This is a genomic window from Clostridioides sp. ZZV15-6597, from assembly GCF_020657815.1.
Lineage (GTDB): Bacteria > Bacillota > Clostridia > Peptostreptococcales > Peptostreptococcaceae > Clostridioides.
On sequence record NZ_JAGWCT010000022.1, the window covers coordinates 1 to 48,964 of the forward strand.

General features: G+C 29.3%; 38 protein-coding genes, 1 other RNA gene and 1 pseudogene. 32 read left to right on the forward strand and 8 right to left on the reverse strand.

The features are described from left to right. From KGF52_RS07220 to KGF52_RS07230, 3 genes and pseudogenes are all read left to right on the forward strand, one after another. Window positions 1-414 (forward strand): annotated as a pseudogene (locus tag KGF52_RS07220) (hypothetical protein); the annotation flags it as partial. A gap of 25 nt (window positions 415-439) precedes the next feature. Beyond that, window positions 440-1,903, forward strand: a complete 1,464-nt coding sequence (locus KGF52_RS07225) for a glycoside hydrolase family 55 protein (RefSeq protein WP_227839627.1) — start codon at window positions 440-442, stop codon at window positions 1,901-1,903. 114 nt (window positions 1,904-2,017) lie between these two features. Then, a complete protein-coding gene (locus KGF52_RS07230; RefSeq protein ID WP_227839628.1) occupies window positions 2,018-3,439 on the forward strand; it encodes a glycoside hydrolase family 55 protein in 1,422 nt (473 codons plus the stop codon). A gap of 182 nt (window positions 3,440-3,621) precedes the next feature. Here KGF52_RS07230 and KGF52_RS07235 read toward each other — a convergent pair whose 3' ends face one another. Beyond that, window positions 3,622-4,107: a hypothetical protein gene (locus KGF52_RS07235; RefSeq protein WP_227839629.1), complete on the reverse strand. Its 486-nt coding sequence runs from the start codon at window positions 4,105-4,107 to the stop codon at window positions 3,622-3,624. 888 nt (window positions 4,108-4,995) lie between these two features. On the opposite strand from KGF52_RS07235, the gene KGF52_RS07240 reads away from it, so the two are divergent. The 18 genes from KGF52_RS07240 to secG all read left to right on the forward strand — a co-directional run bounded on the left by KGF52_RS07240 (window position 4,996) and on the right by secG (window position 30,378). Continuing rightward, window positions 4,996-5,373 (forward strand): RidA family protein, encoded by a 378-nt coding sequence (locus KGF52_RS07240; protein WP_227433761.1) that lies wholly within the window; start codon window positions 4,996-4,998, stop codon window positions 5,371-5,373. 366 nt (window positions 5,374-5,739) lie between these two features. Then, window positions 5,740-7,548: a sigma 54-interacting transcriptional regulator gene (locus KGF52_RS07245; RefSeq protein ID WP_227828380.1), complete on the forward strand. Its 1,809-nt coding sequence runs from the start codon at window positions 5,740-5,742 to the stop codon at window positions 7,546-7,548. A gap of 316 nt (window positions 7,549-7,864) precedes the next feature. Further along, window positions 7,865-9,079: a diaminopropionate ammonia-lyase gene (dpaL, locus tag KGF52_RS07250; RefSeq protein ID WP_227839630.1), complete on the forward strand. Its 1,215-nt coding sequence runs from the start codon at window positions 7,865-7,867 to the stop codon at window positions 9,077-9,079. 115 nt (window positions 9,080-9,194) lie between these two features. Next, on the forward strand, window positions 9,195-10,382 hold the full coding sequence (locus KGF52_RS07255) for a YgeY family selenium metabolism-linked hydrolase (RefSeq protein ID WP_227839631.1): 1,188 nt from the start codon (window positions 9,195-9,197) through the stop codon (window positions 10,380-10,382). A 15-nt stretch (window positions 10,383-10,397) separates the two neighbouring features. Beyond that, window positions 10,398-11,981, forward strand: a complete 1,584-nt coding sequence (locus KGF52_RS07260) for an N-acyl-D-amino-acid deacylase family protein (protein WP_227828383.1) — start codon at window positions 10,398-10,400, stop codon at window positions 11,979-11,981. 27 nt (window positions 11,982-12,008) lie between these two features. Continuing rightward, window positions 12,009-13,337 (forward strand): putative aminohydrolase SsnA, encoded by a 1,329-nt coding sequence (ssnA, locus tag KGF52_RS07265; protein WP_227839632.1) that lies wholly within the window; start codon window positions 12,009-12,011, stop codon window positions 13,335-13,337. A gap of 143 nt (window positions 13,338-13,480) precedes the next feature. Further along, window positions 13,481-14,833: a nucleobase:cation symporter-2 family protein gene (locus KGF52_RS07270; RefSeq protein ID WP_227828385.1), complete on the forward strand. Its 1,353-nt coding sequence runs from the start codon at window positions 13,481-13,483 to the stop codon at window positions 14,831-14,833. Between the two features lie 87 nt (window positions 14,834-14,920). Then, a complete protein-coding gene (locus tag KGF52_RS07275) occupies window positions 14,921-16,030 on the forward strand; it encodes a 4Fe-4S binding protein (protein ID WP_227433768.1) in 1,110 nt (369 codons plus the stop codon). A 280-nt stretch (window positions 16,031-16,310) separates the two neighbouring features. After that, a complete protein-coding gene (gene hydA, locus KGF52_RS07280) occupies window positions 16,311-17,702 on the forward strand; it encodes a dihydropyrimidinase (RefSeq protein WP_227828386.1) in 1,392 nt (463 codons plus the stop codon). Beyond that, on the forward strand, window positions 17,696-20,257 hold the full coding sequence (gene xdh / locus KGF52_RS07285) for a selenium-dependent xanthine dehydrogenase (RefSeq protein WP_227839633.1): 2,562 nt from the start codon (window positions 17,696-17,698) through the stop codon (window positions 20,255-20,257). The genes hydA and xdh overlap by 7 nt, the downstream gene beginning before the upstream one ends. A 151-nt stretch (window positions 20,258-20,408) precedes the next feature. Further along, window positions 20,409-21,755, forward strand: a complete 1,347-nt coding sequence (gene rpoN / locus KGF52_RS07290; RefSeq protein ID WP_227828388.1) for an RNA polymerase factor sigma-54 — start codon at window positions 20,409-20,411, stop codon at window positions 21,753-21,755. Window positions 21,756-22,248: 493 nt separating this feature from the next. Beyond that, the gene (locus KGF52_RS07295) at window positions 22,249-23,271 is read left to right on the forward strand and encodes a sugar-binding domain-containing protein (RefSeq protein ID WP_227839634.1); all 1,023 of its coding nucleotides are present in this window, start codon (window positions 22,249-22,251) and stop codon (window positions 23,269-23,271) included. 59 nt (window positions 23,272-23,330) lie between these two features. Beyond that, the gene (gap, locus tag KGF52_RS07300) at window positions 23,331-24,338 is read left to right on the forward strand and encodes a type I glyceraldehyde-3-phosphate dehydrogenase (RefSeq protein WP_227433773.1); all 1,008 of its coding nucleotides are present in this window, start codon (window positions 23,331-23,333) and stop codon (window positions 24,336-24,338) included. Between the two features lie 221 nt (window positions 24,339-24,559). Then, entirely contained in the window at window positions 24,560-25,762 is a 1,203-nt protein-coding gene (locus tag KGF52_RS07305) for a phosphoglycerate kinase (protein WP_227839635.1), read from the forward strand. 25 nt (window positions 25,763-25,787) lie between these two features. After that, the gene (gene tpiA / locus KGF52_RS07310; protein ID WP_227839636.1) at window positions 25,788-26,531 is read left to right on the forward strand and encodes a triose-phosphate isomerase; all 744 of its coding nucleotides are present in this window, start codon (window positions 25,788-25,790) and stop codon (window positions 26,529-26,531) included. A gap of 26 nt (window positions 26,532-26,557) precedes the next feature. After that, a complete protein-coding gene (gene gpmI, locus KGF52_RS07315; RefSeq protein WP_413894787.1) occupies window positions 26,558-28,087 on the forward strand; it encodes a 2,3-bisphosphoglycerate-independent phosphoglycerate mutase in 1,530 nt (509 codons plus the stop codon). Window positions 28,088-28,498: 411 nt separating this feature from the next. Further along, window positions 28,499-29,791: a phosphopyruvate hydratase gene (eno, locus tag KGF52_RS07320; RefSeq protein WP_227433777.1), complete on the forward strand. Its 1,293-nt coding sequence runs from the start codon at window positions 28,499-28,501 to the stop codon at window positions 29,789-29,791. A 362-nt stretch (window positions 29,792-30,153) separates the two neighbouring features. Then, window positions 30,154-30,378 carry a preprotein translocase subunit SecG gene (gene secG / locus KGF52_RS07325; protein ID WP_003421948.1) on the forward strand — a complete coding sequence of 75 codons (225 nt, stop codon included), beginning with the start codon at window positions 30,154-30,156 and terminating at the stop codon, window positions 30,376-30,378. Window positions 30,379-30,646: 268 nt separating this feature from the next. Here the strand turns inward: secG and KGF52_RS07330 are convergent, their stop codons facing one another. After that, on the reverse strand, window positions 30,647-31,075 hold the full coding sequence (locus tag KGF52_RS07330; RefSeq protein ID WP_227839638.1) for a hypothetical protein: 429 nt from the start codon (window positions 31,073-31,075) through the stop codon (window positions 30,647-30,649). A gap of 276 nt (window positions 31,076-31,351) precedes the next feature. Between KGF52_RS07330 and KGF52_RS07335 the strand changes: the two genes are divergently transcribed. Further along, a complete protein-coding gene (locus KGF52_RS07335) occupies window positions 31,352-32,440 on the forward strand; it encodes a rhodanese-like domain-containing protein (protein WP_227839639.1) in 1,089 nt (362 codons plus the stop codon). Between the two features lie 382 nt (window positions 32,441-32,822). Here KGF52_RS07335 and KGF52_RS07340 read toward each other — a convergent pair whose 3' ends face one another. The 5 genes from KGF52_RS07340 to KGF52_RS07360 all read right to left on the reverse strand — a co-directional run bounded on the left by KGF52_RS07340 (window position 32,823) and on the right by KGF52_RS07360 (window position 35,990). Continuing rightward, window positions 32,823-33,761: an AEC family transporter gene (locus tag KGF52_RS07340; RefSeq protein ID WP_227839640.1), complete on the reverse strand. Its 939-nt coding sequence runs from the start codon at window positions 33,759-33,761 to the stop codon at window positions 32,823-32,825. Between the two features lie 3 nt (window positions 33,762-33,764). Next, on the reverse strand, window positions 33,765-34,139 hold the full coding sequence (locus KGF52_RS07345; protein WP_227839641.1) for a VOC family protein: 375 nt from the start codon (window positions 34,137-34,139) through the stop codon (window positions 33,765-33,767). Window positions 34,140-34,389: 250 nt separating this feature from the next. Continuing rightward, on the reverse strand, window positions 34,390-34,887 hold the full coding sequence (locus KGF52_RS07350) for a YbhB/YbcL family Raf kinase inhibitor-like protein (RefSeq protein WP_227839642.1): 498 nt from the start codon (window positions 34,885-34,887) through the stop codon (window positions 34,390-34,392). A 108-nt stretch (window positions 34,888-34,995) separates the two neighbouring features. Beyond that, window positions 34,996-35,358, reverse strand: a complete 363-nt coding sequence (locus KGF52_RS07355; RefSeq protein WP_227839643.1) for a winged helix-turn-helix transcriptional regulator — start codon at window positions 35,356-35,358, stop codon at window positions 34,996-34,998. A 17-nt stretch (window positions 35,359-35,375) separates the two neighbouring features. Beyond that, window positions 35,376-35,990, reverse strand: coding sequence for a DNA alkylation repair protein (locus KGF52_RS07360; RefSeq protein WP_227839644.1), 615 nt, complete (start codon window positions 35,988-35,990; stop codon window positions 35,376-35,378). A gap of 613 nt (window positions 35,991-36,603) precedes the next feature. On the opposite strand from KGF52_RS07360, the gene rnr reads away from it, so the two are divergent. The 4 genes from rnr (at window position 36,604) to KGF52_RS07380 (ending at window position 42,244) form a co-directional block, all read left to right on the forward strand. Beyond that, window positions 36,604-38,739, forward strand: coding sequence for a ribonuclease R (gene rnr / locus KGF52_RS07365; protein ID WP_227839645.1), 2,136 nt, complete (start codon window positions 36,604-36,606; stop codon window positions 38,737-38,739). Between the two features lie 772 nt (window positions 38,740-39,511). Beyond that, the gene (locus tag KGF52_RS07370; protein WP_227839646.1) at window positions 39,512-40,384 is read left to right on the forward strand and encodes an ABC transporter ATP-binding protein; all 873 of its coding nucleotides are present in this window, start codon (window positions 39,512-39,514) and stop codon (window positions 40,382-40,384) included. Next, on the forward strand, window positions 40,381-41,670 hold the full coding sequence (locus tag KGF52_RS07375; RefSeq protein WP_227839647.1) for an ABC transporter permease: 1,290 nt from the start codon (window positions 40,381-40,383) through the stop codon (window positions 41,668-41,670). Before KGF52_RS07370 ends, KGF52_RS07375 begins: the two co-directional genes overlap by 4 nt. Next, on the forward strand, window positions 41,600-42,244 hold the full coding sequence (locus KGF52_RS07380) for an ABC transporter permease (protein WP_227839648.1): 645 nt from the start codon (window positions 41,600-41,602) through the stop codon (window positions 42,242-42,244). The genes KGF52_RS07375 and KGF52_RS07380 overlap by 71 nt, the downstream gene beginning before the upstream one ends. A gap of 495 nt (window positions 42,245-42,739) precedes the next feature. On the opposite strand, the gene KGF52_RS07385 is transcribed toward KGF52_RS07380, so the two are convergent. Then, window positions 42,740-43,567, reverse strand: a complete 828-nt coding sequence (locus KGF52_RS07385) for an AIM24 family protein (protein ID WP_227839649.1) — start codon at window positions 43,565-43,567, stop codon at window positions 42,740-42,742. A gap of 513 nt (window positions 43,568-44,080) precedes the next feature. Here KGF52_RS07385 and smpB point away from each other — a divergent pair. From smpB to KGF52_RS07415, 6 genes are all read left to right on the forward strand, one after another. Further along, window positions 44,081-44,536 (forward strand): SsrA-binding protein SmpB, encoded by a 456-nt coding sequence (gene smpB, locus KGF52_RS07390; protein ID WP_054275121.1) that lies wholly within the window; start codon window positions 44,081-44,083, stop codon window positions 44,534-44,536. A 157-nt stretch (window positions 44,537-44,693) separates the two neighbouring features. Continuing rightward, window positions 44,694-45,043, forward strand: a transfer-messenger RNA (tmRNA) gene (gene ssrA / locus KGF52_RS07395). 108 nt (window positions 45,044-45,151) lie between these two features. Further along, a complete protein-coding gene (locus tag KGF52_RS07400) occupies window positions 45,152-46,114 on the forward strand; it encodes a helix-turn-helix transcriptional regulator (RefSeq protein ID WP_227839650.1) in 963 nt (320 codons plus the stop codon). A 76-nt stretch (window positions 46,115-46,190) separates the two neighbouring features. After that, a complete protein-coding gene (locus tag KGF52_RS07405) occupies window positions 46,191-46,826 on the forward strand; it encodes a type 1 glutamine amidotransferase family protein (protein ID WP_227830250.1) in 636 nt (211 codons plus the stop codon). A 940-nt stretch (window positions 46,827-47,766) separates the two neighbouring features. Continuing rightward, complete coding sequence (locus tag KGF52_RS07410; RefSeq protein WP_227839651.1) at window positions 47,767-48,180, forward strand: hypothetical protein; 414 nt, start codon at window positions 47,767-47,769, stop codon at window positions 48,178-48,180. A gap of 497 nt (window positions 48,181-48,677) precedes the next feature. Then, window positions 48,678-48,878, forward strand: a complete 201-nt coding sequence (locus KGF52_RS07415) for a helix-turn-helix transcriptional regulator (RefSeq protein WP_255611550.1) — start codon at window positions 48,678-48,680, stop codon at window positions 48,876-48,878. Window positions 48,879-48,964: the final 86 nt, after the last annotated feature.

The window sequence follows — 48,964 nt, forward strand, 5'->3', positions numbered from 1 at the left end:
GAAAATGGTCTAGAGCGTAAGATACATGTAATCAAAGCGAATGAAACAACTAATGTAACTCTAGAATGTGATGCTGAGGCTGACAATTTTATACAATGTGCAAAAGGTAACTTATTATTAGAAAATGGTAGAAATACTTATAAGTTCTATGATGGCGAGGTTTGTTCTGTAGGTGGAGTTCAGATTTCTGATACAAATCAAGGCAATTTACTTAAGATAGTTGACAATACACTTTATGTAGATGATGGTGGAAAAGATTTAGTAGTTCCTAAACTACAGAAGAATTCTGTTATATCGTCAATATTAGATTCAGAAGAAGAAATAAGTAAATTGCATAGTGGGACATGGGAACAAATTGGTGTAAAAACACTTAATGGAGAACCTATGTACTATTATAAAAAAATAAATGATTAGTTTTAAAATGAGGAGGTAGTGAATTATGGGAGAACCTATAATAATTAAAGAAACAGATGGAAGGATTAATGTTTTAGATTATGGAGTTTTTAATGATGAAACAAAAGATGTAAGTTCTAGGGTGCAAGAAATTATAAATGCTGCACCAGAAGACTCTATTATATATTTTCCAGAAGGGAAGTACTTATTTACAAGTGGTATAGAGATTAACAAACGATTAACACTATGTGGAGATGCATATTTTAGGTCAAATACTCCAAATAATGAATTTTTTTATTCAGGAACAACACAATTTTCTGGTAAATTTGATAAAAAAGAGGTAGAAGATGGCACAATGGAAAGTTTTACAATGATAACTGTAAAGGGAGTAAAGCATTGTATTAAAAGTATTTCTTTCCAATCAAATAACTGCGATAGTGTGGAGGTATCTGAAAAAGATGATGCACCTCCACCAAATGGTGAACCAGGATTTCATCATAAGCTAGAATTCACACACGAAGGAAAATATATATCAGCAATTGTATGTGATGATGTATCAGAAGGGTCTGGCCATTATGAAAATGTAGACTTTGGTGGTTTCGGTGGAACTGCACTTAAGATATCTAATAATTCTACAGTAAACGATATTACTGTTTTTTCATGTAATCATGGTATTAGTACAGGAGAAAATTCAATAATTACTAATGGAAAGGCTTGGGGATGTGATTATGGAATGGAAATTTCTACAGGAACTTTTATTAATGGTATGAGAGTAGAAGAAGTTGGTAGAGTTGCTATTGACAATATTGGTAAAGGGTTAAACTTTGTTACAAATGTTACAATTGACCAATGTGGATATTGTGGATTTAAGTTTGATTCAATATCTAATACTCAAATATCAGGAAATATCTCAAGATGTGGGCAATTCTATTTTAATTTTAATTATGATGATTATTTAAAGTTAGACAATAGAGTTAAGGAAGCATATTCTTTATTTTATGGAAATTCAATGGAGTCAACCAATATAACAATCTCAAATGATAATGGAGATTATTGGAATGATAAGGGATCTCAGATAATTGATAAGGATGGAAATACGAAATTTAAGAAACATAAGATATACATTATAAATGCGCTTGAAACCAAGAATGTATTATTAAGATGTCCTGTAGATGCTACTGATATGGTTGTTGAGTCAGAAAAAGGAAACCTAATATACAATAATAAAGAACAAACTGTTATATTTTATAATGGAAAAATAGGTAGTATTAATGGAATTGGTATGTCTGAAGAAGATCATAATGATAAAATAAAGATAAAAAATTATGATATATATATAAATGATAATATTAAGATGTATAGACCACAGGTAAATGATATTATATCAACATCAGTTAGTGATATCAATTCAGTTTCTGGGCAATATAAAGTAAAATTGGAAAGAATTAGTCAAAACAAGATATTTGAAACACCTATATACTATTATAAAGTGATAGAGAAGATGGTATAGATATTAGTTTTAATAAGTTTTATATAGTCAAACTGGTAACTATAAAAATTCGTTTAATACTAAAAGTAAATAATATTTTAATATTAAGTAAAAAAGAAAGGAATAGATAATATTATGGAAGAAATTAAAAAGAAAAAATGGATTAACGTATTAGAAAGCGAGCCTGATATTAAAAACGATGGTTCAGAAGATGTGGGACCTTTTATACAGAAGATTATTAATAAAGTAGGATTTAAGTCTTGTGTTTTATATTTCCCAAAAGGTAAATACTTATTTAAAACGGGTATTACAATTGATAAAGAAGTAACCTTGCATGGAGATTCTGATTCATCAACATCTGCTACACAATTTATAACTCATGGAGTTCCTAATATGAGTATTATTACATTGACAGGAAGAAAACAATGTATTAAAAATATAAGTTTTTATTCTGACAGTTGTAAGATAATTGTTCGTGATGAACCACCAACAAAAGGGAATCCACATTATCATTATGAAATGGTTCTTAATAAAAATGAGAATAATAAAGAAATGGAGAAGGTATCAGCTATTACATGTACTACTGATGCTAAAGGCCTGGGTCATTATGAAAATCTTTATATAACTGGTTTCTCAGGTACAGGAATTCAAATTCCTTACTATTCAATTGTAAATGACATTACAGTTTCATCTTGTGGATTAGGTATTGATACAGGAAATGATATAATTATTTCTAATAGTAGAATATCTGAATGTAAAAATGGTATGCAAATTAAGGTAGGAGCTAGTCTAAATAACATAAAAATCGAGAAAATACAAGAAGTAGGCCTTAGAAGTAAGGGCGGTGGAAGTTATAAAATTAATAATATTACTATTGATCAATGTGGACATTGTGGTTTTGCATTTGAAACAATGATTAATACTTCCATATCTGGGATTATAAGAAGATGTGGTCAATATTATTATAATACAGATTATGATACTTATTTAAAGATGGAAGATAGAAAAGAGGATGCATACTCCTTATTTTATGGATCACAGTTTTCAAATTGTTATGTTAATTTAGTTAGTGATAATAAAGATAATTGGGATGATGGACTGGAATATAAGCATAAAGTTTATGTATTTAAAACTACTTATATTGTAAAGTCTACATTGAAATGTGAAATAGATGCCTATGATTATATAATAAAAGCAAAAGAGGGAGGTGGAAATTTAAGATTACAAAACAACTCTAATGATTATGTATTTATTAACTCATCTGTTCCAGAAATTATTAATGGAGTTAACTTGAGAGACTATCATAAAAATATAAATTTATTAACATTAGATACAGGAAGATTGAGTTTTAAATCTGGCATTGACGATAAGAAAAAAGATATATTTAGAGCTCAACAAGGTATTATTGCTACATCACTAGATTCAGATATTTCTCAGATAGAATCTACATATGGAGGAAGTAAATGGGAAAAGCTTGGTTCTGAAGTTATAGGAAAAGAAACTGTGTATTATTATAAAATCCCTATACCTCCTACAACCACTCAGCCAGAAAAATAATAACTAAATAATGTAAAAAAATAAATCCTTATAATAGGATTTATTTTTTTATAAATACAGCTGAATATAATAATACAAAAAACTAATAAAGAAGTTTAAGATACTATATTTAGATTATTGTAGAATTGACATAATATTTAACATAGATGATAAAAGTAGTTGTTTTAGTAGCTAGTAGTGTATTAAACAGATTCCTGCATAATGCCATTTTCTTTAATAATTAACTTTTTTAAATTTTTCCAATCAGTTTCTTCCATATTAGCAAAATAATGCCCACTTCCTACACAAGTCAAATAAGACTTACCATCTAATTCAAATGAAGAGCCACCAATACACTTTGGATTACATTTTTTACAAGTACGAGTTTTTGTAATACTATCTTTAATAGTTTTAGAACATTCTTCTACAGTATCTCTATATGTATCTAGATTATAAAGGTTTGCTTTAACTCTCCACTTTTTATCATTACATTCAATGGTAAATAGACTACGTTTTGGTTTTTTAGTTGAATATAGTATACGGTAAGAACGGGCTCCTGTTCGTGGTTCAATCTTGCAATCTAGTGATTGACCAAGTTCATGCAAATCATAAGCAATACTATAATCTTTCCCACTTAGTACTTTTAGCATTTCTTCTGTTGTTTCTGCTGTTAATGGACTTTTGTTCATAATTAAAACCCCCCTATATAAGTAATAAATTTGGATATAAATAACAATTTTATATACAAGTAAAAACTAATAATAGTATAGTCAATCAATTTATCAAAATCAATAGAATGGCTACAATCTTACTTTATTGGGCATGAAATGAGAGACATTGCTTTGTAGAGAAAAATACTTAATAGTATGAAAATTCACTTAAGCATGATACAATTCTATAAAAGATTCAAAAAATACGAAAGGAGAAAGTTGTTGGAATACTTAATTTTATATTTTGTTTATATTTTATAAAATAAACGTATATCTTATAAAATAAATGGTGCTATCAAAAAATAGTTTTGTAGGTTTTCAGCAACAGTAATGGTATATTGATAATTTTTTGGTTACTATTATACTTGGCTATTATATTTTCAATAGGTTCGATGATAACAAAAGTAAATAAGATTTGGATTAAAGTGTTGCTATTTGTAGCAGTAGGATTGTCAACCATAGTTCTTTCATACATTATAGGTTGATAACTTAAAATCTTAGAAGGATTCAAAATTTGAAAATTCTCAAAACAAGAATTCTCAAGTTGGTAAAATTCCAGATATGAGAAAAAAATTTGCATTATAAAAAATCAATTTCTAATTTTTTTTATAAGACTATTAGGATATAGCTATAAAAATATTGAAATACAGCTATTTTAAACATATATAGAAAGTTTTATAAATAAAAGGAAATTGGCATGCTAATTGCTTTAATAAATATTAACATGAACACAAATAAATATAATAATCTGAGTATTGATTATTTGAAACTTTGGATTTGATTACTTGTCTAAAGGTTCATATTAATATTGGTGTTTAGGAAATTTTATTTTCCTGTAAATATAACTTAATAATAGGAGGTGAAATCATGTCAAAAGTAGTAATAGCTACAGAGAAAGCTCCAGGAGCAATTGGACCATATTCTCAAGCGATACAAGTTGGAAATATAGTTTCTACATCAGGTCAACTTCCAATAGACATGAAGACAGGCGAGTTAGTATCTGACCCAAAAGAAGCAACAAAAGCTTCTTTAGACAATGTAAAAGCAATACTAGAACAAGCTGGTACAACTATGGATAAAGTATTTAAAACTACAGTTTTCGTAAAAGATTTAAAGGATTTTAATGATATTAACGAAGTGTATGCTACATATTTTAAAGAAAATCCACCAGCAAGATCATGTGTACAAGTTGCTCAATTACCAAAAGATGCAGTTTTAGAAATTGAAGCAATGGCAGTATTATAATAAAACCAATGACAAAACTAATGAAAATTAAAAACTAATAAAAAAAGTCTACAATTAAAAAGTTTATATTAAAAAAGTCTATATAAAAATCTATCTAAATATTTAACTATTGAGCTTTTCTTATATAACATATATTTTTGTGCCAAAAATATATTTGTTATAGGAGGAAAGCTTTTTTGTATTTTATTATTTGTGTATTATAATTAAAGTAATCCTAATATAAAACAATCTTTTTATAATTATTATTATGTATTTCAATGTAAATATATAAATAAGTAATGTTTTATATATATTTTAAAAATTAACTATATGTTAAAATATAGTTAAACTGATAATTTGGTAAATTAAATTCTAATGGGGGAAACTATGGTAAGTAAATTAAAGGAATTTCAACAGGAAATGATAAAATACACTGAAACAGTAGCTAGTGTGTTAGATGTAGATATTGAAATAGTTGATGATAGATTAATAAGAATTAGTGGCACAGGTCTGTATAAATCAAAAATAAATGAAAGCGTTGTTACTGAAGGTTTTCTTTATGATAAAGTTATACAGACAGGTCAGGAATTAGTCGTATTAGATATATGTGATAATCAGCTTTGTATAGAATGTTCCCATTACATGAAATGCCTAAATAAAGTAATAATAGCAGTCCCAATAAAATATAATAATCGTACTATAGGGGTAATTGGTGCTATTAGTACAGATAAAACCAAAAAAGTAGAAATAAGTGCAAAAATAGATAATTATTTGAAGTTTGTCAATCATATATGCGATTTAATTTCTATGAAGATAGAAGAACATGAAGTGTCAAAAAGTAGCAGTAGAAAAATGAATATGATGATAGAAATAATTGAAAATGTTGAAAAAGGTGTCATTATATTAGATATAAATAGCAAAATATCTTATATAAACAATATTGCTTTGAAAAAATTAGATATTGGAAAAGATATAATAGAAAATACAGTAAAAATAATATCTGTTGAATCTTCTTCAAATGGGCATGAATTACTAGAAATTGATATTGATAACAAAATTTATAATATAAATGCCAAAATAATTCCTGTATATCCATATATAAATCAATATGACAAGATAATCATATTTGATAAGACATATATAAACCATAAAGGACATGGAAAAGTCAACAGTGGATGGGGAAATAGTGATATAGAGTCTATAATTGGTAACTCAGAATCAATGGTGAAAGTTAAAGAGAGAACTAAGAAATTAGCAAAGTCAAATTCAACAGTTCTTATAACTGGTGAAAGTGGTACAGGTAAAGAGTTAATTGCTAGAGCTATACATGCTGAAGGAAGTAGATGGAATAAGCCATTTATTGCTATAAACTGTGCTGCTATTCCAGAAAACCTTCTTGAAAGTGAGTTATTTGGCTATATAAAAGGTGCATTTAGTGGAGCTAGTAGTGGAGGTAAGGTTGGTAAGTTTGAACTTGCAAATGAAGGGGTCATATTCCTTGATGAAATGGGGGACTTATCTATGCCTTTACAAGCGAAGTTACTTAGAGTTTTGCAGGAAAGAAAATTTGCAAGGATTGGTTCAAATAAACTTATAGATTTAGATATAAGAGTAATTGCTGCAACAAATAAAAATTTACTTAAGTTAGTGAATGAAGGCAAGTTTAGAGATGATTTGTACTATAGGTTAAATGTAATTCCTATAAATTTACCACCTCTTAGGGAAAGAAAAGATGATATTGAAGCTATAATGATGAAATTTGTTTCCAAGTATTCTTTAGAATTAGATATAAAATTGAATCAAATAGAAAAAAATGTGATGAATATGTTGATTAATTATAATTGGCCGGGAAATATAAGAGAATTAGAAAACGCAGTTGAATATATGATGAATTTAGTTGGAGAAGATGGAATAATCTATAAAGATATGCTTCCATTAGATATTTTGAACTATTATAATATTAAAGGAAATAGTTTTAAGAGTAATAATGAGGTAATAAAGTTTGAAGATGATATAGTTGATGGAATAGTAGAAAACCAAGAAAAAATACTTTCAATTAAAGAATTGGAGTTAACTTACATACATAAGTTGTTAAATAAATATGGAAGAGATACAAAGACAAAAAAGAAAATAGCAAAAGATTTAGGGATAGGTTTAGCTACATTATATAGAAAGCTAGAAGAGGAACAACAATAAATTAGACATAAAAAATAGTTTTAAATGTATTGTAATGTGATTTGTAGGTAAATAAAAATAAAGAAACGGTTTCTCGAAATGATAATTCTCGTATTGATAAAAATTTCCCAATATGAGAATTTTTTCTTTTATAAATCTTATTTTTCACACTCAGATTTTACAGAATTTAAATAAATTTGAAAAAAGTATGTAATTCCAACATAAAAAAATTGTTTTTAGAATAAATAATATTGGCACAGTAATTGCTTTGTATAAAGACACAAAGATAAAAAATTAATAATGACATCGAAAAATTTGAAAGGGGAATATAAAATAAATGAGAGAAATAAAATGGAAATTAAATAACTTACCTAAAGCAGAGGAAAAAGAAAAAGGAATTGAATTTTTAAAGGATGAAGAAATTGCAAAAGCTAAAGCATTTCATGAGAGTTTTCCACAATACGAAAAAACTCCTTTAGTTAAATTAGATAACTTAGCAAAATTATTAGGGGTTAGCGGAATATATGTAAAAGATGAATCTTACAGATTTGGATTAAATGCATTTAAAGTTTTGGGTGGTTCTTACTCTATGGGTAGATACTTAGCTCAAAGATTAAATAAAGATATATCAGAGTTAGGATATGAAAAATTAATTTCAAAAGAAATAAAAGACCAATTAGGAGAAATAACTTTCTTTACAGCTACAGATGGAAATCATGGTAGAGGAGTTGCTTGGACAGCTAATAAATTAGGTCAAAAATCTGTTGTATTAATGCCAAAAGGTTCTTCTGAATTTAGATTAAATAAAATCAAAGGAGAAGGTGCAGATGCTAGTATAACAGACTTAAACTATGATGATGCTGTAAGATTAGCTAATGAATATGCAGAAGCTGATGACCATGGAGTAATGGTTCAAGATACAGCATGGGACGGATATGAAGAGATACCAGCATGGATAATGCAAGGATATGGAACTATGGCTAAAGAAGCTATAGAACAATTAAAAGAATATGGAGTAGATAGACCAACGCATGTATTTGTGCAAGCAGGAGTTGGTTCGCTTGCTGGTGCAGTTCAAGGATATGTTGCTTCAATATATGATGAATGCCCAATAACAGTAGTAGTAGAAGCTGATGAGGCAGATTGTTACTATAAATCAGCAGAAGCAGGAGATGGAAAACCAAGATTTGTAGGTGGAGATATGCCAACTATAATGGCAGGTCTTGCTTGTGGAGAACCAAATACTATAGGATTTGAAGTATTAAAAAATTATTCATCAGCATTTGTTTCAGCACCAGACTGGGTTTCTGCTAAAGGTATGAGAGTTTTAGGAAATCCTCTAAGAGGAGATGAAAAAGTAATCTCTGGAGAATCTGGAGCAGTTACAACTGGAGCATTAGTTTCAATACTTGAAAGTGAAGATTTAAAAGATTTAAGAGAAGCTTTAAAACTAGATGAAAACTCTAAAGTGTTATTAATAAGTACAGAAGGAGATACTGACCCAAACAAATATAAAGATATAGTTTGGAATGGAGAATGCCAAAGCAAATAGAGTGTTCAAGATAAATAAAAGTAAAGTGCTAACAAATCAAATAAGTTAAATATTATAAATGAAAAATCAAAATGCCAATAAATAAAAATTAAGAATTATATGGGGGAATATCAAAATGTTAAATGAAATAAGAAAAAAACAATTAACTGAAGTTTGCCAAGATTTAATAAGAAATGCTAGTTATTCAGGTCAAGAAGAAAATGTAGTAAAGGCAATTGAAGAAAATTTTGCTTTATTAGGTTTTGACAGCTGGTCAAGAGATAGATATGGAAATATAGTAGGATGTATAAAAGGAAATAAACCAGGTAAAAAAATATTATTTGATGGTCATATAGATACAGTTCCAGTTCCAGATGCGAGTAAATGGAGTGTTCCTCCTTTTGAAGCAAGAATAGTAGATGGTAAAATATACGGTAGAGGAACTTCTGATATGAAGGGTCAAGTAAGTGCTATGATGGCGGCTGTTTCATACTTTGCAGAAGATACTAATAAAGACTTCGAAGGTGAACTATATGTAGCAGGAGTTGTTCATGAAGAAATATTTGAAGGAGTTTCAGCTAGAGAAATAAGTAAAGCTGTTAAACCTGATTATGTTGTAATAGGAGAGTCTTCAGAATTAAACTTAAAGATTGGTCAAAGAGGTAGAGGAGAAATAGTTGTAGAAACTTTTGGTAAACCAGCTCACTCTGCTAATCCTGAAAAAGGTATAAATGCAGTTTATAAAATGGCTAATGTAATTCAAAGAATACAACAATTAGTACCTCCAACTCATCCAGTGTTAGGTGATGGAATACTAGTTTTAACAGATATAAAATCTTCTCCATACCCAGGAGCATCAGTAGTGCCAGATTATTGTAAAGCAACTTTTGATAGAAGATTATTGGTTGGAGAAACAAAAGAAGGAGTATTAGCTCCAATACAAGCATTATTAGATGAAATGATGAAAGAAGACTCAGAGCTAAATGCAAAAGTTTCTTATGCATCTGAAAAAGCTGACTGTTATACAGGAAATACTATAGAAAGTGAAAGATTCTTCCCAGGTTGGTTATATGATGAAGATGATGAATTTGTTCAAGCAGCATACAAAGGATTAAAAGAAGCTGGAATAGATTCAGAAATAACTCAATACTCATTCTGTACAAATGGAAGCCATTATGCAGGTGAGGCTGGAATAAGAACTATAGGATTTGGTCCTTCTAGAGAAAATCTTGCTCATACAATAGATGAACATATAGAATTAGACCAATTATTCAAAGGTGCAGAAGGATATTATGGTATATTAAAATCAGTTTATAAAAAATAATTAGGAGATGGTTTTGTGAGAACTTTAATAAAACATGGGCTTATAGTAGATGGCAATAAAACACCAGCATATGAAGGGGATATTTTAATAGAAAACGAAAAAATATTAAAAATATCACAGGATTTAAACGAAGAAGCTGACAAAGTTATAGATGCAAAAGGTAGAGTTATATGTCCAGGTTTCATAGATACTCATAGCCATTCAGACCTAGTGATTTTAGTTAATCCATATAATGAGGTAAAGATTAGACAGGGAATCACAACAGAAGTGTTGGGCCAAGATGGAATATCTATGGCCCCTCTACCTCAAGAGCATATATCTTCTTGGAGAAAAAATTTAGCAGGCCTAGATGGTGAAAGTGATGAAATTGATTGGAAATATGAAACAACAGAAAATTATTTGAAAATGATGGACGAAAATGGGGTAGGATTAAATGAAACTTATTTAGTACCTCATGGAAACGTAAGAATGGAAGCAATGGGACTTGAAGATAGACCTGCCACTAAAGAGGAAATTCAAAAGATGTGTGAAATCACAGAAAGAGAATTAAAGGCAGGAGCTATAGGATTGTCAACTGGACTTATATATATACCTTGTGCGTATTCATTGACAGAAGAAATTATAGAGATGTGTAAAGTAGTAGCAAAATACGATGGAGTATTTGTAGTTCATCAAAGAAGTGAAGCAGATACGATTTTAACATCAATGGAAGAAATTATAGAAATTGGAAAACAATCAGGAGTAAAAGTTCACTTCTCACACTTCAAGGTTTGTGGTAAATCAAATTGGAAGTATATACCTCAAGTTATAGAACTTTTAGAAAAAGCAGAAAAAGAAGGTATAAGAGTATCATTTGACCAATATCCTTATGCAGCTGGAAGTACAATGCTTGGAGTAGTTTTACCTCCATGGGCACATTCAGGAGGAACTGATAAATTAATAGAAAGATTAAGTGATGAAAACGAAAGAGCGAAAATGAAAAAAGATATAGCAAATGGAATCGAAGGTTGGGATAACTTTATAGAATTTGCTGGAATAGACCAAATCTTTGTAACAAGTGTAAAGACAGAAAAAAATCAAGATACAATTGGTAAAAGCCTACTAGAAATTGGAAAGATGAGAGGCAAAGACCCATTAGATGCAACGTTTGATTTATTGAAAGAAGAAGAAAATGCAGTTGGAATGGTAGATTTCTATGGATTAGAAGAACATATAATAGGTTTTATGAAAAGAGACGAACAAAATGTATGTACAGATGGTCTTTTAGCAGGTAAGCCACATCCAAGAGCATATGGTTCTTTCCCTAAAATACTAGGAAGATATGTTAGAGAATTAAATGTACTAACAGTTGAAGAAGCTGTTTACAAAATGACTAAAAAAGCAGCAGTAAGCTTTAGTATAAAAGATAGAGGGGAACTAAAAGAAGGATATTTTGCAGACATAGTTATATTTGACAAGGATACAGTTAGTGGATGTGATGATTTTATCAATTCTATGCAATATCCTACAGGTATAGATTATGTAATTATAAATGGAAATTGTGTTGTTGAAGAAGGAAAATACAATAAAATTAAAGCAGGAAAAGTACTTAAAAATTAAATCTTAGCTTTAAGGAGGAATAAATTTATGATTTTAGTGGGGAATGGGAGGCTAATAAGCCAAGATTCTTTAAATCCCTATATGGAAGATGGATGTGTTGTAATAAATGACAATCTGATTGAAGATATAGGTACTACTGAGGAAATGAAAGCGAAATATCCAGTACATGAATTTATAGATGCAGGCAAGAAGATAATCATGCCTGGTCTAATAAATTCACATATGCATATATACAGTTCATTTGCTAGAGGTATGGCAGTTCCAGGTAAACCATCTGAAAATTTTTTAGAAATATTAAACAATTTATGGTGGAGACTTGATAAACAACTTACACTAGAAGATACAAAATACAGTGCATATGCAACTTATATAGAATGTATAAAAAATGGTGTCACAACAGTTTATGACCATCATGCAAGTCCAAATGCAATTGAAGGTAGTTTATTTACAATATCAGATGTTGCAAAAGATTTGGGAATAAGAACCTGTCTTTGTTATGAGGTATCTGATAGAGATGGTGGAGATACAATACAACAAGGTATCGATGAAAATGTAAACTTCATAAAATATGCTCAAAAAGATGATACAGACATGATAAAGGGAATGTTTGGTCTTCATGCTGCATTTACATTGTCTGATGATACATTAAATAAGTGTGCTTCAGAAATGGCTGGTCTTGATACAGGTTATCATGTACATGTTGCTGAAGGATTAGCAGACTTACAATACAATGTAGATAAATATGGAAAAAGAGTTTTAGAAAGATTTAATGATTTTGGTGTGCTAAAAGAAAAAACTATAGCAGTTCATTGTATATATATAAGCACAGATGAAATCAATCTTTTAAATAAAACAAATACATTTGTAGTTCATAATCCAGAATCTAATATGGGAAATGCAGTTGGATGTTCTCCTGCAATAGAATTACTAAAAAGAGATGTTACAGTAGGTCTAGGAACTGATGGATACACTAGTGATATGTTTGAATCGTTAAAAGTTGCTAATATAATTCATAAACACCACTTGAGTGACCCAAGAGTTGGATTTGGAGAATCACAAACAATGTTATTTGATAACAATAAAAAAATAGCAAAAGCTTATTATAAAAATGACCTAGGCATACTTAAAAAAGGAGCTTATGCAGATGTTATAGTAGTTGATTATATACCACATACTCCATTGACAGAAAACACAATAGGGGGACACATCATATTTGGAATGAGTGGAAGAAGCGTGGACACAACTATTATAAATGGAAAAGTACTTATGAAAGACAGAAAATTAGTAAACATTGATGAAGAAAGTATTCTAGCTAAGAGTAGAGAACTAAGTCAAAATCTATGGAGTAGAATCTAAATAATTGATATTAACATACAAGTAAGAAACAAGAATTTAACTGTTAAAAATAGAGCTTAGACAAAAGTAGAATTTAAATGAAGTATATAGATAAAAAATATATGGAATAGAATATTAAACTAAATATAGAAGGGAGACCCAACATGTCTCAAAATGAAAGCCCTAAAATAGCTCCAGTAGATGAAAGGTTACCTGTATCCAAATCTTGGGTATTTTCACTACAGCACGTTTTAGCAATGTGTGCAGGAGCGGTAGCAGTTCCTATGATGATAGGAAGTGCTGCACGACTAGATCATGCTAGTATTGTTTTTTTAATAAATGCTTGCTTGTTTATGGCAGGTATAGGAACACTCATACAAAGTGTTGGTATAGGAAATATTGTAGGCGCTAAAATACCAGTAATCGAAGGAACTAGTTTTGCCGCTGTGGCAGGTATGACAGCAATAGCCTCATCATATAGTGATTCTCAAGTTGCAATACAGACAGTATTTGGCTCTGTAATAGTAGCTGGACTGTTTTGTATATTACTTGCTCCAGTATTTGAAAAACTGATAAGATTTTTCCCTAGTGTAGTTACTGGAACAGTTGTTATGGTAATAGGTATTTCACTATTCCCAGTTGGGATAAAGTGGATAACTGACAACAAATTGGAAGCGGTTGAACCAAACTCATTAGCATTAGCTTTAGCAGTATTGGCAATAACTTTACTTTCATTTAAATTCTTAAAAGGAATTTGGAATAGTACAGCGATATTGGTAGGTATAGTACTTGGTACATTACTTTCTATGGCAGTTGGAATGGCTGATTTTAGTGCAGTAAATGGTGTTGGATGGCTTAATCTAAATGTGCCTTTAAAATTTGGAATGCCTAGATTTGAACCATCTGCAATATTATCATTATGCTTAATTATGTTAGTACTTATGACAGAATCAGTTGGTAATATGATAGCTATTCACGAGATGGTAGACAAAGAGGTAACTGGTAAAAATATTAAAAGAGGTCTATTTGGAGATGGAATATCTACAGCTTTATCTGGGATATTCAATTCATTCCCAATAACTCCATTTGGTCAAAATACAGGAATTGTTGGGCTTACAGGTATAAAATCAAGATTTATTGCAGTTTATGCAGGGGTAATATTGCTAGTGCTTGGTTTCTTACCAAAGTTTGCAGCCATAATAGGAGCAATACCTAAGCCTGTTCTTGGAGGAGTAGGATTTGCAATGTTTGGAATGGTAATGGTTGGAGGAGTAAAAACTCTAAGTAAAGTAAAATTTGATGGAACTAAAAATGGAGTGATAGTAGCAGTTAGTGTTGGGTTATCTATGATACCACTGACAAATCCTGATTTCTATCATAATTTTCCAACTTGGGTGCAAACGATATTTCACAGTGGAATAACAACAGGAAGTTTATCAGCAGTACTTTTAAATATATTCTTCAATGAATTAGGTTCAAAAAAGGAAAAAACTCCTAAGACTGAAGAAGCAAAATAAGATGAAATAAACGAAAAGCAACATAGACAAAAGAGTATCTAAGCTAAATATTAAAAAAATATATTTAATTAAGGGAGAGATAATAATATGGCTAATTTAAAAGTTAATTTATATGGAATGGAATTCTTAAATCCAGTTATGACAGCGGCAGGTCCTGGAGCAAAAGATGGTGATCTCTGTCAAGAGGCAGCAAAAGGTGGAGCAGGAGCTATATGTACAAAAACTATATCTGTATTACCAGCAGATGTACCAAGACCATGTATGGCAAAAACTAACAGTGGTTTCTTAAACACAGAATTATGGTCAGAGCTTCCAAAAGAACAATGGATAGAAGAAGAATACAAAAAAGTAAAAGCAGCAGGTCTTCCAGTAATAGTAAGTATGGGATATTCAGCAGAACAAATAGCTGAGGTTGCACCTTTAGTAAAACCTTATGCAGATGCAGTTGAATTATCTACTCATTATGTAGGTACAGACGTTGCTCCAATAGTAAATGCTTTAAAAGCTGCAAAAGCTGTTTTAGATGTACCAGTATTTATGAAAATGAGTCCTCATACTGATATTCAAACTATTGCAAAAGCTGTTGAAGAAGCAGGAGCAGACGGACTTGTAATGATAAACTCATTTGGACCATGTATGGCAATAGATGTAAACACAGGATACCCTATAATGGGAAGTAAAGCTGGATATGGATGGCTATCAGGAGCTCCAATAAGACCACTTGCAATAAGATGTATATATGAAGCTTCTCAAGTTGTAAATATACCAATTATAGGTGTTGGTGGAATAACTTGTGGAAAAGATGTAGCTGAAATGATGATGGCAGGAGCAAGTGCTGTTCAAGTATGTACAGAAGCAATCCTTAAAGGGCCTTCTATATATGGAAAAATTGCTAAAGAATTAAATGATTTCTTAGATGAAAATGGATATGCTGATGTTAATGAAATCAAAGGATTAACTCATAAGAAAATGGCAGCTAGAGGGTTTAGAACTCATGCAGTAGCTCCAGTTGTAGATGATAATAAGTGTATCAAATGTAAACAATGTGTAACAAGCTGTGTATATGAAGCTCTAGAAGTTACAGATAAATTAAATATAGATGTGGATAAGTGCTTTGGTTGTGGATTATGTGTAACTAGATGTCCAAAAGGAGCTTTAAGCATTTGCTACAATCAAGTAGAAGCTGTTAATGAATAATAAATATATAGAATTTTAGTAATTAACTTAGAGTAATAGATATATTAGGATAATAAAATATATTAGATAAGCAAGTATTATATTTTAATAATACAACATGAAGTTAATAATTTTATTACGTTGATTTAACTAAACATTAGTTTAACTAAATATTAATTTAATTAGATATTGGTTTAATCTAAATATAGATTTATTGTGTATAAGTGCAATAGTCAAATTACTTTAAGTTAATTTCTTCAGATAAAATAAATTGATACGTTATAAGTAAGGTGGAGTCTATATGGGAATTGTTTTAAAAGGTGGGAAAGTAGTAACAAGTGAAAAAACTTACTGTGCAGATGTAAGAATAGAAAATGAGAAAATAGTTGATATAGGTGTTGATATATCAAAAGAAAATGATGAAATAGTTGATGTTAGTGATTCTTATGTTATACCAGGAGGTATAGATACACACACTCACTTTGACTTAGATACAGGAACTACTAAGACAGCAGATAACTTTGAAACAGGAACAAAAGCTGCAATAGCTGGAGGTACTACTACTATCTTAGATTTTGCTACACAATCGAGAGGTTGTTCTTTAAAAGAAGGATTAGATGAATGGCATGAAAAAGCTAGAGATAAATCTTATTCAGACTATGGTTTTCACATGGCTATAACAGATTGGAATGCTTCAATTTGTAATGAAATGGAAGATATGGTGAAAGAAGGAGTGTCTTCATTTAAATTGTATATGGCATATAAAGGGAGCCTTCAAGTTGATGATGGTGTTATCTTTGAAGCTTTGAGAAAAGCAGAAGAAGTAGGAGGAATTATTGGATTCCATTGTGAAAATGGGGATATAATATGTGAACTTGTGGATAAAGCAAAAGAAGAAAATAACTTATCTCCAAAATATCATCAATTAACTAGACCAGCTATATTAGAAGCAGAAGCTACTTCAAGACTTATGAAGATAGCAGAAGTTGCAAATTCTAAGGTGTATGTTGTTCACCTAAGTTGTAAAGAATCTTTGGAAGAAGTTCTAAAGGCTAAGCAAAGAGGAGTAGATGTGATAGTTGAAACTTGTCCTCAATACCTTCTATTAAGTGATGAATTATACGATTTAGATGGATTTGAAAGTGCTAAATATGTAATGTCACCACCTTTAAGAGATAAAGAAAATAATGAAATTTTATGGAATGCTATTTTAAATAATCAAATAGATACTATAGGTACAGACCACTGTTCTTTTAATTATAAGGGGCAAAAGGAGCTTGGAATAAACGATTTTAGTAAAATTCCTAATGGTTCTCCAGGTGTGGAACATAGGATGAGTCTTTTATACACATATGGAGTCTGTAAAAATAAAATATCTATCAACAAGATGGTAGAGGTAACATCAACTAATGCCGCTAAATTGTTTGGAATGTATCCTGAAAAAGGCACTATAGAAATAGGTAGTGATGCAGATATATTAGTTTTAAATCCAAATAAAAAATCTAAAATAGAAGCAAAAAAACAATTACAAAATGTAGATTATACGCCTTATGAAGGTTATGAAGTAGATTGTCAAATAGAACATGTTTATTTAAGAGGAAAAGAAGTTGTTAGAGAGGGAGAATTAATTTGTAATACTCCAAGTGGGAGATATATAAAAAGGCGTCTAACAGAGGGGGCTAGAGAATGGTAGAATTTATATTAAACGGAGAGAAAGTTGTTGCAAAAGAAGGTAAAAAACTTTTAGACTTCCTTAGAGAAGATATGAATATAACTTCAGTTAAAAATGGCTGTTCAGAAGGTGCTTGCGGAACTTGTATGCTTATAATAGATGGTAAAGCAACCAAAGCATGTGTATTTAAAACTGATAAATTAGCTGGAAAAAATATAACAACTATAGAAGGATTATCAGAAAGAGAAAGAGATGTTTTTGCATATTCTTTTGCCAGCCAAGGAGCTGTTCAATGTGGATTTTGCATCCCAGGTATGGTAATTAGTTCAAAAGCACTTATAGACGTTAATAATAATCCTACTGAAGATGACATAAAAAAAGCTTTAAAAGGTAATATATGTAGATGTACAGGTTATGTAAAAATAATTAAAGCTGTGAGTTTGGCAGCAAAGATATTTAGAGAAGATATAGATGTGCCAAAAGTAAACTGCAAAGGTCTAGTTGGTGAAAGTCTTCACAGAGTTGATGCAGTAGGTAAAACACTTGGATACTCTGAATATGTAGATGATATGAGATTAGAAGGTATGATTTATGGTTCAGCAGTTAGAGCTAAATATCCAAGAGCGTTAGTTAAAAAGATAGATATAGAAGAAGCAAAAGCTTATCCAGGAGTTGTTACAGTTCTTACAGCTAAAGATATTCCAGGAACTATAAAAGTAGGTCACTTAAAGAAAGATTGGGATACATTAATCCCAGAAGGTGAAATAACTAGATATTTAGGAGATGGAATAGTTTTAGTAGCAGCAGAAACTAGAGAAGCATTAGAAGAAGCGAAAAAACTAGTTAAGATAGATTATGAAGAATTGACACCTTTAAGTACTACAGCAGAGGCTCTTAAAGAAGATGCTCCAAAGATACATGAAACAGGTAATGTACTTGTTAAGGAACACTTAGTAAGAGGAAATGCTGAAGAAAAAATAAGGAATTCAAAATATGTTGTAACTAAAAAATACACTACACCTGCAACAGAACATGCATTTTTAGAACCTGAATGTGCAGTAGCAGGTCCTTATGAAGAAGATGGAGTAATAATTTACTCAACAGACCAAGGAGTATTTGCTACTCAACATGAATGTGCAGATATGTTAGGATTACCACATGAAAAAGTAAGAGTGATAAATAAGATGGTAGGAGGCGGATTTGGTGGAAAAGAAGATATGAGTGTTCAACACCATGCAGCCTTACTTGCATACCACACAAAGAGATTTGTAAAAGTACAGCTTACAAGAAAAGAAAGTATTATTGTTCATCCAAAAAGACACGCTACAGAAATGGAATTTACAACAGCATGTGATGAAAATGGATATCTAACAGGTATGAAAGCAACTATAATATCTGATACAGGTGCTTATGCATCTCTTGGAGGGCCAGTATTACAAAGATTATGTACTCATGCAGCAGGACCATACAATTATCAGGATATTGATATAACTGGAACAGCAGTATATACTAATAATCCTCCTGGGGGAGCATTTAGAGGTTTTGGAGTTACACAAAGTTGTTTTGCTACAGAATGTAATCTAAATTTACTTGCTGAAATGGCTGGAATATCACCTTGGGAAATAAGATATAAAAATGCAATAAGACCTGGTCAAGTTTTACCAAATGGTCAATTTGCAGATGAAGGAACAGCAATGGCAGAAACATTAGAAGCTGTAAAAGAAGAGTATGAAAAACACCCACGTGCAGGTATAGCTTGTGCAATGAAAAATAGTGGTGTAGGGGTAGGTATACCTGATGTGGGAAGATGTAGATTGGTAATAAAAGATGGCAAAGTTCATATAAGAACAAGTGCTTCTTGTATAGGTCAAGGTCTTGGTACTGTTATGACTCAAGTGGTTTGTGAAACTGCTAATTTACTACCTGAAAACATAGTACATGAAGTTCCAGATACTCACTTGACACCAGACTCTGGTAATACTACAGCTTCAAGACAGACCGTGTTTACAGGGGAAGCTACTAAGGTTGCATCAATTAAGTTAAAAGAAGCTTTAGCAACTGGTAAAGTATTGTCTGATTTAGAGGGAGAAGAATTTTACGGAGAATATGCAAGTGTTACAGACAAAATGGGTTCTGATAAAGAAAATCCAGTAAGCCATGTAGCTTATGGATATGCAACACAAGTTGTAATGCTAGATGAAAATGGAAAATTAGAAAAAGTAGTAGCAGCACATGACGTAGGAAGAGCTATAAACCCAATCAGTTTAGAAGGGCAAATAGAAGGTGGAGTTGTTATGGGTCTTGGATATGCCTTAACAGAGGATTACCCAGTAGTTAACTCTGTACCTACAGCTAAATTTGGTACATTAGGCTTATTTAAATCTACAGATATACCAGAAATACAAGCTGTAATAGTTGAAAAAAACAAAGATTTATTGGCGTATGGAGCAAAAGGTGTAGGAGAGATTTGTACAGTTCCTACTGCACCAGCAGTGCAAAATGCTTATTATGTATTTGATAAAGAGTTTAGAACTGAACTACCACTTCAAAATACGCCATATAGTAAAAAAAAATAACAAAAAAATAAATATTAAATAAAAAAAATCAATTAAATTGTAAATAAAAAAAACCCTTTTGCATAAGGTATATTTTAAATGATAGAATATACATATACAGGAGGGTTTTTCTTTTATAAAATAAGTTTAATAAAATTGAGAGGTGAGCAAAATGAATTTTAATAATAGTCTAGAGTTAACTCAGTCTCAGAAGCTAATAATGACTACACAACTTAAGCAATCATTATCAATATTAAATATGAGTAAGTTAGAGTTAGAAGAAGAGATTAAAAGGGAAGCAGAGAATAACCCATTAGTCGAAGTTGAGAAAAGTGGGGAGATAAATTGGGAAGAATATATAAAAGATATGGAAAAATCAAGACGTTTAGATAGAACAGAAATAAGTTATAATCCCGACAATGAAGTTAATCTAGAAAATTTAGTTAAATATTCGTCAAATTTATATGAGGATTTGAAGTTTCAGATAAGCCTATATAAGCTAACAGATAAACAAATGGAAGTCTGTGAATATATAATTGATAGCTTAGATGAGGACGGATATTTGAGAACTGAGGAAAAAGTAATTGTTGATACTTTAAAGATAGATGAAGAATTTTTTGAAAAATGCTTGATTAGTGTTCAGCAACTGGAACCTAGTGGAGTAGGTGCAAGAAGTCTTTCGGAATGTCTGATGATTCAAATGGCAAGCTTAGGAATATATAATGAAATTTTAGAGGAAATCGTTACAAAAGACTTAAATTTAATTGCAAATAATAAATATAAAGAGATAAGCAAAAAATACAATATGTCACTACAAAAATGCGTTGAACTAATAAATATAATTAAGACATTAGACCCTAAGCCAGGAAGAACATGTTCAGTAGAAAAAAGTGTATATATCCAACCAGATGTAACAGTTGAAAAAATTGATGATGAATTTATTGTATATTTAAATGAAAAAGACTCCTATCAAATAAAAATAAACAGTTATTATAAAGACATACTAAAAAATTCACAGTCTGATGAAAGTGCAAAAGAATTTATAAAAGAAAGACTAAATTCAGCAACAGGGCTTATGAAAAATATAGAAAGTAGAAAGACTACAGTACTTAGAATTGCAGAAGAAATAGTAAAAGCACAAGATGAATTTTTGCGAAAAGGAACAAAATATATAAAGCCCTTAAAAATGAAAGACATAGCAGAAAAATTAGATTTTCATGAATCTACTATAAGTAGAGGTGTAAATGGGAAATATATGCTGACACCTTTTGGAGTATATGAATTTAGATACTTTTTCAGTAGTGCTATTGAAACAGAAAACCATGAAATGGCATCTAGTACAAGCATAAAAAAAATTATAAAGGAAACAATAAAAGACGAAAATAAAAAGAAACCTTTAAGTGATGACCATATATCTAAGCTATTAAAAGAAAAAGGAATCAATGTTGCAAGAAGAACAGTTGCCAAGTATCGTGAAGAATTAGGAATTTTGTCTTCAAGTAAGAGAAAAGAATTTTAGTAAAAAGAGAAAAGAATATTAGTAAAATAAGGGGAAAAGGTTAATTACAAGACAAATGAGCATTATATAAATGAATTTAAGTATTGGAAAGAAAATTAAATATTAGGAAAAAATCAGGAATTATAACGATAACTAGAGTTAAAAAATACAAAGATAAATAAACTGTTATTGTTAATTTTGAGAGTATAAAAATAAAAACATAAAGTATAAAAACAAAGACATATAGAATCTAGCAGAGTAGAACATATAAGATTGAGTCAAAAATATTAGAATAAAAACCATAAAAATATATGGAAAAAATATTATATAAAAAAGAAAAAATACTGTACTTTGAAAATGGTGGAGAAATTGCTATAAAACAAAAAAATAAAAAAGTTTTTGAAAAACTATTGAAATCTATACGCAAATCCTATAAAATAAAATTATCTTGTGGGACTGAAATAAACACTAGGGACAAAAAAAGTCCCTGAAAGAAAGCAATAAGGAGTATGTTATGAAGAACTTATTAGAAATTCAAAAGAAACTAATTCCACAGGCAATTGAACTTATGGAAAGAAGATACTCTATTTTAAGACAAATATCTTTAAGTGAACCAATAGGTAGAAGAACTTTATCAAATGTATTAGAAATTAGTGAAAGAATAATCAGGTCAGAAACAGAGTTTTTAAAAGAACAAGGACTTATAGATGTTGCTGTATCTGGAATGACTATCACTAAAGAAGGTTCTGATTTGTTAGATAAACTTAAAGACATCATGAGTGACATCATGGGATTGTCTAATTTACAAGATAGGGTCAGAGAAAAGCTTGGAATAAAAAAGGTAATACTAGTTCCTGGAAGCTGTGATGAAAATGGAAGCTTACTAAAAGATGTAACTAGATATGGATGTGAGCATTTCTTAAGTATTTTAAAAGATGGAGATATCGTTTCAATAACAGGGGGAAGCACTATGTTGGAGTTTTCAAACGTTATTAAAACTGATAAAAGGTATCCAAATTCTACAATAGTGCCAGCTAGAGGAAGCATGGGAACTGATGTAGAGATGCAGTCTAATAGTATAGTTGCTTCAGTAAGTAAGAAATTACACTCTAATTGCAAACTTTTACATATACCAGATGAGCTGGACGAGAGTGCAATGAAAACTCTTAGCCAAGTGCCAGAGATTAAGACAACTTTGGAGTATATTAAAAGAACAGACATTTTAGTTTTCAGCATAGGTAGAGCAGATGTCATGGCAAAGAGAAGAAAACTTCCAGAAGATAAAGTTAATGAGATATTATCTAAAAATGCAGTTGGAGAAGCATTTGGATATTATTTCAACAAAGATGGAGAAATAGTTTACAAATTAAATACTGTTGGAATTGATTTAGAGACAGTTAAAGAAGTAAAGGAAACTATTGCAATCTTTGCAGGAACAGAAAAAGCAGAAGCCTTATTAGCCATATCAAATATGCATAAAAACATGGTTCTTGTAACAGATGAAGAAAGTGCTTATAAGATATTGTCATTATTATAAAAGTCAAGAACTAGCACAGAGCTAGACAACATACATTTACTTTATAGGAGGTAGCGAAAATGGTTAAAGTAGCTATAAATGGATTTGGAAGAATAGGAAGATTAGCATTAAGAAAAATGATGGAGCAACAAGATAAGTTTGAAGTTGTTGCAATAAACGACTTAACAGATGCTAAAATGTTAGCTCATTTATTTAAATATGATACAGCTCAAGGAAGATTTAACGGTGAAATAGAAGTTAAAGAAGGTGCTTTTATAGTAAACGGAAAAGAAATAAAAGTAACAGCAGAAAGAAATCCTGCTGACCTACCATGGGCTGAATTAGGAGTAGATATAGTATTAGAATGTACAGGATTCTTTACTTCTAAAGATAAAGCAGAAGCTCATATACAAGCAGGAGCTAAAAAAGTTGTTATATCTGCACCAGCAACTGGAGATTTAAAAACAATAGTATTCAACACAAACAGTGACATATTAGATGGTTCTGAAACAGTTATATCAGGAGCTTCTTGTACAACTAACTGTTTAGCTCCAATGGCTAAAGTATTAAATGATAAATATGGTATAGAAAAAGGATTAATGACTACTATACATGCATACACTAATGACCAAAACACTTTAGATGGTCCTCATCCAAAAGGTGATTTAAGAAGAGCTAGAGCTGCTGCTGGAAACATAGTTCCAAACACTACAGGAGCTGCAAAAGCAATCGGTCTAGTAATACCTGCATTAAAAGGAAAATTAGATGGAGCAGCACAAAGAGTACCAGTTGTAACTGGTTCAATAACTGAATTAGTTTGTACATTAGGAAAAAATGTTACAGTTGAAGAAATAAATGCAGCTATGAAAGAAGCTTCAAACGAATCTTTCGGATACACTGAAGAAATGTTAGTATCTTCTGATATAATCGGAATAAGCTACGGTTCATTATTTGACGCTACTCAAACAAAAGTTATGGAAGTAGACGGAAAACAATTAGTTAAAGTTGTTTCTTGGTATGACAATGAAATGTCTTATACTTCTCAATTAATAAGAACTTTAGGATACTTTGCACAATTAGCAAAATAGTCAGCTTTTAGAAAATAGAAAAGTAGATTGACAAAGTCCGAGTTTGTAGTTTAACACTACGGACTCTGGACTTTTTTTAAGAAAAAATATATAAAATACACCTAAATAATGTTACATACTATATATAAAAATATGATAATATGATATATTTAATAGGGTAAAAGTATGTACTATATTATACTTGGCAATAAAAAATTACTTTATTAAAAGGAGAGATATTTATGTCAATGCTAAACAAAAAAACTATAGAAGATATCGATGTGTGCGGGAAAAAAGTATTAGTGAGATGTGACTTTAATGTACCATTACAAGATGGTGTAATTACTGATGAAAATAGATTAAACGGAGCTTTACCAACAATTCAATATTTAATTTCTAAAGGAGCAAAAGTTATATTATGTTCTCATTTAGGAAAACCAAAAGGAGAAGCTAAACCAGAATTATCTTTAGCACCAGTTGCAAAGAGATTATCTGAAATGTTAGGTAAAGAAGTTGTATTTGCAGCAGATGATAATGTTGTAGGAGAAAATGCAAAAAAAGCTACTGAAAAAATGGAAAACGGAGATGTAGTATTATTAGAAAATACTAGATATAGAAAAGAAGAAACTAAAAACGAAGAAAACTACTCTAAAGAATTAGCTTCACTTGCTGAAATATTTGTAAATGATGCATTTGGAACTGCTCATAGAGCACATTGTTCAACAGTTGGAGCAGGAGAATTTTTACAAGAGAGAGTTTGTGGATACTTAATTCAAAAAGAATTAAAATTCTTAGGAGAAGCTGTTGCAAATCCTGTAAGACCATTTACAGCTATACTTGGAGGGGCTAAAGTTTCTGATAAATTAGCTGTTATAAATGAACTATTAGAAAAAGTTGATAATCTAATAATAGGTGGAGGCATGGCTTATACATTCTTAAAAGCTCAAGGTTATGAAGTAGGTACATCTTTACTTGAAATAGATAAAGTAGAATATGCAAAAGAAATGATGGAAAAAGCTAAGGCAAAAGGCGTTAATTTATTATTACCAGTAGATGTTGTTATGGCAGACCACTTTGCACCAGATGCAACTCCAATAGTAACAGAAGATGCTAATGTAAAAGAAGATTATATGGGACTAGATATGGGACCTAAGACTATAGCAAACTTTGTAAAAACTATAAAAGAATCAAAAACTGTAGTATGGAACGGACCAATGGGAGTATTTGAATTTGAAAACTTTGCAAATGGAACACTATCAGTAGCTAAAGCTATGGCAGAATTAACTGATGCAACTACTGTAATTGGTGGTGGAGATAGTGCAGCAGCAGTTAATCAATTAGGATTTGGTGATAAGATGACTCACGTATCAACAGGTGGAGGAGCATCACTAGAATTTTTAGAAGGTAAAGAATTACCAGGTATTGCAGCATTAGATAATAAATAAACTACTATATAGAGGAGATTGTAAAATGAGAAAACCTATAATTGCAGGAAACTGGAAAATGCATAAAACAATAAAAGAAGCTTTAGAGTTTGTAAATGAAGTTAAAGGGAAAGTTAATGCTGATAAAGCAGAAGCTGTTATATGTGCACCATTTACTTTATTGAAGGATTTAAAAGAAGCTACTAAGGGTACAAATATAAAGATAGGTGCTCAAAATATGCACTTTGAAGAAAAAGGAGCATTTACAGGAGAAGTTTCACCTCTTATGTTAAAAGAAATAGATATGGACTATGTTATAATAGGACATTCAGAAAGAAGACAATACTTCAATGAAACTGATGAAACTGTAAACAAAAAAGTTTTAAAAGCTTTAGAAGTAGAAATAGACCCAATACTATGTATTGGTGAAACTTTAGAACAAAGAGAAGCTGGAAAAACTAAAGATGTTTGTAAAGTTCAAGTTGAAAAAGCTTTAGAGAATGTTCTTAAAGATGATTTAGCAAAAGTAGTTGTTGCATATGAACCAATCTGGGCTATTGGAACTGGTAAAACTGCAACTGCTGAAGATGCTAATGATGTTATATCTTATATAAGAGAAGTTATAAAAGGATTATATGGAGAATTAGCTAATGAAGTTAGAATACAATATGGTGGAAGTGTTAAACCTTCAAATGTAGCTGAAATAATGGGTCAAAGTGATATAGATGGAGCTTTAGTAGGTGGAGCTAGTTTAGCTGCTAATGACTATTTAGACCTTGTTAATTTCTAAGGCGTTAATTTCTAAGGAGTGAAATGATGAAAAAACCAGTTGCTTTAATTATTATGGACGGGTTTGGATATAATAAGGAAGTTAAGGGAAATGCAATTGCTGAATCCAAAATTCCTAATTTAGACAGAATAATGAAAAAATATCCAAATACATTAATAAATGCTAGTGGTCTTGATGTTGGTCTACCTGATGGTCAAATGGGAAATTCAGAAGTTGGTCATACTAATATAGGTGCAGGTAGAATTGTATATCAAGATTTAACTAGAATAACAAAATCTATAAAAGATGGTGACTTTTTTAATAATGAAGTTTTATGTGAAGCTATGGACAATGCAAAAGAACATTCTCTTCATGTAATGGGTCTTTTGTCTGATGGTGGAGTACATTCACATATAGACCATCTTAAAGCCATAATCAAAATGGCAAAAGATAAAGGTGTAGAAAAAGTGTATGTTCATGCATTTACTGATGGTAGAGATACTGACCCTCAAAGTGCATTGGAATATGCTAAGGAAGTACAATCTAGTATGAATGAAATTGGAGTAGGGGAATTTGCTACAGTTTCTGGTAGATACTATGCAATGGATAGAGATAAGAGATGGGAAAGAGTAGAGCTTGCATACAATGCTATGGTTAGAGGTATTGGTGAAAAAGCAACTTCTATTGAAGAAGCTATTCAAAACTCTTATGATAATGGAAAAAATGATGAATTTATAATGCCAACAGTTATTGTTAAAGATGATAAAGCAGTTGGAAGTATAAAAGAAAATGATTCAATTATATTCTTCAATTTCAGACCAGATAGAGCAAGACAAATAACAAGAGCTTTAGTAAGTGAAGAGTTTGATGGATTTAAAAGAGAAGAAATTAAAAACTTCTTTGTATGTTTAACAGAGTACGATATAACTATAAAAGAAGTGCATATAGCATTTGGTCCACAATCTTTAACTAACACTCTAGGTGAGTATTTAGCTAAGAATGGAAAAACTCAATTAAGAGCTGCTGAAACTGAAAAATATGCACATGTTACTTTCTTCTTTAATGGTGGAGTAGAAGAGCCAAACAAAGGTGAAGAGAGATTATTAATACCTTCTCCAAAAGTTGCAACTTACGACTTACAACCAGAGATGTCTGCATATGAATTAACAGACAAAGCTTTAGAAAAACTAGGAGAAGATAAGTTTGACTTTATAGTTTTAAACTTTGCAAACCCTGACATGGTAGGACATACAGGAAGTATTGAAGCAGCTATAAAGGCTGTTGAGACTGTAGATACTTGTGTAGGAAAATTAGTAGATAAAATAATAGAGCTAGGTGGAAGTGCAATAATAACTGCTGACCACGGAAATGCTGAATACATGTTAGACCCACAAACAGGAAAGACTGTAACAGCCCACTCTATTAATCCAGTGCCATTTGTGGTTGTTGGACAAGAATTTGAAGGTGCAAAATTATTAGATTCAGGAAGATTATCTGATATAGCGCCAACTGTTTTAGATATGATGAAGTTAGAAAAACCAGAAGAAATGACTGGTCATTCACTTATTTCAAAATAGTTAAATTTAAGTAAGTAAGATAGTAACTTACAATAAAATAAACTTAAAAAGTATTTCAGTTTAAGTGCATTTTATAAAGTTTAAATAAAATGATGTAAAAAATAATAATTAATATATATTATAAAATCAAAAATTATTAGAATCATTAGTTGTACATTTTGTGTTTTATGTTTTAAATCTATCTATATATTTATGTATTGAAGATTGATTTTGAATAACAGATAAGTTAAAAATTATAAAAAATAAAATAAAAATAGAAACTTTTACAAATTTACCCATCAAATAAATTTGTATCTAATTTTCAAAAATAACTTTCTGTACTATAATATAATAAGTAGATTAAAACTAGTAGACGGATGTTTACAGTAAATGAAAATTTAACTAATAGAAAAATCGAAGGGAGATATACAAATGTCAGTTATTGAATTAGTATATGCTAGAGAAGTATTAGACTCAAGAGGAAATCCAACTGTAGAAGTTGAAGTAGTATTAGAAGATGGAGCAATGGGAAGAGCAATAGTTCCATCAGGTGCATCTACAGGAGCTTTTGAAGCTGTTGAATTAAGAGATGGAGACAAAGGAAGATACTTAGGAAAAGGTGTAGAAACAGCTGTTGCTAACGTAAATGAAATAATAGCACCAGAAATCGAAGGAATGGATGCATTTGACCAACCAGCTATAGATGCAATGATGATAGAATTAGATGGAACTCCAAACAAAGGTAAATTAGGAGCTAATGCTATATTAGGTGTTTCAATGGCAGTAGCTAGAGCAGCTGCTGATGAAATAGGTTTACCATTATTCCAATACTTAGGTGGAGTAAATGCTAAGCAATTACCTGTTCCAATGATGAACATATTAAATGGTGGAGAACATGCTGATAATAACGTTGATGTTCAAGAGTTCATGATATTACCAGTAGGAGCTTGTTGCTTTAAAGAAGGTTTAAGAATGGGAGCAGAAGTATTCCATTCATTAAAGAAAGTTTTAGGAGAAAAAGGATTAGCTTGTGGTGTAGGTGACGAAGGTGGATTCGCTCCAAACTTAGGTTCAAACAGAGAAGCTTTAGAATTAATAGTTGAAGCTATAACAAAAGCTGGATATAAGCCAGGTGAAGATGTTATGTTAGGACTTGACGTTGCTGCTACAGAAATGTACAACAAAGAAACTAAAAAATACGTTTTAGCTGGAGAAGGAAAAGAATTAACTGCTGCTGAAATGGTTGCTTTATATGAAGACTGGTCAAACAACTTCCCAATAATAACTATAGAAGATGGTTTAGATGAAGAAGATTGGGATGGATGGAAATTATTAACTGAAAAATTAGGAAACAAATTACAATTAGTTGGAGATGACTTATTTGTTACTAATACAGAAAGATTAGAAAAAGGAATTGAAAATGGAGTAGCTAACTCTATATTAGTTAAAGTTAACCAAATAGGTACAATAACTGAAACTCTAGATGCAATAGAAATGGCTAAGAGAGCAGGATACACTGCTGTTATATCTCATAGATCAGGAGAAACTGAAGATTCTACTATAGCAGATTTAGCTGTTGCAGTAAATGCTGGACAAATAAAAACTGGTGCTCCATCAAGAACTGATAGAGTTGCTAAATACAACCAATTATTAAGAATAGAAGAAATGGTTGGAGAACAAGCTAGATACTGTGGATTAAAATCTTTCTATAACTTAAAAAAATAATTTTTAAAGATTAAAAAGATAGTATAAAAGATTTTAAGTTTATCTTATAAGAAATAAAAGGGATTAGTGTTAATTGATTTTTCAAAGCACTTGTCCCTTTTTGTATTTAAGTTATTATGAAGAAAATAAATAAAAGCTTTGAAATAATTGCTATAATTCAAAACTATAGATATATTTTGATTTAAATATTTTTCTTTCTAAAATTTATTAATTTTCCTATGTAAAAATACAGTAAAATCTTCTAGCAGTTTGATATAAGTTTTGTTCGTGATTTATGACGAAATGGTCTTGAAATGACTATATTATTATGATACACTAAAGAGTAATGAAATTTAAGTAATAAAAAGATAGGAGGGGCAAGAATGAGCAACATTTTAATGGGTGTGCAAGTAGTACTAGGGATTTTACTAGTAATTAGCATAATGCCTCAAGATTCTAAGAATGCTTTACCTTCAGAGTTTGGTGGAGAAGGAAGTCAAGCTTACTTTAAACCAAAAGGAAAACAAGCATTTCTTGCTAGAGTTACAAAAATAACAGCAGTATTATTTTTTATAAATGCATTGGCACTACTTATAGTTAAGAAGTAGTGATATTGTTGAATAACTGGCCATTATTTAATTAGTGCATTTTGGTTACATTTAAAAATTAAATTTAGTTTTTAATAAAAGCACGTCAACATAAAAAAGTACGTAAAATAAAAGCTGGACTAATGATTTTATATTATTAGTCCAGCTTTTATTTTATGAATGGAGTTAGATATTTATAAAATAAATTTTTTAATATCTAGTTTTTAATATTTAGTTTCTAATATATAGCTTTTAATATCTAGTTTAGATATATATAGCTTTGATATATCTAATTTTTAATCATTCTAGTATACACAATCAACTTGATGATTTGCAAAATAGATACCACACTAAGCATCATTATTAAAAAAAAGTAGGAACTATTAGTATATTGTGTATTTGTTAATATAAACTTTAATAAAAGAGTGTTGATTATTATTGTCAAAAGCCCCATTAATTTACCAAATAAATTATAGTTCTTTTTTAAAATGGTGTTTTGAATTAGCAATATAATTGCAATTATAGTAAAAACGATAAGAATACCTACTAGAGCTATTTTAAGTGATTCAATAGGATAATCTCTTTCAAAGTTTCTGTTAGTGTATGTGACCCACCTGTGCATTCCCATTCTTGTATTTGCATATTTTTCAAAGACCTTACATCCTATTAGAAAAGCAATTTGAAATAGTATTGTAATACTATAGAGTATTTTCTTCATTAGTATTTCTCCTTATTATATTAAATTATAGACAAACTAAAAATATTATGTTGATTTATATTATAATGTTTACTACTCAAATATTATAATATAAATCAATAGAATTTAATAGTAAGACATAAATAGAATGTTGTATAGAAATTTTGTATAAAGGATAAGATGAAGTATAGAAAATTTGTATATCCAATATTATGTATAAGCTGTAGAATTATTGAATAGAAAAAAGCTATATGATATACTTTTTAGGTGAAAACTAGATAAGATGGAGGGAAAAACGTGAAAAAAAGGTTATTAAGTTTACTATTATGTATAGCTATGATTGTGACATTATTAGTTGGGTGTTCAAACAACAATTCAAATGAAGCAAGTAATAAAGATGCTAATGCAGAAAAGGTTACAGCTGACCCAGTTGATACAACAAAAGTATTTGTATCACCTAAGTGGGTAAAAAGTGTTATTGATGGAAATCAACCAGAGTCTAAAAATTATGTTATAGCAGAAGGCTCATGGGGAGCAACTGAACAAAATGAGGGCTACCTGAAACAGCATATACCAGGAGCTATTCATATTGATACAGACTCTTTAGAATATGATAATGATGAAGGAGTAAAAGACTTTGATAACTACAATATCAAACCAGCAGATGTAGTTGAAAAAGTATTACTTAGCAATGGAATTACATCAGATACAACTGTTATACTATATGGTTCTGATTCAGGAGTAGATAGAATAGCATTCATTTGTCTTTGGGCTGGTGTTAAAAATGTTAAAGTTATGGATGGAAGTATTGAAGCATGGAAAAATGCAAAATATGATGTAGAAAAAGGAGCAGTAGAGCCAAAACCTCAAAAAGAGTTTGGTGTAAAAGTTCCAGAACATCCAGAATATGTAATGGACATAAAAGATGTAGAAAATAAATTAAAAAATGACCCTAACTTTAGATTAGTAAGTATAAGAAGCTTAGAAGAGTTCTCTGGAAAAACGAGTGGATACAATTATATTGATAAAGCTGGAGAGCCAAAGGGTGCTGTATGGGGACGTGCAGGTACTGATGCAAGCAGTATGCAAGATTATATGAATGAAGATGGAAGTTATGTAGATTTTGATAAAGTATTAGGTTATTTTAAAGATATTGATGTAACAAAAGATACAAATACAGCATTTTATTGTGGAACTGGATGGAGAGCAACTATTCCTTGGTTAATGTGCTATGAAAATGGATGGAAAAACATCACTTTATTTGATGGTGGATGGTGGCAATGGCAAACACAACCTAATCTACCAGTACAAGTGGGAAATCCTAAAGATGGGGATGTTAAGTATACAACTGTAGGTGAATTATCAACTGATAAAGCTAAAAAATAATATAAAAAAGAGGATATATTAATATAGTTTTTAGAAGTAATAAGTTATATCCTATTTAAAAAAAACTTGAAGTTTTATAAGTTTCAGTAAAGAATACAAGTTTCAATAGAAAAGGGGCTGTTTCAAAATAGAAAAATAAGCCTCTTTTTCATTGTTGAAATAATGGAAATATAGTTGATTTCATACAAAAAAGAGTGTCTCATGAACTAAAAAGCTAATTTTGAGACCCCCCTTTTTCTATATTTTTTTGAGTTATGAGTAGTACTTATTTTCTGTATATATTTATTACAATATCAATATATATTTACTATGCTATCAATATATGTTTATTACAATAAAAATATATATTTGTTATTATACCAACTTATACTATAGGATATTACTAAATAAGATTATTCTGTTTTAAGATAAATATTATTATAAATACTGTAATTATGGAAAATGCAGAAGTAAATACTACAATTTGTCCAGCTAACTCACTATCAGAATTCATCTGTTGAGCCATTGTAAATGAAGAAATAGCAGTTGGAGCAGATAACATTATCATAAGTGAGGCTAATTCGACATTTCTAAATCCAAGGAAAATGCTAATTGGTAAAAATATAGCAGGTATAAGAATAAGTTTTCCACACACACCCAGTATAATTGGTCTTATATGACCCTTTATAGCAGAGAAGCTAAAAGACCCTCCTAGAATTATAAGTGATAGAGGAGTAGCAATTTTAGAAATATCACCAATAGTTTTATGTAAAAACTCAGGTATATTAATATTTAAAATGAGCATTATAAATCCTATTACAGAAGCGATTATGAGTGGATTTGTTAAAACACCTTTAATCATGTGTTTTATATTTATTTTACCACCTCTAAAAATTTCAAGTATTACGACTGATAATACATTGAACATAGGAACAATAACTGCAATTAATAAGGATGTAACACCGATATTTTTATCACCAAATAGTGAAATTGTTACAGGTATACCAAATATAACAAAGTTACTGCGAAATATACCTTGTATTAAAGCACCTCTTGTTTTATTATCTTTTTCAATTTTAGGTATAATAAAAACTAAGAGTAAAAAGATTGAAAAAATACTTATAACAGCTACAGCCATAAGTTTGAGGTTGAGAGAACCATTTAAATCTGTATTGTATATATTAAAAAATAATAATAATGGCAGGAAAGATTTGAAACAAACATTATTCATTTTATTTAAGGTATGTTCATCAAATAAACCTAATTTTTTCAGAGCATACCCAAGTGACATTGTGAGAAACAAAGGAAGAACGACATTTATAGATAGAATTAAATTTTCCAAAGTTTATTCTCCATAACTTGACAATTCGATTAAATTTCCATCAGGGTCTCTTAAGTAAATAGACTTCATTTTACCAAAGACTCCTGTGCGTTCTACAATTCCTTGCTCAATTTGAATCCCATTTTGTTCTAAGTTTGTTTTTGTCATGTCAATATTAGTATTTATTTCAAAACACAAATCAGCACTACCTGTTTGTACGTTTTTGCTGTGAGGTGTAAGTTCATGACCTTTTAAATGGACATTTATTTTGAAATCTCCAGAGTAAAGTTCATATCTTTCATTTATTTTCTTTAATGTAAAACCAAGTTTTTTATAAAAACTGATACAGTTTTCTATATTATTAGTAGTAATGACCACATGGTCTATTTTTTTTATCATAATAACTCCTCGAAATTTTATATAGATTTATTAACTATGTTGATATTTTCTTTTAATAAGCTGTAAAATAAGATTTAGTAAAATATAAGAAATAATTTAAAATTCATTGATTTAATAGTTAAACAAAATATAAGAAATAATTTAAATCTATTGAATCAATAATTAATTAAAATAGAAAAATAATTTAATAACAATTAAGCTAATCATTAATTAAGTGAGACAAATTAATGATTAGCTATAGTAAATCTAATTAATTAGAATAACTTCCTTTAAGTGTAAATCTATCTAAAATATGTCCATCCATGGCTTCAAAAAGCTCATTCATATAAAATCCCTTTTCAAGATTAAGAGTAGTATCAAGTGCAAACACATGTATTTCATAAACATGTGGTCTATCTGGAGGAGCCATACCACCATAAACACTAGCTTCTAATCTATCAATATCACCTAATTTACTATGCCAACTAGTAGTTCCTTGAATAAAATCAGTAGCTGTTATGCTTTCATTTTCCTTTAGTTCATCTTTTGTTATATTTGCAGCTAGCCAATGTATCCATGCAAATCCACATACAGGAACTGAATCTTTGTCCTCTAAAAATACAGCAAAGGACACTGTATGCTCTGGAGCATCTTCAAATTTTAGAGGTAATGAATATGTAGGCATACCACCTTTATTAAATTGATTTCCTCTTTTCCCATATTTATCTTCTATAACACCATTTACTATACCTGTACTAGTTACTTTCACAATAATTTACCTCCTAAATATATAATAAATTAATAAAAATTTTCTGTAAGTTTATTATATACTAGTTGTAAATAATGGTAAATTACTTACTTTTTTGTGTGTATTAGTTTATTGTAAAATCCCTTTTTCCTCAAGAATATCTTCCATACCATTCTCTAGCATAAAATTAATTCCTATATCTTGCATTATAGCTAAAGCATCTAACATCTGTTTCCCACGAATAGGTGTAAGTGAATATTCAACTTTAAGTGGATATCCTTCATATGTCTTTTTATCAACCAGCCCAAATTCAATCAATTCTTTAAGTTGTTCGAGCAACATTTTTTGGTTGATTCCATTAATCTCTTTTTCTAGTTTTGATAGAGAAGTTGGACCTATACGTAATCTCCATAATATAATAGACTTCCATTTACCTTTTATCATATCATGTGTTAGTTCTAATGGACATGTATATTTTTCACGAAGCTTCAAGTATAGTCACCTCCAATTTATTTTGCCAAAATACGTTTTGAAGCAAGATTATATACAAGCTCAACTTTTTTATTTGAAACATCCCATGAGTTTAATTCGTTTTTTACTAAATCTGGATGTTTTTTGCTTATGTCTCTGAGAGCATTTCCAACAGATTTTCTTAAGTATTCACTGTCATCATCTTTCAAACTAGAAAGCAATGATATAGCTACAGTGGGGTTGGTTTTAAAATAGTCTCGGATAGTCCAAACTCTAAGACCCTCTGTCACAGCTCTCTTTATATTTGGATTGTCAGAACTTAACCATTCTTTTATCACAGGAAGTGATTTATCATATCCAACTTCACTACAATAATAATCAAATGATTTAGCTAATATTTCTTGTACTCTCCAGTTTTCATCTTTACTCACATTGTTTTTTAAAAATAATAAGGCTTCAGAAATATGTATTGATATAAAGCCTAATATAAACACTGCTAATTCTCTTACTTGATAGTATTCTGATCTATATAAGTAAATTGATAGATAATAACACTTCTTTGAGTCATTATTTTTCACAATTTTTTTAGCAATATTTTCAATTTCTTTAAAACCATTTTCTATGGTAATAATTTTTGCAATTATTTCTTCCAAGTATATCTCCTCCAATAAGTAGATTAGTTTAAATTTAATACATTATTCATAATAAAAAAATTTATTTAATTTAGATAAAATAAAGACTTGTCAAAAAACGTTTGCAAGCCTTTAGTATTAGAATAAATAAAAAACAATAAAAAATCAACCTAATTTAACATATAAATTTACTTTTATTATGAGTTTTATATTATAAAAAGCTATATTTAAAAAATTAATTGAGTTATATAAATTTAACTTAATTTGCGTATACTAATAGAATAAATTATTATATAGTAATACTTAGATGGAATGAATATTTTACCAATTCTATATGATGGTGTATAATTAGGTGATAAAGCAGATGTAATAAGGATATTTTGAGTAAATTACAATTGTGCTTATGATGACTTAAACTATTATTAGAGAATTATCATAACTTTTTTAAAGCTTTATTAAGATAGTTTCAATTAATATAAAAATATATAATAATTGATTTAACTTGAAACAATAATAAAAGAATATAAAAGACGGTGTGCGAAGATATATGAAAGGTAATATAGAAGATATACAAAGGGCAATATAATAGAAAACTAAAAAATAATATAACAAGAAAGTAAAATAGGAGGAAAAAATGATACCAGGACTTAAAGAGAGTTTGTTAGGATTAATAAACGAAAGTGCATATAATCCTCTAAAAAAGGAAGAATTAGCAGAAATTTTTGATATACATTCATCAGAAATGCCAATGTTCTATAATTTTTTAGAAGAATTAGAGGAAGATGGCTATATATGTTTTACTAAGAAAAATAAAATAGTATCACCAAATCAAATGGGATATTTTGTTGGTAAATTTACAGCACATAAAAAAGGCTTTGGATTTGTAGAATCTGATGTTGAATACACACAAGATTTATTTATCTCAAGTGACAATATAAATGGAGCTATGCATAATGATAGAGTTATGGCAGAGATAGTTGTACCTGCAACTGAAGAAAAAAGAGCAGAAGGAAGAATAATAAAAATTATAAAGAGAGAAATAACTAAAATAGTAGGTACTTTTCAATCAAGTAAAACTTTTGGGTTTGTAACACCAGACAATAAAAAATTTACTAAGGATATATATATACCTAAAAGATATTTTAGTGGAGCAGTAGATAATGATAAGGTAGTTTGTGAAATTACAGTATGGCCACAAGAAGATAGAAAACCAGAAGGAAAGATTATAGAAATACTGGGTCAAAAAGGCGAAAGAGGAGTAGAAATAGATTCTATAATAAGAGAACATGGTCTTCCAGAAGAATTTCCTAAGAAGGTATTGCAAGAAGCAGAAGCTGTAGCTGTTGAAATTCCAGAAGAAGAGGTAAAAAGAAGAAGAGATTTAAGAGATTTAAACATATTTACTATAGATGGAGATGACGCAAAAGATTTAGATGATGCTATATCAATAGAGGTATTATCTAATGGAAACTTTAAATTAGGAGTTCATATAGCTGATGTTACACATTATGTAAGAGAAAAAAATAAATTAGATAAAGAAGCTTTAAAAAGGGCTACATCTGTGTACTTAGTAGATAAAGTAATTCCAATGTTGCCAAAGACTCTTTCTAATGGAGTGTGTAGTTTAAATCCATTTGAAGACAAATTAACTCTTTCTATATTTATGGAAATAGACCATAAGGGAAATGTAGTTAAGCATGAAATATGTGAATCTATAATAAATTCAAAAGCTAGAATGACTTATACAGAAGTATCTGATATATTAGAAAAAGATGATGAAAAGCTTAAAAAGACTTTTGAACATGTTGTAGATGATTTTAAGAACTCTGAAACTTTGGCTAGAATTCTTATGTCAAGAAGAGAAAAAAGAGGGGCTATAGACTTTAACTTCCCAGAAGCAAAGATAATTCTAAATGGAAATGGAGAAGTTGCAGATATAAAACCATATGAGAGAAGAATTTCTAATAAAATAATAGAAGAGTTTATGCTTATAAGTAATGAAACAATTGCTGAACATTTTTACTGGATGGGTATACCATTTGTGTATAGAATACATGAAACACCATCTTTAGAAAAAATGGAAGAATTGAGTAAGTTTATATCTACATTTGGATATACAATAAAAGGTGATAAGGAAGAAGTACATCCAAAGGCATTACAAGGGATAATAGAGAAGATAAAAGGCAAAACAGAAGAGGGAGCAATCAGTACCATAATGCTTCGTTCTTTAAAACAGGCTAAATATTCACCAGAATGTAGTGGTCACTTTGGGTTAGCAGCTAAATTCTATTGTCATTTTACGTCACCAATAAGAAGATATCCTGACCTTCAAATTCATAGAATAATAAAAGAGTCTTTAAATAATAAGATAAATGGAAAGAGACAAGAACAACTTACTACTATAGTGGATTATGCATCTGTTCAATCATCTGAAAAAGAAAGAAAAGCAGAATTGGCGGAAAGAGATGTACATGACTTCTATAAGGCTCTTTATATGAAGGATAAAGTTGGTCAAGAGTTTGAAGGTGTTGTATCTAGTGTGACTTCATTTGGAATATTTGTTGAGCTAGGTAATACTATAGAAGGATTGATAAGACTTGCAAATATGAATGACGACTATTATATCTATGATGAAAGTTCTTATAGTGTGTTAGGTGAGAGAACTAAGAAGTCATATAAAATAGGTGACCTTGTTAAGATAAAGGTTGAAGGTGTAAATGTAGATTTTAAAGAAATTGACTTTGAGATAGTTGAAAAGATTGAAGAATAAATAAAATATAAAGAATAAGGTTTACTATTTGAAAATAAGAGTAAACAGGGAAAAATTAATATCCTAAAATAAGAAAATACAGGAATATTTAAAAGTAGAAATGAGAATTTGTAGTGTTTATAGTATGACTAAATGTAGAATCTTTGATAAAAAGTAGATGTTTACAATATTTAGCGAAAAGTATATATTAAAAAAATAGATTTTTTAATAGGAAATAAGTGTATCATTCAGAACTTGAGATACACTTATTTTTTATTTTATATAATTTATATAATTTTGACACTACAACACATGTATTTTACTCAAAAGATAGAACTAATTGATGTAATCTTTGTGTATGTGTGCGTAATAAAATTCTTTGATTCCACATCAGAAATATTACCTTATGCACACTTTAATTTTTAAGAAGTAATGATATTTTTATAAGTAGCTTTTCTTTTCAATACTCTTTGCTATGAGTTGAAATTATAAAAATACTACTTAGGAGGTAAGTAATTAGGGGCATGCAATTCAGTTTACTCTGACTGGTTGTCATTTTGGTGGAGATGATGATAATATCTTTAGACACTTCAATTATTTTTAAATCACTATAGTACAGAAGTCATTAGTATATAAGCACATTTATTTTATTTATTAAGAGAAATTAAAATCTTTAGAAAAAATTTAGAAATTTCTAAATAATATCTTAAGTTTTAGAATCTATTATGGAAATATAATAAAAAATTCATAAAAATAAAATACTATAAAATGATTTGTGGGGGTGTACTTATATATGGAAATGAAAATATCAGTGTCTAATCTCAGCAAGAGGTTTGGTTCAAAAATGGCTCTTGAAAATGTAAACATTGAAATTGATAGTGGAATGTTTGGACTTTTGGGAAGAAATGGAGCAGGAAAAACAACATTTATGCGAATTCTAGCTACTTTGTTATCAAAGACAGATGGTTCAATAGATATATGTGGGATTCCTATAGAAAAAACGAAAGAAATTAGAAATATGGTTGGTTACCTTCCTCAAGATTTTTCAATGTATCCTAATATGACAGTGTATGGAGCAATGGATTATCTAGCTGTTTTATCAAATATACCATCAGGAAAAAGAAGAAAAATTATCAATAAGTTATTAAGCAAAGTAAATCTAACTAATTATCAAAGAGTAAAAGTAAAATCTTTATCTGGAGGTATGAATAGAAGACTTGGAATTGCACAAGCGTTGATTCACAATCCTAAAATTTTAATCGTAGATGAACCAACAGCAGGACTTGACCCAGAAGAACGTATACGATTTAGAAATTTATTATGTGAGATTGCCAATGATAGAATAGTTATATTATCAACACATATTGTAGGGGATATAGAGGCAACATGTGAAAATATAGCTATATTAGATAATGGAAAAGTTATATACAATGGTACAACTGAGGCATTATCAAAACTTGCTGATGGAAAGGTATATAGTGTTGAAGTAGATAAAAAGGACATTGAAAATATAAAAAATAGATTTGTAGTTATAGGTATGTTGACTCAAGGTGGAAAAGCTACACTTAGAATCATATCAAAAGACAAACCTTTTGAAACAGCAGTAGAATGTAATCCGACTATTGAAGATGGCTATATGCTTATGATGGGAGGAGATAAGATATGAATCTATTTATAAAAGAGTGTAAAAACATATTAAAAAGCACAGTTTATTATGTTTTTATTGTAGTATTGGTAGTTTTCTATATTTCACAACTTGGAAGCTCAGTTTCAGAAGACGCAAGCAAAAATATTCCTAATGATGGAAATCCATTGGTTGCACCTCAAAGGGTAGAAAATATTGATGAATACTACCTAAAGAACAACCAATATCCATATGGTCAAAAAGAATCTTTGAAGTCTGATAAAGTGATTCCAAGTGCAACTATAAGTTTGATTAGAGAATATCAAGCAAATTCATATACAACATATCCAATGGGAATTATTAAGTATATAAAATTAAATGAAAGTAAGACCCAAACTATAGAGAAGTATATTGAGGAGATAACTGGTAACAGTATTGACAAAGTAAACTCAATTTGGAAAAGTGGGGAAAATATAGAAGTAAATACTTCTAAATTATCATTTGAAAGATTTCAAGAAATAATGCGAAGTGTAGATGAAATTTTAGGTGGTGGGTCTGCGTATTCTATTGATAAATTAGAAAGATTTGGTATGATTCCAGTTACTTATGAAGAAGCTATGCAAGATTATAGCTATACAATACAAAAAGATAAAGTAACTAATGGCTATGCAAGAATTTTTTGTGACTATATAGGTATAATTTTAAGTATATTTCCAGTATTCGTAGCAGTCTTTATGTCAATGAAAGATAGACGTTCAAGAATGAGCGAAATTGTCTACTCAAAACAAGCATCAACATCTAAAATAATTTTATCAAGATATTTTGCTCTTGTATTTATGATGATGTTGCCAGTTTTAATTTTAGGAATAAAAGAATTGCTTCCTTTAATTTCATTTGCTAAAGATGAAGGTATTTCTATTGATAATTTAGCATTTGTAAAATATACACTGTGGTGGTTGTTACCAACCCTTATGATAGTTACAGCTGTAGGAGTGAGTCTGACTGTATTAACAGACACACCAGTAGCAATTATTGTTCAATTAATTTGGTGGTTTTACAGTATAAACTCTATAGGTCTTGAAGGAGATTATCCATCAATGGGACTAATGATAAGACATAATAATGTACTAAATGGAACTATTATATCAGAAAACTTTAATACTATTATGAGTAATAGACTTTTAATGGGATTAGGAGCTTTAATAATTGTCTTGCTAACTACATTCTTATATGAACAAAAAAGAAGGGGGAATCTTAATGTTGGTTCAAAGTTTTCAAAATTATTTAGTTTTAATAAAAGAAAACTTCAAATTAAGCACTCTAATTAATCTAATATGTTCAATTGGGATGTTATGTTTGATTCCATTTATACAAGGGGTAGCAAATTTAGATAGTGTTTCAGCAGCTATATGTCTTGAAAACTATGTTGTAATAGTGGGAATAATAATGCTAGTTCCTACATTTTACTTAGAGCAATCGAAGGAAATTGATGAGATAGTATCATCAAAATCAGTATCTCAAGTAGTTATACAATTAATAAGAATAATAATGTCAATTATAAGTATGCTTGTATTAATTACTGGATTTGTGCTGGTTTTAAAACATCTTGGAGGCAATTTCCCTATATTTAAATATATTGTGGGGAGTTTTGCATCAGCTATGTTTATAGGAAGTTTAGGTATGTTATTTTCAAACTTATTTAATAATACTATTATAGGATATATGGTATCTATAGGATATTTAATTTTAAATATGATGACTAGAGATAAGTACGTCGGAAATTTCTTTATAATGTCTATGAGTCGAGGTAGCTTTGATGAAAAGTATTGGTTGATATGTGGAAGTATTGTGTTGATAGTTGTGTCTCTTTCGATAAAGCCAATAAAAAGAAAGATTGGCTAGTTAGATTAAAATTGTTTACTGTAGGCAAATTAAATAGAGTAATATAAAAGTTGTTTATTGTAGGTAAACTAAGTATACTAATATAAAAATTGTTGATTGTAGTAAAACTAAATAGATTAATAATAGGCATTTTTAGGTTAATAATTAGAACTATAATAAAAGTTTTTAGATTTATAATATATGCTATCAATAATTTTATGCAATATGGATTTATTGATAATTGAATGATTTAACGCAGATAAGATTTGAATTAGTGCATTAGGTAAAATAAATATATCTTTAAATATGAATTTATATTTATAAAAGAGGCTATTATTAGATTTGAGGCTGTAAGTAGATTTATGTAGAAACAAATTTACCTACAGCCTTTTTATATTTATACTGATATCTTTATATTATAAAATATATCTCTTTACTAAATTTTATCTAAAGCTATCAAAAGTATATTTTATATTAACTTTATATGAATGGGTTTATAAAATTTTCATAAAATTTCTATTTTTGCTTAGAAACCTTATTATTCATATTATCATTAGTAGGCATGGCTCCAAAGCTTAGTTTTTCGTACATTACTTGAGTAGGAGCTAACCAAACTGTACCATTTCCAGTAAATGTATTTAAGAAACCTTCACCATTTAAAGCAGAACCAATTAAAGATTTATCTGACTTTGTAACAGAAAAATTAACTCCAGATGTTCTTGCTATTGCAAAGTTACCATCTACTTTTAATTCTTCTCCATTACTCAATTCATACTCTATAATTTCACTTTGAGGTACAACACATTCTAGAACAACTACACCAGTACCACTTAACTCTATTTGGAAGAAACCTTCACCACCAAGTAAAGCAGAAGAGAAGTTCTTTTGTGTAAAGGCCTTTACTTCTATAGTATCAGAGCAACAATAGAATAGACCTTTATCGACGATTATAGAATCATTGTCAAGGCTCATAAATAAATAGTGTCTAAAAGAAGGCTCTAAGTAAACTTCGCCAGTACCTTTATATGTAGGTTTCATCATTGACTCATTAGTAAGTGCTCCTGATATTCCTTTTTTGAAAAGACCTCCAACACCACCAATTTTAGTTTCAGAAGATATCTTTCCTTTATAATAGTACAATGCACCAGCTTCTGTTTTTATTGATGAATTATTTAATTTTATCTTAATTTGTCTAGCTTTCAAGCCAGCTTCTCTAGCAAAATATAATCCCATTGCCATCATTGGACTAGAAGCTCCTTCAAGTTTTTCAAATTCTAATACTTCAAATTCACTTCTACCATCTGATGTATTTTCTAAAATTTTTACTTTTTTGCTTAAATCCATACAAATTTCTCCCTACTATATTAAAATTTATCTCTAAAATATTATAAGATATAACTATATATTACATTTTTTTTGGGAAATTGGCTACTTTATCATCAAAGTTTTACATAGATATTAAGAAATTTTAAGAATACTTATAATTGAAGTATATTGTTTGAGTATGTATTTTGAGTAGTATTTATAATTTGTGGGTATTATATTTTATGAGAGTGTTAAAAGCTAAAAGCGAAAAATAGGTATTGGAGTATTAAAATTTTTGTTTTGAGTTTGATAGATTATTTTTAGTAATTGATTTTGACTTTGCACTAAATATAGTTGATGCAATTTCCTACAATATATTGTTACATCATTTATCATATCTTGTCCAATTAGTTTAATGTATGAGTTGTCATATTGACTAAAGCTCTTGAATATGTTATCATACAGGGTAGTCAAAAGATTTATAGATATGAAATATTTAGCAAATTCTTAGTGTGTATTAAAGAAATTTCTAGCAAAGAAGGTGAGATTTATATGGCTGGTAAAAAAATATTAGCAACAAACAAAAGAGCAAGACATGAATATTTTATAGAGGAAACATATGAATGTGGAATTGAATTAAAAGGAACAGAAGTAAAGTCGATAAGACAAGGTAAAGTCAACCTAAGTGATGGATTTGCATCTGTAGATAACAGTGAAGTATTTTTAAAACAAGTTCATATAAGTCCATATGAGCAAGGAAATATATTTAATGTTGACCCTCTGAGAGTGAGAAAATTATTGCTTCACAAGCATGAGATAAGAAAGCTTATTGGAGCAACTACTATAAAGGGGTATTCACTTATACCACTTAGTTTATATTTAAAAAATGGTAAAGTTAAAGTAGAGATTGCTTTAGCGAAAGGTAAGAAGTTATATGATAAGCGTCAAGATATGGCTAAGAAAGATGCCCAAAGACGTATAGAAAGAGAAATGACAGGGAAATATTAAACTAGTTAAAATTGTATTTTTTAGAATAAAATTCTTTATTATCTAGAACATAACATTGATTTTTATTCTTAAAAGTATTATATTATATATACATTAAAAATTTAATAAAAATGGTGATAAAGTTTGCGAAGAGTCTAATGGACTATAAACTACTCAAGGGGGCGTAAAGGTTTCGACGTGGGTTTGGAACTTGAGGCTGCGTGTCGTGTTACTCTGGGTCACGTAAAAACTGGGGAACTTTAAAATAAACGCAGACGATAATTTCGCGATAGCAGCCTAGTTGCTGCTCGTCCCTCTTAGCCCTCCTGCCGGCTAAGACTGGACGTCATTATGCAGGGAACTACTTTGAGGGTGTCTCGACTTAGGGTAGATTAATTGGGACTGGCTAAGCATAGAGCCTGCCACTTGGCGTTATGTGAGGCGAGATACTAATAAAGTTGGCTACACATGTAGATGCAGCGAGGAAAAGATTTGCGGACAGGGGTTCGACTCCCCTCGTCTCCACCATTAAAATCCACGAAAAATATTAGCAATTTGCTAATATTTTTTTTGTGAAAATTAATCTAATAACCTATATAATTAATTTATAAAACATATATGAAGGAGTAAAACTATATGGCTAAAATTGACAATATGATGTCTATATTATGGATATTAAACTCAGATAAAAAAGTTACTGCAAAACAAATATCTGAAAAATTAGAAATAAATATAAGAACTGTCTACAGATACATTGATGCATTATCTGCTAGTGGAGTACCTATAATTTCAGATACAGGTCATAATGGTGGATATACACTTTTGAATAATTTCATTAAAGCACCTCTTTTTTTCGATACAGAGGAGCAAACTGCTCTACTTCATGCAGCTATATTTGCTAAAGAAGAGGGATGTTTCTTAGATGACACATTAGATAAGGCAACATCAAAGTTAAAAATGTATTCAAATCAAAAACAAGAGGAAATTTTAACAAAACATTTAATAGGTTTTGAAGTAATAAAACCCACTGGAAAAATATCCATAGAATCTGTACTTAAAAAGTTAAAAAATAGTATAGCAAATGAATTATCTGTAGAAATTAACTACCGTACAGCTCGTGAAGAAAAATCAAAATGTAGGATTATAAATCCATATGGAATTGTTCGTTGGAATAATAATTGGTACATAGTAGCATTTTGTCAAATGAGAAATGAGATTCGTAGTTTTAGGATAGATAGAATTAGTAATGTTATAGAAACATCAAATACTTTTAATAGACCAAAGGAATTTTCAGCAAGTGAATTTTTTATAAGAGGGATTATGGATGAAACAAAAGATGAGGATAATCTTATACCATTAGTTATAGAAGGAAGTATAAATGCATTAGATAACTTATGTCAGCATTGGCTTCTAGGATATTATTTGAAAGAAAGAACTTCAAATAAAGCAATATTTAAACTTCGAGAAAAGATAATATATACATATATACCAAATATACTTATACCTTATAGAAAATCGATACAAATAGTTGAACCATTAAGTCTTAGGGATAAAATAGTTGAAAATTTACTCGAATTAATTAATCATTATCAAATTTAATAACTTAACTGACAGAGTATGTCAGTTAAGTTATTTTACAATTAGGTATATTAATTAATCATATAAGGAGCAAAAGATGAAAAATAGAAAAGTATATATGTATGTGTTTGATACTATGTCAGATTGGGAAGTTGGATATTTAACTGCGGAATTAAATACAGGAAGATATTTTAAAAAAGGATTAAAACCACTAAAAGTAATTACAGTAGGAGTTGATAAAAATCCTATTATAACAATGGGTGGGTTAAAAGTTTTACCTGAGATTACAGTTGATGAGTTTAATATGGAAAGTAATGATTTATTAATTTTGCCAGGGGGAGATACTTGGATATCTATAGCTCATGAGATAATATTAGAAAAAGCTAAAGAGGCTTTGGGACAAGGGGCTATAGTTGCAGCTATTTGTGGTGCTACTTTAGGGCTAGCTAAAACAGGTTTACTAGATTCTAGAGATCATACAAGTAATGATTTAGAATTTCTAAAAATGGTGATACCAAGTTATACTGGAGAAAAATATTATAAAATGGAATCTGCAGTTAATGATGAAAATTTAATTACTGCTTCGGGAATCGCACCATTGGAATTTACGATACAAGTTTTAAAAGTTTTAGATGTTTTTAAAGAAGAAGCATTAAGTTCTTGGTTAAACCTTTATAAAACTCATGACTCTAAATATTTTTTCGAACTAATGAATTGTAATAAAGAAATTTAAGGTTTATTTTTAAATGTAATGTAGTACAATGTAGTTTTAGATAAAATAAAAAGAAACTGAAATCTAGTGGGTAGAGTAGTGGTTTCTAGTATAGATTGCTTTTTAGTGAATTTAATTTTAAATTCAAATTCTAAATCACACTACGACCAATAGATAAGTGGTTTTTTATTTTATCATATATGTAATTGGTACTTATACCAATACAAATAGAAACGATAGCTCCTATAATAAGATTTATAATTAGTTCGATATAGAGTACACCCTCTTCCTACTTACTTACTGTAGGAACTAAGACTATATGAAACCATCACTCATAGATTGTAGTTTCTTTTGTTGTGTTATATCATAGAATAGTAAAGTGATGTATATTTTTAATAAAAACTTAGAGTTGTATATGAAATGAATTAATCAAGGGTATTATTCCTGCGATTCGTCTCCACCAATTTATAAAAATGAATAATGAAATACTTGGAAATACTAGTCAATATTGACTAGTATTTTTTATTTTGGTGATGAAATCCACCAACCATACTCCAACCACAGAAAAAGAGGTTTTTTTGAGGGTATATTGGGGTGCATTTAGGTTGTATAATTATACATTTCAATATTACATGTTCATTAGGATAATAGTTAGTAAATGATATGATTGAGAGAATAGATATAATAAACTAATCTAGTATTGTATTGTAATATTTATTAAAAAATATATTTTATATATTATAAGAATTTTTTTAGAGAGAAAGTTCTATAAAAGTGAATAAAGAAGTAGTTTTATAATATTATTTGTAACTATTTGATGGTTATTATGAAATCTTTTATAAACTATATTTATAAATATATTACTAAATATTTACAATATTCTATTGCAATTTATTTGAAAAGGTTATATATTTATAACATCAAGTGTTATAAATATATAACTTTTAAGGAGTGATTTTATATGTCTAGATCAGAGATTGGTGTTAAAGCAAATCTTGTTTCAGAGTTACTTATGATATCCTATTTTTTTATAGACTTATTATTAAAAAAGTTTATTTTTAAAGGGGAAGATATTTGGATTACTTTTATAATTTTATTCGCTTTTTGGGCATGTGACTTCATGTATAATAAAAAATATAATGATTTAGTTGATGAGGCATCAAAACTTATGTTATTAAAGGTTAATCAAATTGCATCAAAAATAATGTTATATTCTGTTTTTGTAATAGCTGTTTTCTTTTCAGCAAATCATACAAGAGCTTTGGATATATCAAATTTGGATATAGGTGTAATTCTCTTAGCAGTTTTATTTATACAATCTTTATCTAAATTAATTTTGTATATATATTTTGATAAAAGGGGAATATGCAACTAAGTGATAATATTGAAGAAAACAAAAATTAAAGAGTATAGAGAATATATAATTTTTAAGGAGTGATTTTATATGTATAAATCAGAAACTGGTGTAAGATCAAAGCTAATCTTAGAATTACTTTTAATGACTTATTTTTTATAGCTGTATTAGCGACTAAGTATATTTTTAAAGGTCCAAGTACTGCATCTCTTCCAGGACTGAGTTGGTTAATAGTTTTTGGATGTTATTCAATTTATACTAAAAAATATAATGATTTAGTTGATGAATCATCTAAATTTATACTATCAAAGGTTAATCAAATTGCAATAAAAATAATGATATATTCTATAGTAATAATAGCTATTTTCTTTGCAACGCCTTATACAAGGAATATAAATATATCAAACTTGGATACTGGTATAATTCTTATTGCAGTTTTATTTATACAATCTTTATCTAAATTAGTGTTGTATATATACTTTGATAAAAGGGGGATATGTAACTAAGTGGCAATATTGATGAAAACAAAAATTAAAGAATATAGAGAAAAACTCCTTATGACGCAAAATGAACTTGCTAAATCAGTTGAGGTAAGACGTGAGACTATTGTACACTTAGAAAATGGAAAATATAATCCTTCTTTAAAGTTAGCGATGGATATTGCTAAAGTATTCGATACCACAGTAGAAAATTTGTTTGAATTTATTGAAGAAGACTAGTGAATAGTCTATAAATATTTATAAGATGGTTAATGAAATATAGTTATTTAATTATTAAATTTGTTAAAAATATTTATATGTAATAT

Excerpts from the sequence above, each read along its gene's own strand:
- rnr (WP_227839645.1), top strand. The coding sequence starts at position 36,604 with ATGATACCAGGACTTAAAGAGAGTTTGTTAGGATTAATAAACGAAAGT.
- KGF52_RS07255 (WP_227839631.1), top strand. The coding sequence starts at position 9,195 with ATGTTAAATGAAATAAGAAAAAAACAATTAACTGAAGTTTGCCAAGAT.
- KGF52_RS07240 (WP_227433761.1), top strand. The coding sequence starts at position 4,996 with ATGTCAAAAGTAGTAATAGCTACAGAGAAAGCTCCAGGAGCAATTGGA.
- KGF52_RS07275 (WP_227433768.1), top strand. The coding sequence starts at position 14,921 with ATGGCTAATTTAAAAGTTAATTTATATGGAATGGAATTCTTAAATCCA.
- KGF52_RS07235 (WP_227839629.1), bottom strand. The coding sequence starts at position 4,107 with ATGAACAAAAGTCCATTAACAGCAGAAACAACAGAAGAAATGCTAAAA.
- KGF52_RS07370 (WP_227839646.1), top strand. The coding sequence starts at position 39,512 with ATGGAAATGAAAATATCAGTGTCTAATCTCAGCAAGAGGTTTGGTTCA.
- KGF52_RS07375 (WP_227839647.1), top strand. The coding sequence starts at position 40,381 with ATGAATCTATTTATAAAAGAGTGTAAAAACATATTAAAAAGCACAGTT.
- KGF52_RS07245 (WP_227828380.1), top strand. The coding sequence starts at position 5,740 with ATGGTAAGTAAATTAAAGGAATTTCAACAGGAAATGATAAAATACACT.
- eno (WP_227433777.1), top strand. The coding sequence starts at position 28,499 with ATGTCAGTTATTGAATTAGTATATGCTAGAGAAGTATTAGACTCAAGA.
- KGF52_RS07305 (WP_227839635.1), top strand. The coding sequence starts at position 24,560 with ATGTCAATGCTAAACAAAAAAACTATAGAAGATATCGATGTGTGCGGG.
- KGF52_RS07225 (WP_227839627.1), top strand. The coding sequence starts at position 440 with ATGGGAGAACCTATAATAATTAAAGAAACAGATGGAAGGATTAATGTT.
- tpiA (WP_227839636.1), top strand. The coding sequence starts at position 25,788 with ATGAGAAAACCTATAATTGCAGGAAACTGGAAAATGCATAAAACAATA.
- KGF52_RS07400 (WP_227839650.1), top strand. The coding sequence starts at position 45,152 with ATGGCTAAAATTGACAATATGATGTCTATATTATGGATATTAAACTCA.
- dpaL (WP_227839630.1), top strand. The coding sequence starts at position 7,865 with ATGAGAGAAATAAAATGGAAATTAAATAACTTACCTAAAGCAGAGGAA.
- gpmI (WP_413894787.1), top strand. The coding sequence starts at position 26,558 with ATGAAAAAACCAGTTGCTTTAATTATTATGGACGGGTTTGGATATAAT.
- KGF52_RS07295 (WP_227839634.1), top strand. The coding sequence starts at position 22,249 with ATGAAGAACTTATTAGAAATTCAAAAGAAACTAATTCCACAGGCAATT.
- secG (WP_003421948.1), top strand. The coding sequence starts at position 30,154 with ATGAGCAACATTTTAATGGGTGTGCAAGTAGTACTAGGGATTTTACTA.
- KGF52_RS07380 (WP_227839648.1), top strand. The coding sequence starts at position 41,600 with ATGTTGGTTCAAAGTTTTCAAAATTATTTAGTTTTAATAAAAGAAAAC.
- KGF52_RS07410 (WP_227839651.1), top strand. The coding sequence starts at position 47,767 with ATGTCTAGATCAGAGATTGGTGTTAAAGCAAATCTTGTTTCAGAGTTA.
- KGF52_RS07230 (WP_227839628.1), top strand. The coding sequence starts at position 2,018 with ATGGAAGAAATTAAAAAGAAAAAATGGATTAACGTATTAGAAAGCGAG.
- ssnA (WP_227839632.1), top strand. The coding sequence starts at position 12,009 with ATGATTTTAGTGGGGAATGGGAGGCTAATAAGCCAAGATTCTTTAAAT.
- rpoN (WP_227828388.1), top strand. The coding sequence starts at position 20,409 with ATGAATTTTAATAATAGTCTAGAGTTAACTCAGTCTCAGAAGCTAATA.
- KGF52_RS07270 (WP_227828385.1), top strand. The coding sequence starts at position 13,481 with ATGTCTCAAAATGAAAGCCCTAAAATAGCTCCAGTAGATGAAAGGTTA.
- KGF52_RS07330 (WP_227839638.1), bottom strand. The coding sequence starts at position 31,075 with ATGAAGAAAATACTCTATAGTATTACAATACTATTTCAAATTGCTTTT.
- KGF52_RS07345 (WP_227839641.1), bottom strand. The coding sequence starts at position 34,139 with ATGATAAAAAAAATAGACCATGTGGTCATTACTACTAATAATATAGAA.
- smpB (WP_054275121.1), top strand. The coding sequence starts at position 44,081 with ATGGCTGGTAAAAAAATATTAGCAACAAACAAAAGAGCAAGACATGAA.
- KGF52_RS07385 (WP_227839649.1), bottom strand. The coding sequence starts at position 43,567 with ATGGATTTAAGCAAAAAAGTAAAAATTTTAGAAAATACATCAGATGGT.
- hydA (WP_227828386.1), top strand. The coding sequence starts at position 16,311 with ATGGGAATTGTTTTAAAAGGTGGGAAAGTAGTAACAAGTGAAAAAACT.
- KGF52_RS07405 (WP_227830250.1), top strand. The coding sequence starts at position 46,191 with ATGAAAAATAGAAAAGTATATATGTATGTGTTTGATACTATGTCAGAT.
- xdh (WP_227839633.1), top strand. The coding sequence starts at position 17,696 with ATGGTAGAATTTATATTAAACGGAGAGAAAGTTGTTGCAAAAGAAGGT.
- KGF52_RS07415 (WP_255611550.1), top strand. The coding sequence starts at position 48,678 with ATGAAAACAAAAATTAAAGAATATAGAGAAAAACTCCTTATGACGCAA.
- gap (WP_227433773.1), top strand. The coding sequence starts at position 23,331 with ATGGTTAAAGTAGCTATAAATGGATTTGGAAGAATAGGAAGATTAGCA.